Here is a 54,962-nt window from a genome sequence, read left to right as displayed (position 1 = left end):
GGCCAAGGGGTGGTCAAGGTTCGCTCTCCTTGCCAGGGTGTGGCCCGGAACCGGTCGCGACGGGATCGCGTTTGTACGGGTCGAGGGTCCATTCGTAAAGGGAGAGTCATGGCGTTCAAGAAGCTGCTCGCGAGCCTGGGGGCCGGCGGGGCCTCGGTCGAGACGGTGCTGACCGAGACCAATGCCGTACCGGGCGGCGTGGTCCAGGGCGAGGTACGGATCCAGGGCGGGTCCGTGAACCAGGACATCGAAGGTCTGTCCGTCGGCCTGCAGGCGCGGGTCGAGGTCGAGAGCGGCGACCAGGAGTACAAGCAGGACATCGAGTTCACCAAGGTGCGGCTCGGTGGCGCCTTCGAGCTGCAGGCGGGGGCCGTGCACGCGGTGCCGTTCGGCCTGGAGATCCCCTGGGAGACGCCGGTCACGATGATCGACGGGCAGGCGCTGCGCGGGATGCACATCGGGGTGACCACCGAACTGGCGATCGCCCGTGCCGTGGACTCCTCCGACCTGGACCCGATCAACGTGCACCCGCTGCCGGCGCAGAAGGCGATCCTGGACGCCTTCATCCAGCTGGGCTTCCGCTTCAAGAACGCGGACATGGAGCGCGGTCACATCCGGGGTACCCGGCAGCGGCTGCCGTTCTACCAGGAGATCGAGTTCTACCCGCCGTCGCAGTACCGGGGCCTGAACCAGGTCGAGCTGAGCTTCGTGGCCGACGAGCACGCCATGGATGTCGTCCTGGAGATGGACAAGAAGCCGGGTCTGTTCAGCGAGGGCTCGGACACCTTCCGCTCCTTCCAGGTGGGTCTGAACGACTTCCACGGGACCGACTGGGCGGCTTACCTCAACCAGTGGCTGTCCGAGGTCGGCAGCAAGCGCAACTGGTTCTAGGCTCTGACCTACTGAACAAGATCGATCAGGAGGTACCGAGGTGACCGAGCTCAAGCGGCGGCCGCTCCCCCACGACTTCCATCCGCCCGTGCCGTCGTTCACGGTGACGAGTGAGGACATCGAGGAGGGCGCGACGCTGGGGAGCGCTCAGGTCCATGCCGAGGGGAACACCTCGCCGCAGCTGCGGTGGGAGGGATTCCCCGCGGAGACCAAGAGCTTCGCCGTGACCTGCTACGACCCCGACGCGCCGACCGGCAGCGGGTTCTGGCACTGGGTCCTGTTCGACATCCCCGCCTCGGTGACGGAGCTGCCGGCCGGTGCGGGCGGCGGCAAGTTCGTGGGCCTGCCCGAGGGCGCGGTGCACGTGCGCAACGACTACGGGTCGAAGGACTTCGGCGGTGCCGCTCCGCCGCCCGGGGACGGCCCGCACCGGTACGTCTTCACGGTGTACGCGGTGGACCAGGAGAAGCTCGGCCCGGACGCGGACGTCTCTCCGGCCGTCGTCGGCTTCAATCTTCGGTTCCACGCGCTCGCGCGCGCCCAGCTCATCGGCGAGTACGAGAACCCCGCCCAGGGCTGACACAGCGCGCTGATTCAGCCAAGCGTTCATTGAACGTTTGCCCGCCTCCGGTCTTGGAAGTGATCGGAGGCGGGCATTTTTTATTGCGTTGTCCATCTCGGCGCGCCCGTCCAGAGTTGATCCAAGCCCGCCGGGGGGTGGGCAGGTGCACACGGGAGGTGGGCTGGATGCGTGACACGTTGGTCCTGAACGCGAGCTTCGAGCCGCTGTCGACGGTGACTCTGAACCGGGCGGTCGTGCTGGTCCTGCAGGACAAGGCCGTCGTCGAGCAGGCCCATCCCGAACTGCGGATGCGCGGTGCCGATGTGGACATACCCGCGCCCCGGGTGATCAGGCTGTGCAGGTATGTACGGGTGCCGTTCCGAAGACAAGCTCCGTGGTCGAGGCGGGGTGTGCTGGTCCGGGACCAGCACCGGTGCGCGTACTGCGGGCGCAGGGCGACGACCGTGGACCACGTGCTGCCGCGGTCGCAGGGTGGGCAGGACACGTGGCTGAATACGGTCGCCGCGTGTGCGGAGGACAACCACCGGAAGGCCAACCGGACTCCGGAGGAGGCCGGGATGGCCATGCTTCGGGAGCCGTTCGAGCCGACTCCCGCGGATGCGATGCTCCTGGCTCTGGGGCAGGAGGATCTTGCGGCGCTGCCCGACTGGTTGGCCCTGGACGCGGCCTGACCCGCACGGCCCCGCACCCCTTCAGGGGCGCGGGGTGAACCCTGCGCGGTGAGGACCTGTCAGTCGATGCTCGGCTTTTCGCGGCGTTCCGTGCTGGGCCCGTTGTTCTGGGGCGGGACGGAGGCGCCGCCGCCCAGGGAGCCGAAGTTGCCCATGGCGCCGGAGAGACCCTTGAGGGCGTCGCCGATCTCGCTGGGGACGATCCAGAGCTTGTTGGCGTCGCCCTCGGCGATCTTCGGGAGCATCTGCAGGTACTGGTAGCTGAGCAGCTTCTGGTCCGGGTCGCCGGCGTGGATCGCCTCGAAGACCGTACGGACGGCCTGGGCCTCGCCCTCGGCGCGCAGGGCGGCGGCCTTGGCCTCACCCTCGGCGCGCAGGATCTGGGACTGCTTCTCACCCTCGGCGGTGAGGATGGCCGCCTGGCGCGTACCTTCCGCGGTGAGGATCGCCGCGCGCTTGTCACGGTCGGCGCGCATCTGCTTCTCCATCGAGTCCTGGATGGAGGTGGGCGGTTCGATGGCCTTCAGCTCGACGCGGTTGACGCGGATGCCCCACTTGCCGGTGGCCTCGTCGAGGACGCCGCGCAGGGCCGCGTTGATCTCCTCGCGGGAGGTCAGGGTGCGTTCGAGGTCCATGCCGCCGATGATGTTGCGGAGCGTGGTGACCGTGAGCTGCTCGATGGCCTGGATGTAGCTGGCGACCTCGTAGGTGGCCGCCCGCGCGTCCGTGACCTGGTAGTAGATGACCGTGTCGATGTTCACGACCAGGTTGTCCTGGGTGATCACCGGCTGGGGCGGGAACGGCACGACCTGCTCGCGCAGGTCGATGCGGTTGCGGATGGTGTCGATGAACGGGACCACGATGTTGAGGCCCGCGTTGAGTGTCCGCGTGTAGCGGCCGAAGCGCTCGACGATGGCGGCGCTGGCCTGTGGGATGACCTGGATGGTCTTGATCAGGGCGATGAAGACCAACACCACCAGAATGATCAGGACGATGATGACCGAGCCCATCGTGTTCCCCGTACCCCTCTCCGCCTCGGCACCGTGGCAGATCCTGTGGTTGTTGAAGATCTTGTTCGTCGAGTCTGGCAGACCGTTGCGCAACTCGTGGGTCAGATGGCTCAGATGACGATCGCGGTGGCCCCCTCGATGTCCACGACGTCCACTTCCTGGCCGACTTCATAGGTGCGGCCGGTGTCCAGGGCGCGGGCCGACCAGACTTCTCCGGCGAGCTTGATCCGGCCGTCGGAGCCGTCGACGCGCTCCAGGACGACGGCCTGCTTGCCTTTCAAGGCGTCGATGCCGGTGGCGAGTTGGGGCCGCTGTCTGCCGTGCCGGGCCGCGATGGGGCGGACCACGGCGATGAGGGCGACCGAGACGATGACGAAGGCGAGTACCTGGATCACTGCGCCGAAGCCCAGGCCTGCGACGACCGCGGCCGCGACGGCTCCCACCGCGAGCATGCCGAACTCCGGCATCGCGGTGACCACGAGCGGGATTCCGAGCGCCGCCGCGCCGACGAGCCACCACACCCATGCGGAGATGTCGTTCACATGGTCATGGTAGGACCGCGGCCGGGCGGCGGACAGGGCGCGAACGGGGAGCGGGGCGGCGTCAGGACAGGGGCAGGCCCTGCGCGGTCCAGCGGTCGCCGACCTGCTCGACGACGAGCGGCAGGCCGAAGCAGAGGGAGAGGTTACGGGACGTCAGTTCCAGTTCGATCGGGCCCGCGGCGAGGACCTTGCCCTGACGGATCATGAGGACGTGGGTGAAGCCGGGGGCGATCTCCTCGACGTGGTGGGTGACCATGATCATCGAGGGGGCGATGGGGTCGCGGGCCAGTCGGCCGAGGCGGCGGACCAGGTCCTCGCGGCCGCCGAGGTCGAGACCCGCGGCGGGCTCGTCGAGCAGCAGCAGCTCGGGGTCGGTCATCAGGGCGCGGGCGATCAGGGTGCGCTTGCGCTCGCCCTCGGAGAGGGTGCCGAAGCGGCGCTCGACGTAGTCGCTCATGCCGAGGCGGTCGAGGAAGGCGCGGGCGCGCTGCTCGTCGACCTCGTCGTACTCCTCCTGCCAGTGGGCCGTCATGCCGTACGCGGCCGTCAGTACCGTCTCCAGGACGGTCTGGCGCTTGGGGAGCTTGTCGGCCATGGCGATGCCCGCCACGCCGATGCGCGGGCGCAGGTCGAAGACGTCGACCTTGCCGAGGGTGTCGCCGAGGATGGTGGCGGTGCCCTTGCTGGGGTAGAGGTAGCTGGAGGCGACGTTCAGGAGGGTGGTCTTGCCGGCGCCGTTGGGGCCGAGGATGACCCAGCGCTCCCCCTCCTTGACCGACCAGGAGACCTGGTCCACCAGAGCCCGGCCCTCGCGGACCACGGATACGTCCTGAAGCTCCAGAACATCGCTCATGAGCGCGTTGTCTCCCCTTGCAGTGTGCCGGTCTCGGCTGTCGCGTACGCCTGTGGGCTCGGTCCGCCGCGCCGGTGGGCGCAGCCCCCCATGAAATCTACGCCACGAGTGCGCCGCTCCATTCCATCGGTCCGGTCCTTAGGGTGGGGGCATGCTCTCGGAACCGCGCTCAGGACGCCTTGCCGCTTGGGGAAATGCCCTTTTGGCCGGACTTGCCTCTCCGGATGACGCCGCTCTCGCCATCGTGGGCGAGGACGCGGTGCACCGGGTGGAGGGGCTGCCGGGTGAACCGGCGCCGGTCGGGCTCACGCTCGCGCTCGGGCGGCTGCGGACGCTGGGGGTGACCGGCCTGCGGGTCGCGCTCCCCGCGTCCGGTCATCCGCTGGGGCTGAGCGGTCCGCCGGAGTTCAATGCGCGGGCGCTGGAGGCCGAGGAGGCGGTGGTCTGCTTCGGTGCCGCGTTCGGGCTGGTTCCGGAGGTGTACGTGGCCGGGCCCGAGGGTGATCTGCATGTCGAGGTCATCTGGCATGTGCTGCCGGTGCGGGAGGCGCCGCCCGCCGATGTGCCGTCGCTGGGCGAGGCGGAGCGGGAGCTGGCGGAGGCCCTGCGGGAGGCGACGCAGGTGCTGTCGAAGCTGGATGTCGCCGGGTCGGGTCCGGCGGCGGAGGCGGCGATCGACGCGTACCGGGCGCGGGCCGAGCGGGGGCGGGAGGTGCTGGCGCCCGGGTACCCGCCTCGTGCGGTGCGGGTGCTGGAGCTGGCACGGCGGGTGGAGATGCTGGTGTCCCTGGCCTACGACAACGGGCACGGGGGTGCGGTCAGCTCCGCCGAGATGGCGGCGCGGTCCGCGGCGCTGCGGCCGGTCGAGCGGACGGCCCGGCGGGCGCAGGTGGCGGCGTACAACTCCGCCGTGGAGGAGCGGGAGCGCGGCCGCTGAGCCGGCCGGGGCTCCCCGAGTCGGTCGATCGAGGAGCCCTCTCGGCTGCTTGTCGCGTCAGCCGTTGACCGCGGCGTTGCCGAAGGCCGGGTTCAGGGCGCCGATCACGTTGGCGGTCACGCCGGAGACGTTGACCGGGACGTGGACCGGGACCTGGCCGACATTGCCCGAGGCGACGCCCGCGGACGTCGTGGCCGCGCCACTCGCGGTCGAGTCGGCCATGGCTGCTCCGGCGGAGGCTCCGGCGGCGATGCCGGCGACGGTCAGGGCGAGGGCGGCCTTCTTGGCGATGTTCATGGAACGGGTTCCTCCTGCGTGTGCGGGTCCGACCCGGCCGTGGGTCGTGCGCTGATCAACGTCGGAGCCGTCTCCGGGGTGCGGGGTCCGCACGTCGAGCCCCCGTTCAGGCCACTTGTACGAAAACCGGACAGGCCTCCCGGTGGGCCCGGGAGGCCTGTGGTCGTCAGTGGCCGTGCCTCACTTGTTGAGGCCGAGGTTGCCGAAGGCCGGGTTCAGCACACCGATGACGTTCACGCTGTTGCCGGTCACGTTCACCGGGACGTGCACCGGGGCCTGGACGACGTTGCCCGAGCCGACACCCGGAGAGCCGTGGGCCGCACCGCCGGCCCAGGCCCCGTCCGTGGCGGAGGCCATCCCCGCACCGGCGGCCACCAGACCACCGGCCACCATCGTCACGGCCGCTGCCTTCTTCAGGTTCTTCACTGTCTGAGCCCTCCTTGGCGTTCGCCGCGGCGGTTCACCGCGGCACGCACTGGAGAACGGCGGAGATCACCGGAGGATGCGCCATCCGGGTGACATTCCCACGACGGTATGAATCTCAGTCCGGAACGGAACCTTCCGAGTCGCCGTCCGCAAGGCGTTGGGGAGGGCGTTTCAGCCGGTCACGCCATGGCGTACGGCCCACAGGGCGGCCTGGGTGCGATCGGCGAGGTCCAGCTTCATCAGGATGTTCGAGACGTGCGTCTTGACGGTCTTCTCGGACAGCACGAGGGCGCGGGCGATCTCCCGGTTGGAGCGGCCGTCGGCGATCAGGCCGAGCACCTCGCGCTCCCGTTCGGTGAGCGAGCCCCCTCGTCCCTGCCCCGAGTTGGTCTCCTCCTGGGAGAGCAGGGCGCCGGCGACCTCGGGCTGCAGCAGGATGTGCCCGGCGTGCACGGAGCGGATGGCGCCGGCCAGCGCGTCCGGGTCCACGTCCTTGTAGACGTACCCGGCGGCGCCCGCGCGCAGGGCCGGGACGACCGTGCGCTGCTCGGTGAAGCTGGTGACGATCAGAACGCGCGCGGGGTTGTCCAGTTCACGGAGTCTGCGCAGGGCGTCGATGCCGTCCATGCCCGGCATCTTGACGTCCATGAGGACGACGTCGGGCCGCAGTTCCTCGGCCCGGGCGACTCCCTCGGCGCCGTCGGCGGCCTCGCCGACGACCTCGATGTCGTCCTGCACCTCAAGGAACGTGCGCAGGCCCCGGCGGACGACCTGGTGGTCGTCGACGAGCAGCACCTTGATTGCGTCAGCCACCGGGGACCTCCAGCTCGATCGTGGTGCCCTTGCCGGGCGCCGATTCCACGGTCAGCGTGCCGCCGACGCCGCTCGCCCGGTCCCGCATCGAGACCAGGCCCAGGTGCCGGCCGGCGCTGCGGACCGACTGCGGGTCGAAGCCTTTGCCGTCGTCGCTGACGCGCAGCACGGCTCCGCCGCCGCGCCGGTCCACGCGCACGCCGACGTGCTCGGCGCCCGAGTGCCGCAGGGCGTTGTGCAGGGCCTCCTGGGCGACCCTGAGCAGGGCCTCCTCCTGGGCGGCCGGCAGGGCGCGGAAGCCGTTGCTGCCGAAGGTGACGCGCGCGCTGTGGGCGCGGTCGAGGACCTGTATCTGGGTGCGCAGGGTGGCGATCAGGCCGTCCTCGTCCAGGGCGGCGGGGCGCAGCTCCACCACTGCGGCGCGCAGCTCGTCGGCGGCCTCGGCGGCGAGCGCGGCTACCTGGTGCAGCTCGCCCTTGGCGCGGGCGGGGTCGCGGTCGATCAGCGCGGCCGCGGCCTGGGCGGTCAGGCGCAGGGAGAAGAGCTTCTGGCTGACCGCGTCGTGCAGCTCGTGGGCCAGGCGGGAGCGCTCCTCGGCGATGGTCAGCTCACGGCTGCGCTCGTAGAGGCGGGCGTTGGAGAGGGCGATCGCGGCGTGCTGGGCGAGGATGGAGAGCAGTGCCTCGTCCTCCTCGGTGAAGCCGCAGCTGCCGAGAGGCTTTGGGCGCGGGGGGTGTGGGGGGTGTCCCCCCTCGGAGCGCAGCTTGTTGGCGAGGAACAGGGCGCCTATGACCTCGTCGCCGTCCCTGATCGGCAGGCCCAGGAAGTCGGACATCTCCGGGTGGGCGGACGGCCAGCCCTCGAAGCGCGGGTCCTTGCGCACGTCGGCGAGGCGCTCGGGCCGGGCCTCCTGCAGCATCGCGGCGAGGATGCCGTGCTGGCGGGGCAGCGGGCCGATGGCCTTCCACTGGGCGTCGCTGACGCCGTCGACGACGAACTGGGCGAAGCCGCCGTGGTCGTCGGGGACGCCGAGCGCGGCGTACTCCGCGTCCAGCAGCTCGCGGGCTGAGGCGACGATCGTCTTGAGGACGTCGCGCACCTCCAGGTGCCTGCTCATGGCCAGCAGCGCGGAGCTCACCGCGGCGAGGCCGGACCGGGGGCCTTGACTCATGTCCTCACGGTACCGGCGCGGTGTGACAGCGCGGATCGGACCGGTGACCGCCGGGTCCGGTCCGATGGACCTAGGACCGGTGAGGTAGGTCTCCGGCCCCGCGACGTGCGGCGTACGTCGAAGGACCCCGCCATGTTGCGGCCCGCGTCCGAGGCGGTGCCGGGGGTGCCGTTCCTACGTTGTGGTCACCGCTCTCCGACGAGGGCGGCAAGCGACGAGGGGACGGTTGTCATGCCGGTAGCGATCATCACGGGGGCCTCCAAGGGTCTGGGGCGGGCACTCGCCGAGGCGCTGGCCGCGCGGGGCTGGGACCTGGTGCTGGATGCCCGCGGCGCAGGGCCCCTGGAGCAGGCCGCCGAGGCGGCCGCCGGGCACGGTGCCCGGGTGGAGGCGCTGCCCGGGGACGTCACGGACGCCGGGCACCGGGCCGAGCTGGTGGCCGCCGCGCGGAAGCTGGGCGGTGTCGACCTGGTGGTGAGCAACGCGTCCGCGCTGGGTGCCGAGCCGCTGGTGCGGCTGGCGGAGCTGCCCCTCGCGGGGCTGCGGCGGGCGCTGGAGGTGAACGTGGTGGCGGCGCTGGGCCTGGTCCAGGAGGCGCTGCCGCTGCTGCGGGAGTCGCCGGCGGGCGCGGTCGTGGCGGTCAGCTCGGACGCGGCGGCGGAGGCGTACGAGACGTGGGGGGGCTACGGCGCCTCCAAGGCGGCCCTGGACCAGCTCGCCGCGGTGCTCGGCGCGGAGGAGCCGGGGCTGCGGGTGTGGGCGGTGGACCCCGGGGACATGGCGACGGATCTGTACGCGGCGGCCGTACCGGACGACGGCGATCCGCGTCCGGCGCCCGGCAGCGTCGTACCGGCGTTCCTGCGGCTGCTGGACGAGCGGCCGGCGAGCGGGCGCTATGCGGCGCCGGCCCTGGCGGAGGGGCGATGACCATCGCGGTGAAGGTGCCCGAGGAGCTGTCGGCGCGGGTGCCGGCCGAGCAGCGCGGGCCCGGTCTGGACCGGGACGACGTACGGCTGCTGGTGTCGTGCGGCACCGAGGTGGCGCACCACGTGTTCGCCGAGCTGCCGCGGCTGCTGCGGGCGGGTGACCTGCTGGTGGTGAACACCTCGCCCACGCTGGCCGCTGCGGTGGACGGGCGGATCGGGCACACACACGTGGTGGTGCACTTCTCCACGCGCGGGGACGACGGGCGGTGGGCGGTCGAGCTGCGGGATCCGGACGGGAGGGGCAGTACGCGCGCGCGTGGAGAAAGGGGGGCGGCAGGGACCGCGGGGAGAGAGGTGCGGCTGCCGGGCGGGGCCCGGCTGGTGCTGGAGGAGCCGCTGAGCGGGCGGGGTGAGCGGCTGTGGTGGGCGCGGGTGTCCGGGGCGGAGGTCCTCCGGGTGTTGCGGGAGCACGGGCGGCCCATCCGTTACTCCTATACGGAGCGGGACCAGCCGCTGTCCGTCTATCAGACGGTGTTCGCGCTGCCCTCGCCGGACGGGACGGGCAGCGCGGAGATGCCGAGTGCGGCGCGGCCCTTCACCGCGCGGCTGGTGGCGGAGCTGGTGAGCCGTGGGGTGCAGTTCGCGCCGGTCACTCTGCACACGGGGGTGGCGTCGGCGGAGGCGCACGAGCCGCCGTACCCGGAGCGGTTCGCGGTACCTGCGGCGTCGGCGCGGCTGATCAATGCGGTGCGGGCCGGTGGCCGGCGGGTGATCGCGGTGGGGACGACGGCCGTGCGGGCCGTGGAGTCGGCGACCGGGCCGGACGGGGTGGTGCGGGCGGCCGGGGGCTGGACCGATCTGGTGGTCACGCCCGAGCGGGGGGTACGCGTGGTCGACGGGCTGCTGACCGGGCTGCACGAGCCGGAGGCCTCGCATCTGCTGATGCTGGAGGCGGTCGCCGGGCGGGCCGCGGTCGACCGCGCTTACGAGGAGGCGCTGCGCGGGCTCTACCTGTGGCACGAGTTCGGGGACGTCCACCTCATCCTCCCGGAGGAGGATCCTCACACAGAGCGTTGCGACGGCAACTCCTGGTGAGACCGCTACGCCTCCGATGTGAGCCCGCACATAGGGCACACATCACGTACGAACGGACATAGGAGATATAGCCTCCCGGCACGAACGGGGCAGACGTTCCAGTCTGTCCCGTTTTGCCCTTCCCCGATCCACTACCGGGGATCGTACGTCACACCTTTGCCACGGGATTTTGCGGCCGCTAAGAATTGCTCCCGTCGCTCAGCGCTGCGGGGTTCCCCCCACAGCACTCGTGCAGGAGGAGCAGGTTCTTCCGACGGACACAGAGCGACCTCCGCGCTATCCGAAGAGGTCCATCAGCATGCCCAAGAACATCCTCACCCGTGGTCATAGTCGCTCGCTGACCAAGCAGCACAAGTTCGCCATCGCCGGTGTCGGCGTCCTCGGTGCCGCCGCTCTCGCCCTCTCGGCCGTCCCCAGCAGCGCCGAGACCATCACCGCCGGTGCCCCGGCCCAGGCGCCGCAGGTGGCCGCCCAGCCGGTCAAGGTCGTCAAGGGCACGCTCACCAGCCAGCTCGCCACGGACACCGTCAAGCTCGACGCGTTCGCCGCCAAGCAGAAGGCCGCGGTCGACGCCGCCGCCAAGGCGAAGGCCGAGACCGCTGCGAAGCAGAAGGCCGCCGCCGAGGCCGTCAAGAAGGCCGCCCAGGAGCGCGTCGCCAAGGAGGCCGCGAGCCGTTCCGCGCAGCGCCCCCAGATGCAGCTTGTCGCCGCGAAGACCTACGCGAACAACCTCGACGGCTGGATCCGCCAGGCCCTGGACATCATGAAGTCCAAGGGCATCCCGGGCAGCTACAACGGCCTGCACAAGAACATCATGCGTGAGTCCTCCGGCAACCCCATGGCCATCAACAACTGGGACGTCAACGCGATCAACGGCATCCCGTCGAAGGGCCTGCTGCAGGTCATCCCGCCGACCTTCAACGCGTACCACGTCGCCGGCACCTCGTGGAACATCTACAACCCGGTCGCCAACATCACCGCCGCCGCCAACTACGCGGCCGACAAGTACGGCTCGATCGACAACGTCAACAGCGCGTACTGAGGCAGCGCGGACCTCTGACGACGCTACGCCGAAGGGCGGCACCCCATGCGGGGTGCCGCCCTTCGCGTCGTACGGGCTCGGTTACTTCCGCATGACCTCCGGCTCGTGCCGGCGCAGGAAGCGGGCGACGAAGAAGCCGCAGACCACACCGAGAACGATCAGCGCGAACATGTCCAGACCCCAGGCCGAGGCCTCGTGGTTCCACAGCGGGTCCGTGCTGCTCGGGTCGTCGGTGTTCGGCGCGATGTTGTTGAAGTCCAGCGTGGCGCCCGCGGCGGCCACCGCCCAGCGCGACGGCATCAGGTACGAGAACTCGTTGACGCCGAGGGTGCCGTGCAGGGTGAAGAGGCAGCCGGTGAAGACGACCTGGATGATCGCGAACATCACCAGCAGCGGCATGGTCTTCTCGGCGGTCTTCACCAGCGAGGAGATCACCAGGCCGAACATCATCGAGGTGAAGCCGAGCGCCATGATCGGCAGGCACAGCTCCAACAGGGTCGACTTGCCGAGGACGAGCCCCTCGTCCGGGATCTCGCGGCTGGAGAAGCCGATCACGCCGACCATCAGACCCTGGAGCACGGTCACCGCGCCCAGGACGACCACCTTCGACATCAGGTAGGCCGACCGGGACAGGCCGGTCGCGCGCTCCCGCTCGTAGATGACCCGTTCCTTGATCAGCTCACGCACCGAGTTGGCCGCACCGGCGAAGCACGCGCCGACCGCGAGGATCAGCAGCACCGTGGTGGCCGTGCCGTTCGGGACGTGCGCGCCGGTGCGCGGGTTGACCGCCTCGTTGACCAGCAGGCCCCGGTTGTGGTCGATCAGCAGGCTGACCGCGCCGAGCACCGCCGGCAGGATCACCGTCAGCGCCAGGAATCCCTTGTCGGAGACGATGACCGCCACGTACCGCCGGATCAGGGTCATCAGCTGCGAACCCCAGCCCTGCGGCTTGGGCGGCTTCATCGCCTGCGGCGGAGGCATGTGTACGGACTGCGGGGCCACGGCGTCGATGTCCGCGGCGTACATCTGGTAGTGCTGCGAGCCCTTCCAGCGGCCCGCCCAGTCGTAGTCGCGGTAGTTCTCGAAGGCGGAGAAGACATCGGCCCAGGTGTCGTAGCCGAAGAAGTTCAGCGCCTCCTCCGGCGGACCGAAGTAGGCCACCGAACCGCCGGGCGCCATCACCAGGAGCTTGTCGCAGATCGCCAGCTCCGCCACGGAGTGGGTGACCACGAGGACCGTGCGGCCGTCGTCGGCCAGGCCCCGCAGCAGCTGCATGACGTCGCGGTCCATGCCCGGGTCGAGGCCCGAGGTCGGCTCGTCCAGGAAGATCAGCGACGGCTTGGTGAGCAGCTCCAGGGCCACCGAGACACGCTTGCGCTGGCCACCGGAGAGGGACGTGACCTTCTTGTCCTTGTGGATGTCGAGCTTCAGCTCGCGCAGCACCTCGTCGATGCGGGCGTCGCGCTCCTGGGCCGTGGTGTCGGCGGGGAAGCGCAGCTTGGCCGCGTACTTGAGGGCCTTCTTGACGGTCAGCTCCTTGTGCAGGATGTCGTCCTGCGGGACCAGACCGATGCGCTGGCGCAGCTCGGCGAACTGCTTGTAGAGGTTGCGGTTGTCGTACAGCACCTCACCCTGGTTGGCGGGCCGGTAGCCGGTCAGCGCCTTGAGCAGGGTCGACTTGCCGGAACCGGACGGGCCGATGACCGCGATCAGCGACTTCTCCGGGACGCCGAAGGAGACGTCCTTCAGGATCTGCTTGCCGCCGTCGACCGTGACGGTCAGGTGGCGCGCGGAGAAGGAGACCTCACCGGTGTCGACGAACTCCTCGAGGCGGTCGCCGACGATGCGGAAGGTCGAGTGGCCGACACCGACGATGTCGTTCGGGCCGAGCTGTACCGAGCCGCCCTTGGCTATCGGCTGGCCGTTGACGTAGGTGCCGTTGTGCGAGCCCAGGTCACGGATCTCGAAGCGGCCGCCGGGCATCGAGTGGAACTCGGCGTGGTGGCGGGAGACCTGCAGGTCGGAGACGACCAGCTCGTTCTCCAGTGCACGACCGATGCGCATCACGTTGCCGATGGCGAACTGGTGGAACGTCGTGGGGCTGCGGTCGCCGTGGACCGGCGGCACCCCCGCGCCGCCACCGGGCACCTTCTGTGCGTACTGCTCGGGCGGTGCGCCCTGCTGCTGCGGGATCGGCGCGGCCTGCTGCGGCTGCTGCCAGCCGGCCTGTGCGGCCTGCTGCTGCGGCTGCTGCTCCGGGGCCTGCTGCGCCCAGCCGGCCCCCGCCCCCTGGGCGGCGTACGGCGCGGCCTGCTGCTGAGGCTGAGCTGCCGCGGCGGCGCCGGACAGGTTCAGGCACGGTCCGTCGGTCGCGTTGCCCAGGTGCACCGCCGAACCCGGGCCGATCTCCGTCTGGCCGATCCGCCGGCCCTGCACGAAGGTGCCGTTGGTGCTGCCGTGGTCCTCGATGACCCAACTGCGGCCGTTGAAGCTGACCGTGGCGTGACGCCAGGAGACCCTGGCGTCGTCGAAGACGATGTCACCCTGCGGATCGCGTCCGAGGGTGTAGGACCTGGACTGATCGAGCGTCCAGGTCTGTCCGTTTGTTTCCAGTACGAGTTCCGGCACTCCATGCCCCACTGAGTTGTCCCCCGAGTTACCCCCATCACAGGGAGTCTAGGGATGTCGAACATCGTGGGGAACTATTTCAGGCGGGGCCCCATGACCGAAAGTCGGGCCTTGTGGAGGGCGCCCGTACGCGCTTCAACTCGCCCCGTTGACGGGGTTGAAACCGGGCCGGAGAGTGGTAATCCCCCGCGAGGGGGACACGCGCGGCTCCGGTGCCGCGCCGCGGATCGGGGGGTCTGCCATGAGCGCTGCCACGAGCGTCGAGACCGCACGGCACGGCACCTCGCTGCCGTGGACGGACATCCTGCTGTCCGCGATCGCCACCGTCAGCTGGGCGTTGATAGGGATGGCGGGCACGGCCGCGCTCGGACTGCATCTGCTGCAGGCGGACGCGGCGGGCTCACTGGGCCCTATGACGGCGGCAGTTGTGGCGCTCGGGGCGGGTGGTTCGGTCTCGCCGTCGGGCGATGTGTCCGCTTTCGGGCTGAAGGGTGCCGAGGCCCACACGGCCGTCGAGATCACGCCACTGGGGGTGAGCCTGGTCGGCGCCCTGCTGCTGTCGTGGTTCTTCCTACGGTCCCTGCGCACGGCCGGAGTTGTGATCGCGCCGTCCGAACTCCTCGCGCGCGCCGGCGCGGTGGTCGCCCTCTTCGTGGCCACGCTGGGCGGGCTGGCGTGGGCCGGGCACGACGTCATCACGATCGACGGCGGCTCGCTCGGTCTGGACAGGCTGCCCGGCGGGGGCGGGAAGGGGGGCGGCCTGCGCATCCCCGGTCTGGGGGACGTCGGCGGGCTGCTGCCCGACCGGATCGGCGATCTGATCCACGCGAAGGCCGCCGTCGGTTTCACCGTGGACACCGCGCCCACCCTTCTCGGCGGCCTCTGCTGGTCCGCCGGAGTCCTGCTGATCGCCCTGCTCGCCTCCCGGCGCACTCCCCTGCCGCCCGGCTGGGACGCCGTGCACCGGGTCGTGCGGCCGGGCGTGTCGGCGCTCGTCACCGTGCTGCTGACGGCCGTGGCCGCCGGGCTCGCGGCGGCGTTGTACGCGGCGATCGGCGACGACCATCCGCGCCGGATCGCGGGCGCGGCCCTGCTGGGCGCCCCGAACGGGGTGTGGCTGGGCGTCCCGGTCGGCCTGTTCGTCCCGTGGGACGGCAAGGCCACCGGCGCACTGCGCACCGTGCTGCCCCACCCTCTCGACCAGCTTCTGAGCGCGCACTCCGACCAGCCCGTCACGGTGGGCCGGCTGGCCGGGCTGGACGGGCGGGTGTGGCTGCTCGTGGTCGCGACGGCGCTGATGATGCTGCTGGCCGGGGTGCTGACGGCGGTACGGACGCCGCTGCCCCGACCGGTCGGTGCGGCGGGGTTCGCCGGCCGCTGCGCCCTGCGGCTCGGCACCGCGACCGCGCTCGCCCTGCCCCTCCTCGCCCGGCTGGCCGATGTCTCGGTGGACGCCTCGCTGTCCGTGCTGGGCTTCGACGCCTTCGGCGCGGGCATCGAGCTGCACGGCCACCTGGGCATGGCGCTGCTCCTGGGCGCTGTGTGGGGTGCGGGGGCCGGGGCGGCCGGCGCACTGCTCGCCCTGGTGGCGGGGGCCGCGGGGGCTCGGGCGGTGGGGCCGGGGCGGGGTGCGGTGCCCAGTGGGGCGCGGGTCGGGGATCCGGGGTACGGCGGTGCGTCCGGGCGCGCTGCGTTCGACCGTGGCGACGGGGCCGGACCGTACGCGCCGGGCAGGCCGTACCGGCCCCCGAACCCGGACACGAACCCCTATCTCCAGGTGCCGGAGCGGTTCCGGAAGGAGCCCGGGGACGGGCGGCCCCGGTCGAGCGGGGACGACGTGTACGGCGCCCCGACCGTGGTCCGGCCCCTGGGCCCGCTTCCTCCCGCGCCCCGGGGCCGTCCCGGCTCGCGCCCGCGCGATCGCGCGCCGGGTCCTGAGGACGAGGGGCCACCGCCCCCTGGGCCGCTGCCGCCGCCTCCGCCGGGCAGACCCAGGAGGTGAGCCCGCGGCCGCCCCGTGCAGCGGACGCCTCCGCGTTGCCCGTGACGAGCGCGGGCGTGTCACAGTCGTGGTAGAGCCCGGGCCGTGGGCCGGTGGCGCAGCGGGCGCGCCGTCGTCCGGCGGCAAGATCCTCTACATCGGCCCGACACCCATTGTTCCGTGTCCGTCAGGCGGACCTCACGGGCAGAAGGCACTGGGTGCCGGATACGGTGGTGACACCATGAGCGCTTCGCAGACCTCCGAGGTCCCCACTCTCCTCGTCAAGATCTTCGGCAAGGACAGGCCGGGCATCACGGCCGGCCTCTTCGACACCCTTGCCGCCTACCTCGTCGACGTGGTCGACATCGAGCAGGTCGTCACCCGGGGCCGCTTGGTGCTGTGCGTGCTGGTCACCCAGCCGCCGGCGAGCCTGGAAGGCGATCTGAGGGCCACCGTGCACAGCTGGGCCGAGTCGATGAAGATGCAGGCGGAGATCATCTCGGGGCACGGCGACAACCGTCCCCGTGGTCACGGGCGCTCCCTGGTGACGGTCCTCGGTCACCCCCTCACCGCCGAGTCGACGGCCGCCATCGCCGCCCGGATCGCCAAGGCCGGCGGCAACATCGACCGTATCTTCCGCCTCGCCAAGTACCCGGTGACCGCGGTGGAGTTCGCCGTCTCCGGTGTGGAGACCGAGCCGCTGCGCACGGCCCTGGCGTCCGACGCGGCGGCACTGGGTGTCGACATCGCCGTCGTCTCGGCGGGCCTGCACCGGCGCGCCCAGCGGCTGGTGGTCATGGACGTGGACTCCACCCTCATCCAGGACGAGGTCATCGAGCTGTTCGCCGCGCACGCCGGCTGCGAGGACCAGGTCGCCGAGGTGACGGCCGCCGCGATGCGCGGGGAGCTGGACTTCGAGCAGTCGCTGCACGCGCGCGTCGCCCTGCTGAAGGGGCTGGACGCCTCGGTGGTGGAGAAGGTGCGCAACGAGGTACGGCTGACGCCGGGCGCGCGCACGCTCATCCGCACCCTGAAGCGCCTCGGCTACCAAGTCGGGGTCGTCTCCGGTGGGTTCACCCAGGTCACGGACGATCTGAAGGAGCGGCTGGGGCTGGACTTCGCGCAGGCCAACACGCTGGAGATCGTCGACGGCAAGCTGACCGGCCGGGTCACCGGCGAGATCGTGGACCGCGCGGGCAAGGCGCGGCTGCTGCGCCGGTTCGCCGCTGAGGCCGGGGTGCCGCTGTCGCAGACGGTGGCGATCGGTGACGGTGCCAACGACCTGGACATGCTGAACGCGGCCGGTCTCGGGGTCGCCTTCAACGCCAAGCCGGTGGTCCGCGAGGCCGCGCACACGGCGGTGAACTTCCCCTTCCTCGACACGGTCCTCTATCTGCTGGGCGTCACCCGCGAAGAGGTCGAGGCGGCCGACACCCACGACGAGGAGTGAGCCGCACCGGGCGGATCGAACACCGGATGTGAGGAGGGCCCGGCACCGCCACGGTGCCGGGCCCTCCTGCCGTGGGTGCCGTCACTCGGTGGGTGCCCAGTAGTCCGTCAGCGTGGCAGCGGCCGGCTCCAGGCCCTTCCAGGCGCCGTCGTAGGCGAGCAGTGCGAAGCCCGCGGCGGGGAAGCCGCGGCGGTTCATCCGCTCTCGGGCATCGCCCTCGGAGTCGCCCGCGAGGATGTCGGCCAAGCCGTGCACGCCCGGGTTGTGACCGATCAGGATCACGTTCTGCACGTCGTCCGGGATCTCGTTGAGCACGGCGATCAGCTCGCCGGGCGAGGCCTCGTAGACCCGCTCCTCGTAGTGGGTTTTCGGCCGGTGCGCGAGTTCGTGGACGGCGAGCTTCCAGGTCTCACGGGTCCGGACCGCGGTGGAGCACAGGGCCAGGTCGAAGGTGATGCCGGTGTCGGCCAGCCTGCGCCCGGCGACTGCGGCGTCCATGCGGCCCCGCTCGGCGAGCGGGCGGTCGTGGTCGGACACCTGGGGCCAGTCGGCTTTCGCATGCCGGAAGAGGACGATCCTGCGGGGTTCTGCGACGCTCATGGCACCCAGCTTCGCATGAAACAGGCCATGTGGCGCAGGGAGTTGACATGCGGATTCACCCGGTACGGAGGCTCCGCGTCAGTGGGCGAGGAGCTGCTGCACGCGCGCGAGGAGCTGCGTGATCGCCGGATCACCGGTCGCGGCGTGGGCGTCCGACGGGTTCAGTATCAGCGTCAGCAGCGCGACGAAGGCGAGCGCGGGCAGGGCCAGGGCCCACCAGGGCAGCCGGATGTCGACGCCGCCCGTGGTCGCCGGGTGGGGCCGGGTGTGCGTGCGGGCCGACATGGTCGCCTCCGTGGGTCCTCGAGCGCTCCTGGCCGCCTGGTGCGGTCACATCTCGAAGCTACGGAGTCCGGGGCCCTCAACCCATCCGGTGACCCACCCACTTGACCCTGACACTGGCCCCCTAGGGGATGGTGGGGTCAGCCCCACCATCGGGGCGCGTCGCGGGTCGGGCGGGGTGCCGGATCAGGGTGAGGCTATCGTCGCGATGACGGCGATGATCGCGAAGATGGCGAAGAACGCGCCGAAGATGATCAGCATCTTCTTCTGGCCGTTCTGCGGGTTCGGGTCGAGCACTGGCATGCCGCCAGTCTCGCACCCGGTGTGTGCATCCCGTGCGCCGGGGTCGTCAGCGCGCCGCCGCCTCGTCCTCCACGATGCGGTCGCGGCCTGCCAGGAAGCCCACCGCCATCTGGGGGAGCATCAGTGCCGCCATGAGGGCGATCGGCACCCCCCAGCCGCCGCTCTGCTGGTAGAGCACGCCGACCAGCAGCGGGCCGGGGATGGAGATCAGGTATCCGGTGCTCTGGGCGAACGCGGACAGCTGGACCACGCCCGGGCCGGTCCTGGCCCGCATGCCGACCATGGTCAGCGCCAGCGGGAAGGCACAGTTGGAGATGCCGAGGAGCACGGCCCAGGCCCAGGCGCCGGCGGCCGGCGCGAAGTACAGGCCGGCGTACCCGACGAGGCCGCAGACGCCCAGGAACAGCACGATCGGCCCCTGGTGGGGCAGCCGGGTGGCCACCCGCGGGATGACGAAGGCCAGGGGCACGCCCATCACCATGGTGACGGCGAGGAGCAGTCCCGCCGTGCCCGCGGGGACGCCGGAGTCGCGGAAGATCTGGGCCATCCAGCCCATCGTGATGTAGGCGGCGGTGGCCTGGAGCCCGAAGAAGACGGCGAGCGCCCAGGCGGTTCGGCTGCGGGTGATGCGCAGCGGGGCCTGCTGGTCCTGCGCCGCGCGCACCGGCTCGTGGGCGCGGCCGGTGGCGGTCTCGGCGCCCCGCTGCCGCACCAGCGGCAGCCAGGGCAGTACGGCGGCGGCCGCGAGCGCCGCCCACACGGCGAGTCCGGACTGCCAGCTGCCGCCGAGGGCGCCGGTCAGGGGCACGGTCACCGCGGCGGCGACGGAGGTGCCGAGGGCGAGGGCCATGGAGTACAGGCCGGTCATGGAGCCGACCCGGTCGGGGAACCAGCGCTTGACGATGACCGGCATCAGCACGTTGCTGACGGCGATGCCCATGAGGGTGAGTGCGCTGGCGGCCAGGAAACCGGCCGTGCCGCCGGCGTACGGCCGTATCAGCAGGCCCGCGGTGATGGCGGCCATACCCGCGCACACCACGGCGGCCGGTCCGAAGCGGCGGGCCAGCCGGGGTGCGGTGACGCCGAAGGCGGCGAAGCAGAGCGGGGGCACGGAGGTGAGCAGCCCGGCCACGCTGCCGCTCATGCCGAGGCCGTCGCGGACCTCCTCCAGGAGCGCGCCGAGGCTCGTGATGGCCGGCCGGAGGTTCAGTGCGGACAGCACGATGCCGACGACGACCAGCCGTGTCGCCCACGCGCGCGTGGGGGGCGTGCGACGGGTGGCCGCCGCGGTGGTCGTGCCGCGTTCGGCCGACGACGGTTGCGCACGGGTTGCCGTGGTCGGGGTCTGCGCGGTCGGGTTGTCCGCGGTCCGGGTTTCCTCACTAGCCATGTCCCCCATCATAGAATCATGGGATGATTGGTTGTCCATCCCCGGGACGCTGTCGCCCGGGCCTCGCGTGCGAAGGTGTGCCATGCCCCTGAGCCACCCGCGTCGTTCGGCGCTGTCCGAGCAGGTCATCGCCGAGCTGCGCAACCAGATCGCGTCCGGCGAGTGGCCGGTCGGCTCGCGCATCCCGACCGAGCCCGAGCTGGTCGAGCTGCTCGGCGTCGCCCGCAACACCGTCCGCGAGGCCGTCCGCGCGCTCGCGCACAACGGCCTGCTGGACATCCGGCAGGGTTCGGGCACCTACGTCGCGGCGACCAGTGAGCTGGCCGGCGTGATGCACCGCCGGTTCGCGGACGCCGAGCCCCGGCACATCGCCGAGCTGCGTTCCACGCTGGAGTCGGCGGCGGCCAAGCTGGCGGCCGAACGGCGCACCGAGAAGGACCTCAAGCAGCTGGACGCGCTCCTGGCCCGGCGCGAGGAGGCCTGGGAGACCGGCGAGGCCGAGGCGTTCGTGACCGCCGACGCCACCTTCCACCTGGCCGTGGTGGCCGCCTCCCACAACGACGTCATGACGGCCATGTACGCCGACCTGGGAGAGGTGCTGCGGGACTGGCTGCGCGCGGACGTGGGCGCCGAGCTGACGCCCGAGACGTACATGGACCACACCCGGCTGGTGGACGCGATCCGCACGGGCGACGCGGAGGCCGCCGCCGCCGAGGCCGCGAGTTATCCGTTCCTGTGCCGTCCGGGCAGGTTCAGCGCGCCTTCTGGTGGCTGATCCACACCGAACCGACTTCCTTCCAGCACCGGCCGGTCAGCCGCACGGTCATGGCGGCCGCGGTGTCCACCGGGGCGCTGTCGGTGTCGATGTCCCACCAGCGGGCGCATTCGATGTGCAGCCGCACCCGGTCGGTGTCGACGTAGGGGTTGTGGCAGTACGCCACCACGTGCGAGCCGGTGACGGCCGTACGGCACGCGGCGCCGAACAGGTTCGGCGCGGGCGGCTCGCCGTGGGCCGCGCGCGCGTGGGGCAGCGCGTCGTACGGCAGGGAGAGCACGAGGGCTACGGCCACCGTCAGCGGGGCCAGGCTGCGGGACAGGCGCACAAGGGGACCTCCTCGGCCGGGCTGCGGAGGATGCGCGGGGTGAACCCGTGATCCAGAGTGCGCCATCGGCCCCGGGTCCCGCCCGGCCGGGTACGCCGAACGAGTGACGCCCCGCCCCCGCGGACCGCGGAGAACGGGGCGTCGACGTCAGGCGGGGGTCACGCGCCGATGGCGTGCAGACCGCCGTCCACGTGGACGATCTCGCCAGTGGTCTTCGGGAACCAGTCGCTCAGCAGCGCGACGACGCCCTTGCCGGCCGGCTCCGGGTCCTTGAGGTCCCACTCCAGCGGGGAGCGGCTGTCCCACACGGAGGCCAGCTCGCCGAAGCCCGGGATGGACTTGGCAGCCATGGAGCCGATCGGGCCCGCCGAGACGAGGTTGCAGCGGATGTTCTGCTTGCCCAGGTCGCGCGCCATGTAGCGGCTGGTGGCCTCCAGGGCGGCCTTGGCCGGGCCCATCCAGTCGTACTGCGGCCAGGCGAAGGAGGCGTCGAAGGTGAGGCCGACGACCGAGCCGCCGTTCTGCATCAGCGGCAGGCAGGCCATGGTCAGCGACTTCAGGGAGAACGCCGAGACGTGCATGGCGGTGGAGACCGACTCGAACGGCGTGTTGAGGAAGTTGCCGCCGAGCGCGTCCTGCGGGGCGAAGCCGATGGAGTGGACGATGCCGTCGAGGCCGCCCAGCTCCTCGCCGACCAGGTCGGCCAGGCGGGCGAGGTGCTCGTCGTTGGTGACGTCCAGCTCGATGACCTTGGCCGGCTTCGGCAGCTTCTTGGCGATGCGCTCGGTCAGCGTGGGCCGCGGGAAGGCGGTCAGGATGATCTCGGCGCCCTGCTCCTGGGCGAGCTTGGCGACGTGGAAGGCGATGGAGGACTCCATCAGCACACCCGTGATCAGGATGCGCTTGCCCTCGAGGATTCCGCTCATGGTGATCAGTGACCCATTCCCAGTCCGCCGTCAACCGGGATGACGGCTCCAGTGATGTACGAAGCGTCGTCCGAGGCGAGGAACCGCACCGTCGCGGCGATCTCCTCCGGCTGCGCGTAACGGCCGAGCGGCACCTGCGTCACGATGCTCTCGCGCTGCTGCTCGGTGAGCGCCTTGGTCATGTCGGTGTGGACGAAGCCGGGCGCGACGACGTTGAAGGTGATGTTGCGCGACCCCAGCTCACGGGCGAGGGAACGCGCGAAGCCGACCATGGCGGCCTTGGAGGCGGCGTAGTTCGCCTGCCCCGCCTGGCCGAGCAGACCGACCACGGAGGAGATCAGTATGACGCGGCCCTTCTTGGCGCGCAGCATGCCGCGGTTGGCCCGCTTGACGACGCGGAAGGTGCCCGTGAGGTTGGTGTCGATGACCGAGGTGAAGTCCTCCTCGGACATGCGCATCAGGAGCTGGTCCTTGGTGACGCCGGCGTTGGCGACGAGGACCTCGACCGGGCCGTGCTGCTCCTCGATCTCCTTGTAGGCCTGCTCCACCTGCTCGGCGTCGGTGATGTCGCACTTGACGGCCAGGAAGCCGGCCGGCGGCTCACCCGAGCGGTACGTGATAGCGACCTTGTCGCCGGCGTCGGCGAAAGCGCGGGCGATGGCGAGGCCGATGCCCCGGTTGCCTCCGGTGACGAGAACCGAGCGGCTCAACGGATCACCCTTTCGTTTGCGGTCTGATGCGGTCGGACAGCCCGCCCGAACAGCTGGATGGCAGGCGGCTTCATCCGAAACCTATCGGTCGCCCCGCCCCCGCGGGGAAGCGGGCACCGACAGTGGCTCGAGTGCGACGCTGTCGGGTCCCTACAGAATGCCTCCGCCCCGGACCGAAACATGTGGTCCGCCGGGCCGCTCCCGCGACATGATCGGAACCGACAGGCCACGACAGCAGGGAGACCTCCGTGCCTCATTCCATCGACGAAGCCTTCACGGCGCTTCCGCTAAGGGCTCTGGCCGACGCCGCGCTGGCACGCGCGCGTGCGCTGGGGGCCGAGCATGCGGACTTCCGGTTCGAGCGGGTGCGCAGCGCGTCCTGGCGGCTCAGGGACGCCAAGCCCGCGGGATCGTCGGACACCACCGACCTCGGATACGCGGTCCGGGTCGTGCACGGCGGTACGTGGGGCTTCGCCTCCGGGGTGGACCTGACCCTGGACGCGGCCGCCAAGGTCGCCTCGCAGGCGGTGGCGATGGCGAAGCTCTCCGCGCAGGTGATCAAGGCCGCCGGGTCGGACGAGCGGGTGGAGCTGGCCGCCGAGCCGGTCCATGCCGAGAAGACGTGGATCTCCTCGTACGAGATCGATCCCTTCTCCGTGCCCGCCGAGGAGAAGGCGGCGCTGCTGGCGGAGTGGAGCGGCCGGCTGCTGGCGGCCCGCGGCGTGAACCACGTGGACGCCTCGCTGCTCACCGTGCACGAGAACAAGTTCTATGCCGACACCGCGGGCACCGTGACCACCCAGCAGCGGGTGCGGCTGCATCCGCAGCTGACGGCCGTCTCGGTCGACGAGTCGAGCGGTGAGTTCGACTCGATGCGGACGATCGCGCCGCCCGTCGGGCGCGGCTGGGAGTACCTGACCGGGACCGGCTGGGACTGGGACGCCGAGCTGGAGCAGATCCCCGAGCTGCTCGCCGAGAAGATGCGGGCCCCCAGTGTGGAGTCGGGCCTGTACGACCTCGTGGTCGACCCGTCCAACCTGTGGCTGACCATCCACGAGTCCATCGGGCACGCCACCGAGCTGGACCGCGCGCTCGGCTACGAGGCCGCCTACGCCGGCACCTCCTTCGCCACCTTCGACCAGCTCGGCAAGCTGAGGTACGGCTCCGAGCTGATGAACGTCACCGGTGACCGCAACGCCGAGCACGGCCTCGCGACCGTCGGGTACGACGACGAGGGCGTCGAGGCGCAGTCCTGGGACCTGGTGAAGGACGGCACGCTCGTCGGCTACCAGCTGGACCGCAGGATCGCGAAGCTGACCGGTTTCGAGCGGTCCAACGGCTGTGCGTTCGCCGACTCCCCCGGGCATGTGCCGGTACAGCGCATGGCCAACGTGTCCCTGCGGCCGGATCCTGCCGGGCTGTCCACCGAGGACCTGATCGGCGGCGTCGACCGGGGCATCTACGTCGTCGGCGACCGGTCCTGGTCGATCGACATGCAGCGGTACAACTTCCAGTTCACGGGGCAGCGCTTCTTCAGGATCGAGAACGGGCGGATCACCGGGCAGCTGAAGGACGTCGCCTACCAGGCCACGACCACCGACTTCTGGGGGTCCATGACGGCCGTGGGCGGCCCGCAGACCTACGTCCTGGGCGGCGCCTTCAACTGCGGCAAGGCCCAGCCGGGCCAGGTCGCCGCCGTGTCCCACGGGTGCCCCTCCGCCCTCTTCAAGGGCGTCAACATTCTGAACACCACGCAGGAGGCCGGTCGATGAGCGCCCGTACCAGCAAGCCGCACGAGGTCGTCGAGCAGGCTCTCGCGCTGTCCCGGGCCGACGGCTGCGTCGTCATCGCCGACGAGGAGTCGACCGCCAACCTGCGCTGGGCAGGCAACGCGCTCACCACCAACGGGGTGACCCGCGGCCGTACCCTCACGGTGATCGCTTCCGTGGACGGCAAGGAGGGCACGGCCTCCGGTGTCGTGTCGCGGTCGGCGGTGACCGCCGAGGAGCTGGAGCCGCTGGTGCGGGCCGCCGAGGCGGCGGCGCGCGGGGCCGGGCCCGCCGAGGACGCCCAGCCGCTGATCAGCGGCGTCCAGGAGTCCCCGGACTTCTCGGACGCGCCCGCCGAGACCTCCTCGGCCGTCTTCGCGGAGTTCGCGCCGGCGCTCGGCGAGGCCTTCGCACGCGCGCGGGCCGGCGGCCGCGAGCTGTACGGCTTCGCCAACCACGAGATGGTGTCGACGTACCTGGGCACCTCCACCGGACTGCGGCTGCGGCACGACCAGCCGAACGGCACGCTGGAGCTGAACGCCAAGTCCCCGGACCGGGCCCGCTCGGCGTGGGCGGGCCGCTCCACGCGGGACTTCAAGGACGTCGACCCGGGCGCCCTGGACGCCGAGCTGGCCGTACGCCTCGGCTGGGCCGAGCGGCGGGTGGAGCTGCCCGCGGGCCGGTACGAGACGCTGCTGCCGCCGACCGCGGTCGCGGACCTGCTGATCTACCAGCTCTGGTCGGCCTCGGGCCGGGACGCGGCCGAGGGCCGGACGGTGTTCTCGAAGCCGGGCGGCGGCACCCGTGTCGACGAGAAGCTGAGCGAGCTGCCGCTGAGCCTGCGCAGCGACCCGAACGAGCCGGGCCTGGAGTGCGCGCCCTTCGTGGTCGCCCACTCCTCCGGCGGCGACCAGTCCGTGTTCGACAACGGGCTGCCGGTGCACCCCACCGAGTGGATCGGCGGGGGCGTGCTCAAGCACCTGATCACCACCCGGCACAGCGCGGGCCTGACCGGGCTGCCGGTCGCCCCGGCGATCGGGAACCTGATCCTGGACGGCGGGCAGGACCGCTCCCCGGACGAGATGGTCGCGGCCACCGAGCGCGGGTTGCTGCTGACCTGCCTGTGGTACATCCGCGAGGTCGACCCGGCGACGCTGCTGCTCACCGGCCTGACCCGGGACGGCGTCTACCTCGTGGAGAACGGCGAGGTGACCGGGCAGGTGAACAACTTCCGGTTCAACGAGTCGCCGGTGGACCTGCTCGGCCGGGCCACGGAGGCGGGGCGTACGGAGAAGACGCTGCCGCGGGAGTGGGGCGACTACTTCACCCGGGCCGCGATGCCTGCGCTGCGGATCCCCGATTTCAACATGAGCTCTGTCAGCCAGGGCGTATAACCTCGTAGTCGGCTGTCACCCGACCGCCCCTGGATCACCGAGGAGACACGAGAACCGTGACGGACATCGTCGACGAGCTGAAGTGGCGTGGGCTGTTCGCCCTGTCCACCGACGAGGACGCTTTGCGCAAGGCGCTCGCGGACGGTCCCGTCACGTTCTATTGCGGTTTCGACCCGACGGCGCCGTCGCTGCACGTGGGGCATCTGGTGCAGGTGCTCACCGTGCGCCGGCTCCAGCAGGCCGGGCACCGGCCGCTGGCGCTGGTCGGCGGCGCGACGGGCCTGATCGGTGACCCGCGCCCCACCGCGGAGCGCACGCTGAACGACCCGGAGACGGTGGCCGGCTGGGTGGGCAAGCTGCGCGCCCAGATCGAGCCGTTCCTGTCCTTCGAGGGCGAGAACGCGGCGGTCATGGTGAACAACCTCGACTGGACCGCGAACCTCTCCGCGATCGAGTTCCTGCGGGACATCGGCAAGCACTTCCGCGTCAACAAGATGCTGACGAAGGACTCGGTGGCCCGCCGTCTGGGGTCCGACCAGGGCATCAGCTACACCGAGTTCAGCTACCAGATCCTGCAGGGCATGGACTTCCTGCAGCTGTACCGGCGGTACGGCTGCACGCTCCAGCAGGGCGGCAGCGACCAGTGGGGCAACCTCACGGCCGGTCTCGACCTGATCCACCGGCTGGAGCCGGAGGCCGAGGCGCACGCGCTGGCCACCCCGCTGATGACCAAGGCGGACGGCACCAAGTTCGGCAAGACCGAGGGCGGCGCCGTCTGGCTCGACCCGGAGATGACGACGCCGTACGCGTTCTACCAGTTCTGGCTGAACGTGGACGACCGTGACATCTCGAAGTACATGCGGATCCTGTCCTTCAAGTCCCGCGCGGAGCTGGAGGAGCTGGAGCAGCAGACCGAGGAGCGTCCGCAGGCGCGTGCCGCGCAGCGCGCGCTCGCCGAGGAGCTGACGACGCTGGTGCACGGCGCCGACCAGACGGCCGCCGTGATCGCCGCGTCCAAGGCCCTGTTCGGCCAGGGCGAGCTGGCGGAGCTGGACGAGCGGACGCTGGCGGCGGCGCTGTCCGAGGTGCCGCACGTCCAGGTCTCCGAGCTGGGCCAGGTGGTCGACCTGTTCGCCGAGGTCGGCCTGGTGGCCAGCAAGTCCGCCGCTCGGCGGACCGTGAAGGAGGGCGGGGCCTACGTGAACAACGCGAAGGTCACCGCGGAGGATGCCGTGGCCGCCAAGGAGGACCTGCTGCACGGGCGGTGGCTGGTGCTGCGGCGGGGCAAGAAGAACCTCGCCGCGGTGGAGGTCACCGGCGCCTAGGACGGACCGGAGGGCGGCTCCTCGGAGAGGGGCCGCCCTTCGCTGTGCCCGCCGTCAGACGGTCTGTTGTTTCTTCTTGCCCAGAGTCGCCATGTAGAGCCTGTCCACGGCGAAGACGATGATGATCGCGGCGACGAGCTGGAAGGCATGCCGGCTCCAGTCGATGCCGCGGGTCTGCGCGACGCCGAGCGCGGCGGCGATCGCGTTGCCGGCGATGGCGCCCAGGATGCCGCAGATGGTGGTCAGCCAGAGGGGGCTGTGCTGCTTGCCCGGGATGATCGCCTTCGCGATGAGGCCCAGTACGAATCCCACGATGATCGCCCACAACCAGCCCATGGCTGCCTCCTCGTACAGCTCGACGTGAGCACTACGGTCAGTGTCGGTCGGTGCGCCGTACGGCGCACGTCGGGTTCACCCGTCGGCGGCGGGGCCGAGAGCGTTCGCGCAGGCGGGGAGGCGACCCGGTCTCGTCGGGCGTGCGGCCGCGGCGTAACGTGGAGGTGTCCTGGTCCGGTCCCCCGCCGGGTGTGGACGCAGGTGCGGGCCGGGGAGAGTCTGCGGGCGGATGGTGGAGTGTGATGCGCAAGCAGCACGGTGGCAGCGTCCAGGTGTTCCGGATCACCGGCGCCCGGACCGGGCTGGCCGAGGACGTGCGGGGCCGGCAGCGGCGGTACGTCATCTCGATGGCGATCCGCACCCTCTCCGTGATCCTCGCGGTCTCGCTGTGGAACGTCGAACGGTACGTCGCCGTCGTGGCGCTGGTGCTCGGTGCGCTGCTCCCCTACGTCGCCGTGGTGATCGCGAACGCGGGCCGGGAGCGGCCGCCCAACCTTCCGTCGACCTTCATCACCGCACCGATGCCGCCGATGATCGAGCCGCCGCGTGCGCAGGAGGAGACGGCACGGTCGGAGCCCGATCGGCCCGAAGGGGCGTGACCACGGCGGACGCGCCGGCTGCTGCCGGCGGACGCACGCCAAGCTCAAGAAAAGCTCAGATCAATCGTGTAGTTCCAGTGCCGGGCGACGGGTGACCCGTGACATACTGCGTACGCGCTCCGCATCCCCCGTCGGAGCGACGGACCGACGCCGGGCAGCTCCCCCCGTGGCTGCTCGGCGTCGCCTTGTTTACGGGGGCTCTGTGATACGGAACCAGTGACGAACCTGTGAGTGACGAGACCCCCATCTGCTCCGCCAAGGGCTGCCGTGCCGATGCCGTGTGGGTGCTGGCGTGGAACAACCCGAAGATTCACACGCCGGAGCGACGCAAGACGTGGCTCGCCTGCGAGGAACACCGCGAGCATCTTTCGCAGTTCCTCGGGGTCCGGGGGTTCCTCAAGGACGTGGTGAAGTTCGAGGACTGGGAAGCCCCCGAGGAGTCCTAGCCGCCGATCGCGGACATGGGCCGGTCCGGCTGGACGAAGGTCGGGTCGTCCAGGCCCGCTCCCGCCTTCTTTCCCCACATCGCCAGTCGCCAGATGCGGGCGATCTCCTCGTCGGGGGCGCCGGAGCGCAGGGCCGCTCGCAGATCGGTCTCCTCCGTGGCGAACAGACAGGTGCGTATCTGTCCGTCGGCGGTGAGGCGGGTGCGGTCGCAGGCCGCGCAGAACGGCCGGGTGACCGAGGCGATCACGCCGACCCGCTGGGGGCCGCCGTCCACCAGCCAGCGCTCCGCCGGTGCCGCGCCGCGCTCGTCCGCGCCCTCGGGGGTGAGGTCGAAGCGGGTGCGCAGGGAGGCCAGGATGTCCCCGGCGGTGACCATGCTCTCGCGCTTCCAGCCGTGCTGGGCGTCGAGCGGCATCTGCTCGATGAAGCGCAGCTCGTACTCGTGCTCCAGCGCCCAGGCCAGCAGGCCCGGGGCCTCGTCCTCGTTCAGGCCCGGCATCAGGACCGTGTTGACCTTGACCGGGGTGAGGCCGGCGTCGCGGGCGGCTTCGAGGCCCTCGAGGACGTCCTTGTGCCGGTCGCGGCGGGTGAGGGTCTTGAAGACGTCGGGGCGCAGGGTGTCCAGGGAGACGTTGACCCGGTCCAGGCCCGCCGCCTTCAGGGCGACGGCGGTGCGCCTGAGGCCGATGCCGTTCGTCGTGAGGGACATCTGGGGGCGGGGGGCGAGGTCCGCGACGCGCTCGACGATGCCGACCAGCCCGGGGCGCAGCAGGGGCTCGCCGCCGGTGAAGCGGACCTCCTCGATGCCGAGCAGGCGGACCGCGATGTCGATGAGCCGGACGATCTCGTCGTCCGTGAGCAGATCGGGCTTGGCGAGCCACTGCAGGCCTTCCTCGGGCATGCAGTAGGTGCAGCGCAGATTGCACCGATCGGTGAGCGAGACCCTCAGGTCGGTGGCCACTCGGCCGTAGGTGTCGATGAGCACGTGGGCCCCCTCCCTCGTCCGGAGCACTCATTTTCCGTCACTAGCGAGCCTACGTGAGACGACGGACATCGACAGCGGCCCGATCTTACGAGGTACGAGGCGGCCGCGTCGTAGGACCGTACAGTCCTGGACGACGCGGCCGTCCGTGCGAAGCTCAGTGCGCTCCGGTCCCGGTCAGGGACCTCACCTCCAGCTCCGCGTACTTGCCGGCGTCGGGGGCCTCCTTCGACAGCAGGGTGCCCACGGCGCCCAGCAGGAAGCCGACCGGGATCGAGATGATGCCGGGGTTCTCCAGCGGGAACCAGTGGAAGTCCACGTCGGGGAACATCGAGGTCGGCTTGCCGGACACCACCGGCGAGAACAGCACCAGGCCGACCGCGGTGACCAGGCCGCCGTAGATCGACCACAGGGCTCCCGAGGTGGTGAACCGCTTCCAGAACAGGCTGTAGAGGATGGTCGGCAGGTTGGCGGAGGCGGCGACCGCGAAGGCGAGGGCGACCAGGCCGGCGACGTTCAGGTCGCGGGAGAGGGCGCCCAGGACGATCGAGACGGCGCCGATGCCGACGGTCGCGTAGCGGGCCGCGTTGATCTCCTGCTTCTCGGTGGCCTGCCCCTTCTTGATGACGTTGGCGTAGATGTCGTGGGCGAAGGAGGAGGACGAGGCCAGGGTCAGACCGGCGACGACCGCGAGGATCGTGGCGAAGGCGACCGCGGAGATGGTGGCGAGCAGGATCGCGCCCCAGCTGGAGTCCACTCCCCCGAGGTGGAGGGCGAGCAGGGGTGCGGCGGTGTTGCCCGCCTTGTTGGAGGCGATGATCTCGTCCGGTTTGATCAGCGCGGCGGCGCCGAAGCCGAGGGCGAGGGTCATCAGGTAGAAGGCGCCGATCAGGCCGATCGCCCAGATCACGGACTTGCGGGCGGCCTTCGCCGTCGGGACCGTGTAGAAGCGGATCAGGATGTGCGGCAGGCCCGCGGTGCCGAGGACCAGGGCGATGCCGAGCGAGATGAAGTCCAGCTTGGTGGTGCCGGTGGCCCCGTACTTCAGGCCGGGCTCGAGGAACGCGGAGCCCTTGCCGCTGTTGTCGGCGGCCTTGCCGAGCAGGTCCGAGACGTTGAAGTGGAACTTCAGCAGCACCAGGAAGGTGAGCAGCAGGGCGCCCGCGATCAGCAGCACCGCCTTGACCATCTGGACCCAGGTGGTGCCCTTCATGCCGCCGATGGTGACGTACACGATCATCAGGACGCCGACCAGGGCGACAATGCCGATCTTGCCGCCGTCGCTGGTGATGCCGAGGAGCAGCGAGACCAGGACGCCGGCGCCGGCCATCTGAGCGAGCAGGTAGAAGATCGAGACGACGATCGTGGAGGTGCCGGCGGCGGTACGGACGGGCCGCTGGCGCATCCGGTAGGCCAGGACGTCGCCCATCGTGTAGCGGCCGGAGTTGCGCAGCGGTTCGGCGACCAGGAGCAGGGCGACGAGCCAGGCGACGAGGAAGCCGATGGAGTAGAGGAAGCCGTCGTAGCCGAAGAGGGCGATGGCGCCGGCAATGCCGAGGAACGACGCGGCGGACATGTAGTCGCCCGAGACGGCGAGGCCGTTCTGGAATCCGGTGAACTGACGGCCGCCGGCGTAGAAGTCGGCGGCGTCCTTGGTCTGCCGGCCGGCCCAGACGGTGATGACGAGGGTCGCGGCGACGAACACCGCGAACAGGGTGATGATCAGCGAACGGTGCTCGCTCGCCTCGCCGGCGGCCAGCAGGGTGTGCTGTGCGGGGCTCATGCGCCGCCCTCCATCCGGGACTTGATGGCCTCGGCCTTGGGGTCGAGCTGGGCCGCGGCGTGCCGCGCGTACCACCAGGCGATGAGGAACGTGGTGAGGAACTGGGCGAGGCCCAGGACGAGGGCGACGTTGACGTTGCCGGCCACCTTGGTGCCCATGAAGTCGCCCGCGTAGTTGGAGAGCAGGACGTACAGCAGGTACCAGGTGATGAAGCCGATGGTCAGGGGGAAGGCGAAGGAGCGGTGGGAGCGGCGCAGTTCACCGAACTCCGCGCTCTGCTGCACCTCGGCGAACTCCTCGGTGGAGGGAAGGTGGGCTTGGGGTTTCGCAGGGGGCGGGGTCTCGGTAGCCACGGAGTCTCCTCGCGTCACGGACATGCGCTTTCCGACCTCACAGGGACGTGGATCACATTACAGGCAGTCACCGACAGACTCCCTTGAGTGATCCCGGCGGGGGCACGATCCTGCTGGGCCCTCCGTCCACGGTCACGGCGCCACGCGCGGAGCGGTTCAAGTCCGCCCGACCCTTTCGGAGATCAGTTCCGGGAGATAGCTTCGCCCTGCACCACCCGTCATGTACCTGCCCGAGCACCACCTTGTGTCTCGGGCGGTTTTGTACCCTGATGATGTGGAGATCCCATGGCTCATCTGCGTTCCAGACGCCGGCTCGCGCTCGCCGTCCCGGTCGTTCTGTCGCTGACCGCCTCACTCGGTTTCCTGCCGACGGCGGCCTCGGCGGCGGCCCCCGCGGCCACGGCGGCGCGGGCGGCGGACGGCCCCGGCCTCGCCTACGTGGTCAACACCGGCACGGACCGTCGCACGATCGAGTCGGTGCAGCAGGCCATCACCCGTAACGGTGGCACCATCGTGGAGAGTTACGACCGGATCGGCGTGATCGTCGCCCACTCCGCGAACCCCGACTTCGGCCCGCAGATGCGCGCCGTGCGCGGAGTGCAGTCGGCGGGTGCCACGCGGACCGCTCCGCTGACCGCGGCGGGTACCACGGACGAGGGCGCGGTGCAGGTCCTGTCGAAGGCGGAGGCCGCGAAGCTCGCCGAGGGTGCGGCGGCCGGTCAGGAGCCCCTCGAGGCCGACCAGTGGGATCTGCGGGCGATCGGCGCCGACAAGGCCGCGACGATCGACCCGGGCAGCAGGAACGTGACCGTAGGTGTGATCGACACCGGCGTCGACGACACCCACCCGGACATCGCCCCGAACTTCTCCGCGTCCCAGTCGGCGAACTGTGTGAGCGGCAAGGCGGACACGACGTACGGCTCCTGGCGGCCGGTGGACGCCGACCACTACCACGGCACGCATGTGGCGGGCGAGATAGCCGCGGCCCGCAACGGCATAGGCGTGGCGGGTGTGGCGCCGGGCGTGAAGGTCGCGAGCATCACCGTGGCCCAGCCGGACGCGACCTCGCTGTTCTACCCCGAGAGCGTGGTCTGCGCCTTCGTGTTCGCGGCGGACCACGGCATCGAGATCACCAACAACAGCTACTACGTCGACCCGTGGCTGTACAACTGCATGGACGACCCCGATCAGCGTGCCATCGTCGACGCGGTCAACAGGGCCCAGTTGTACGCACAGCGCAAGGGCACGCTCAACGTGGCGTCGGCGGGCAACTCCAACGACGACCTCGACTCGGACGCGATCACGGACGCCTCCAGCCCCGACGACTCCACCGCCACGAACCGGACGGTCGACCCGCACGAGTGCTTCGACGTGCCGACCCAGCTGCCCGGTGTGGTCACCGTGAGCGCAGTGGGCGTCAAGGGCACCAAGTCGTACTACTCCAGCTACGGCCGGGGTGTCGTCGACGTGGCGGGGCCGGGCGGCGACAAGTACCAGATCCCGGACACGCCGTCGAAGAACGGCCGCATCCTGTCCACGCTGCCGAACAACCAGTACGGCTTCCTGCAGGGCACGTCGATGGCCTCCCCGCACGTGGCCGCCGTGGCCGCGCTGCTGAAGTCGGCGCACCCGCACGCCACCCCCGCCCAGCTGCAGGCCCTCCTGAAGGCCGAGGCGGACAACCCCGGCTGCCCGAGCGACCCGTACGACGGGAACGGCGACGGCGTCGTGGACGCGACCTGCGTCGGCGGCAAGCGCGTCAACGGCTTCTACGGCTTCGGTGTCGTCAACGCGCTGCGCGCGGTCGACTGACGCGCCACCGGTCCTCCACCACTGACGGACAGGTCCCGCCGGAGTCTCTCCTGCGGGACCTGTGCGTGTCAGGCAGGCAATAGTTGATTGAATCAATGCTGCATAGTGCAGTCATGACTGGAATCAAGTACGCCTGGGACGCGGTGGGCGGCGATCCCGCTCTCGGCTCGCGCGTGTCGGACGTCGTACGCCGGGACGTGCTCGAAGCGAGGCTGCCCGTGCGGGAGTTGGCGCGTGCCTGTGTGGGGGCGTGTGCGCTGGCCGCCGCCGAGCTGGGTGCGCGGCGGGCGGGGCTCGCCGAGGTGCCGGAGGTCCGGGTGGACGACGGTGCGGTCGCCGCCGCCTTCCACAGTGAGCGGCTGCTGCAGGTCGACGGGCGGGCGCCGGTCGCCTTCGCACCGTTGTCACGGTTCTGGCGGACGGCCGACGGCTGGGTGCGCACCCACGCCAACTACCCGCACCACCGCGCCCGGTTGCTCGGCGCACTGGGTCTGCCGGCGGAGGCCTCGGCGGACGACGTGGCCGCCCGGCTCGCCGGACTTCCCGCGCTGGAGGTGGAGGAGACGGTGTTCGGCGCCGGCGGTCTCGCCGTGGCGCTGCGCACCCCCGAGGAGTGGGCGGCGCACGAGCAGGCCGCCGAGGTGGCCGCCCGGCCCCTGGTCGAGCGGGAGCGGCTGGACTCGGTGCACGCGCGCGTGCTCCCCGCGCTCGACGCGGCCGCCGTTCCCCTGCTGCCCGCCGCCGGGCTCCGCGTCCTCGACCTGACCCGGGTGCTCGCCGGACCGGTCGCCACCCGCACGCTGGCCCTGCTCGGCGCGGACGTGCTGCGCGTGGACGCCCCGCAACTGCCCGAACTCGCCGACCAGCACGCCGACACGGGCTTCGGCAAGCGGTCGGCGACGCTCGACCTCACCGCCGACCGCGACACCTTCGAGGAGCTGCTGGCCTCGGCGGACGTCGTGGTCACCGGCTACCGGCCGGGTGCCCTGGACCGGTTCGGGCTCTCTCCGCGCGCCCTGGCCGAACGGCGCCCCGGGCTGGTCGTGGCGCAGGTGTCGGCGTGGGGCGCGTACGGACCCTGGGGCGGGCGGCGCGGCTTCGACAGCCTGGTGCAGGTCGCGACCGGCATCGCGCTGACCGAGGGCGCGGCCGGGCAGCCCGGCGCGCTGCCCGCGCAGGCTTTGGACCACGGCACCGGCTATCTGCTGGCGGCGGCCGTACTGCGGGCGGTGACCGAGCAGTCGTACGACGGAGGCAGTCGGCTCGTCCGGCTGGCGCTCGCCAGGACCGCGCGCTGGCTCACGGACGGGATCCGGCCCGACCGGGCCACGGACGGCTTCGCGTACGAGGGACCGGACGCCTGGCTGGCCGAGACGGACGGCCCGCTCGGCCGGCTGCGGCACGCCCTGCCGCCGCTGTCCTTCGCGAGCGGCCCCGCCGACTGGGCGCGGCCTCCGGTGCCGTGGGGTTCGGACCCGGCCGCCTGGCGGTGAGCGCGCGGGCGGCCGGAAACGTATGGATGGGTGGAATGCCGTAGCCCCAGTTGTTTTCCGGGACTTGCCCGGTTCTGTGACGGCTGGCAAGGATCACGGGGTGACCTTGACACGACCGGGTACCGACGCCGCCGGCGCGAACGGACCGGCGCGCCGGTCCGGCACCGGCCGGGCCGTCGCCGCCCTGGTCCTGGTGGCCCTGGCCGCCCTGGTCCCGCTGTGCGGGCCGTCCGCCGCGCTGCACGGCACCGGGGAGGCCGCGGCTCCCGGCGTGGGCGGCATCGCGCTGCTGCGCGGGGTGCTGTTCGCCGCCCTGTGCGTCCCGCTGGGCGAGCTGCTCGTGCTCCGGCTCGCCCGGCGCCTGCCCGATGCCCCGGCCGAACGGCCGCGCAGCTGGGCGCTGTCGGCGAACGGCGCCGGGTTCCTGGCCGCGCTGGCCCTCGCCTCGGTGGTGTCCACCGGCAATCTGGTCCCGCACAGTCTCGGCCAGATCGATGTCGGCGGGCTGTACGACTCCCGCGACGGCAGGCTGGCCCTGCTGGAGGTCAACGCCTTCCTGCTGGCGGCGCTGTGCGCACGCTCGCGCCGCCCGGCGGCCCAGGTGTGGCCGCTGGCCGCAGTGGTGGTCGCGGAGGCGCTGCGCGCCCACCCCACGGCCGAGCACGGCCCGCTGGCCGGCTCGGGTCTGACGCTGGTGCACCTGACCTGTGCGGCACTGTGGGCGGGCGGCCTGCCGCACGCGCTGCGGACGGTCCGGCTGTGGCGCGGCGACGCGGCCGGGGCCGGGGCCGCGCTGCTGGGGCGCTACGCGCGCGCGGCCGCCGCTCTGCTCGCGGCCCTCACGGCGACCGGCGTGTGCAGTGCGCTGCGGCGCATGCCGGCGGCCACGATCCTGGACCAGCTGACGACGACGGCGTACGGACGCACCCTGCTGGCCAAGGTGGTCCTGGTCGCCGTCGTCGCCGTGCTCGCCCTGTGGGCGCGGATCCGGCTGAGCCGGGCGGCCGACCCGCTGACCGCCTGCGTGCCCGCGCGGGCCGAGGTGGCCGTCCTGGGCGTGGTGGTCGTGGTCTCGGGCCTGCTCACGGCGCTGCCGCTGCCGATCCGCTGGTCCTAGCGGGTCACAGGTCGTTGGTGACGAGCACCTTGAGGGCGGTGCGCTCGTCCATCGCCTTGTAGCCGTCCGGCACGCCCTCGATGCCGACGGTCATGTCGAAGACCGGCGAGGGGTCGATCGTGCCGTCGAGGACGTCGGGCAGCAGGTCGGGGATGTAGGCGCGGACCGGCGCGACACCGCCGCGCAGGGCGATGTTCCGGTCGAACATGACACCGAGGTCCAGGCCGGTGCCGCTGCCGTGGGGGACGCCCACGAAGCCGATCGCGCCGCCGTCGCGGGTGATGTTCACGGCCGTCCGCATGGACTGCTCGGTGCCGACGGCCTCGACGACGGCGTGCGCGCCCTGACCGCGGGTGAGTTCCCGGACGGCCTCGACGGCCGCGTCCCCGCGCTCGGCGACGACGTCGGTGGCGCCGAAGCGGCGCGCGATGTCGGTGCGGACCTCGTGCCGGCCCAGCGCGATGATCCGCTCGGCGCCGAGCCGCTTGGCGGCCAGCACCGCGCACAGGCCGACCGCGCCGTCGCCGACCACGGCGACCGTGGCGCCCGGGCGGGCGCCCGCGCCGAGGGCGGCGTGGTGACCGGTGCCGAGGACGTCGGAGAGGGTCAGCAGGGCGGACAGCAGGTGGTCGTCGGAGGCCGCCTCCTTGGGCAGCTGGACGAGGGTGCCGTCGGCGAACGGCACGCGCACCGCCTCGCCCTGGCCGCCGTCGTAGCCGACGGAGCCCCAGAAGCCGCCGTGCTCGCAGGAGGTCGTCAGGCCCTCGCGGCAGTAGTCGCAGACGCCGTCGGACCACATGAAGGGCGCGACCACCAGGTCACCGCGCCGGACGGTGCTCACCTCGGAGCCGGTCTCCTCGACGATGCCGAGGAACTCGTGGCCGATGCGCTGCCCCGGCTGCCGGGCCGCCTCGCCCCGGTACGCCCACAGGTCGCTGCCGCAGATGCAGGCGCGCAGCACCCGCACCACGGCGTCGGTGGGCAGCTGTACCAGGGGCTCGGGAACGTTCTCCACGCGCATGTCGTACGGGGCGTGGATGGTGGTGGCGCGCATGGCGAGGGTCCTTCTCGTGCGGGTTTCGTGCAGGGCGCTCAGGGGGTGGTCGAGCGCACTTCACGGTACGCCGTGGCCGCCGGGGGCCGCGCGACCAGGGTGCGGGTCCGCTACCCGCCCGCCGCGCCGAGCAGCGTCCCCGCCACGTACGTCACCCCCATGGCGAGCGCCCCGCCCGCCACGTTCCGCAGCACCGCGCGCCTCGGGTCGGCCGCTCCCAGCCGGGCGCTGCTCCACCCGGTGAGGACGAGCGCCGCCAGCACACAGACCACGGTGACCAGGAGCCGCCAGGCGGCCGGCGGCAGCACGATCGCCAGGAGCGGCAGCAGCGCGCCCACGGTGAAGGCCAGGAAGCTGGCCCAGGCCGCGTGCCAGGGGTTGGTGAGCTGGTCCGGGTCGATGCCCAGCTCCACGCGCGCGTGCGCTCTCAGCGCGTCCCGCGCGGTGAGCTGCTCGGCGGCTTCGCGGGCCACCTCCTGGGACAGCCCGCGCTGCCGGAGGAGCCCGGTCAGCTCCTCCAGCTCCAGCTCGGGCTGTTCGCGCAGCTCCCGCCGTTCCATGGCCAGTGCGGCCTTCTCCGAGTCGCGCTGCGTCGACACCGACACGTACTCGCCCGCCGCCATCGACATGGACCCGGCGAGCAGGCCGGCCAGGCCGGCGGTGAGCAGGGCCGTGCGGGAGTCCGTGGCACCGGCCACGCCGACGACGAGTCCGGCGGTGGACACGATGCCGTCGTTCGCGCCGAGGACGGCCGCCCGCAGCCAGTTCAGACGGGTGCCCAGCGCGCCGCCGTGAGCCTCGTCATGGGTTGGTTCCGTCACAGCAGGGAGGATCGCACCCCGGCCGTCACCAGACCCGCACCGACGCTCCTCTCGCGAACACCGGGCTCGTCGCGTCCGCCGGCGGCTCCCGCAGCGGCTCGGCCAGCTCGGCCACCGTCGGGCCGACCTTCGCCGCGACGCGGTCCAGGAGGTCCAGGTCGAAGCCGTAGACGCGGGCCGCGTTGCCGCCGAGCATGGCCGCCAGCTCCGCGCGCGGGACGCCCGGGTAAGCGAACCGCAGGCCCTCGCGGGTGTACGGGTAGGTGCCCTCGTCGTGCGGGTAGTCGCTGCCCCACATGATCTTGTCGATGCCGATGCGGTCGCGCAGCCGCACCTCGTGCGGGCGCATGAAGCTGGCGCCGACGAAGCAGTGGTCGTGCCAGACCCGGGACGGTGCCTCGCCCATGCTCGCGGCGAGACCGGCGCCGAACTTGGCCTCGGCGGTGTCGGCCTTCGTGGCGGCCGCGACCAGGCGGCCGTGGTAGTAGTCCAGCATGTCGAGTACTCCGGGGATCCAGCCGGAGCCCTGCTCGGTCAGCACCAGCCGCAGCCCGGGGTGGCGGCGGAAGGCACCGCCGAAGACCAGGTGCCACAGCGCGCGGTGGGAGAACCAGGTCGTCTCGACCATGAAGACCGCGCGGGCGGCCGGTTCGTCGCCCAGCGGCGGGGAGGCGGAGCCCGCGTGGTGGTTGACGGGGACACCGAGTTCCGAGCAGGCGGCCCAGATCGGGTCGTACGTGCGCGAGTACAGCTCCGGCAGGCCGGAGCCCGGCGGGGTGCCGGGCAGCATCAGACCGCCCTTGAGGCCCGCCGAGGCGGCCCACCTGATCTCCTTGACGGCCTCCTCGACGTCGCCCAGGAGGATCTGGAAGACGCCGGCCCGGCGGCCGGGCGCGGCCGCGCAGAAGTCCGCGAGCCAGCGGTTGTGGGCGCGCAGCCCGGCCCAGCGCCGCTCGAAGTCCTCGGCGCTCGGGGGCGGGGCCATCAGGGAGCCGGACGGGAAGAACGGCGGGATGGTGTTCGGGAAGATCACCTCCGCGACGATCCCGTCCGCCTCCAGCTCCGCGAGGCGCCGCCCGGAGTTCCAGTTCCGGTCGGCCGAGTCGGCGAGCAGGTCCTCGTAGGGGTTGACGTAGGTGGCCGCCCAGACGTCGAAGTCGTCGTGGTGGCGCTTGTCCAGGTACGGCTTGTAGTCCAGGAGATCGGCTCCCGCATGGCAGTCGGCGGAGATCACCGTGTACCGGTCGCTCACTGCGTCACCCCCAGCGTCGGGAAGTCGTGGTCGGTCAGCCAGTGCCGGCCCACCTCGCGCGAGCGCGCCCAGGACGCCTCCACGGCCGCCTGGTCGGCCGGCTGGCCGAGGTCCGCCGGGGTGGGGCCGATGCGCTCGGCGAGCGGTGTCAGCACGCGCACGTCGAAGCCGAAGACCTCGGCCGCCGCGAGGCCCAGCATCCGGCGCGTCTCGCTCACCGGGATGTCGTGGAAGGTGCGCCGCAGCCACGCGCGCGTGTCGGGCCAGGTGCCCTCGGGATGCGGGAAGTCGCTGCCCCAGAGGATGTTGTCGACACCGATCTCGTAGCGCTGGGCCAGTTCGCGGCGCTTGGTGTTGGTGGCGCAGACGAAGATCTGCCGGTCGAGGTACTCGTGCGGCGGGCGTTTCAGCTCCTGGAACGGGGAGAGCTTCTTGCCGCCGTGGGCGCCGAGGTAGAGGCGGTCCATGAACCAGAGCAGGTTCGGCAGCCACCAGCAGCCCGACTCCGCGACCCCGAACCGCAGTCCGGGGTGGCGTTCGAAGACACCGGACCAGAGCAGGAACCACAGCGGCCGGGCCGGCCACCAGGTCACCTCGCTCACGAAGATCCCCAGGTGGTCGCCGTACTCGTGGCGCGGCGCGGATCCGGAGTGCGTCAGCACCGGCATCCCGCACTCGGCGGCCGCCGCCCACACGGGGTCGTACCGGCGGTCGTGGTACGGCTCCTTGTCGCCCCACAGGGCGGGGATCATCAGGGCGCCGAGCCCGGACTCCCGGGCGCGGCGGATCTCGGCGACCACCTTCGGCACCTCGGCCGTGACCGGCAACAGGGCCACGCCGCAGTGCCGTTCGGGGTTCTCGGACACGAAGTCCGCGAGCCAGCGGTTGTGCGCCCGGGCGCCCGCCATGCCCAGCTCGGGGTCGTGGTCCCCGGAGAGGCCGAGGCCCACGCCGAAGGGCGCGGCGGTCTGGCTGTCCACGGCGTCGGCGTCCGGGAAGACCACCTCCGCCGCCACCCCGTCCCCGTCGAGCTCCTTCAGTCGCTGCGCGGTGTCCCAGCCCCCGCGCAGGCCCTCCTCGTTGTCCTGGAACCACTTGGCCGCGAACGCCTCGTTGCGGACGCCGAGCCGGGTCATCTCCTCGCGGCGCCGTTCGCGGCCCGCGAGGAACTCGTCGAAGTCCCGGTGGAACCGGGACTCCAGGTAGGGCCGGTACTGCTCGGTGGGCAGCCCGGCGTGGCAGTCGGAGGAGATGATCAGGTACGGGTCCTGGCTGGTCACAACAGCCTCCCGGGTCAATCGAGAATGCCGCATTTCCCGGGGGACAACCCCCGGACCCCCAGCCGATCGTGCGCAACCGTCGGCCGAGAGGCTCAGCAGCAGTCAGTCAAGGATGAATTGTTCGAGGTACGACGGGTTCGCGCGGTCCAGCATCGAGTGCGCCCGCGCGCGGATCTGGGCGTCGCTGTGCTCGCTCGCCGGCAGCAGCCAGAAGCGGTCGGCGCGGATGCCGTCCAGGACCAGCTCGGCGACCTCCTCGACGGGCGTGAAACGGACCTCCCGGCCGGCCGTGCGCATCGCCGACTCCCACTGGTCGAGGCTGCGGTACGGCGTCTTCCTGGGGCGCTGTTTGGCGTAGCGGGCGGGCCTGTTGCGGTGCGACTCCCACAGGCCGGTGCGCAGCATGTGCGGCCCGGGGAAGAGCACGGAGGCGCCCACGCGCGCGTGCTCCGCCCTCAGGTGCGCGTACAGCGACTCGGTCATGGTGACGACGGCCGCCTTCGTGACCGCGTACACGGAGGCGGTCGGCAGGGGCGCGATGCCGCCGTCGCCGGAGGACGTGTTGACGACATGACCTTGTTGACCGGACTCGATCATCCGGGGCACGAACGCCTGGATGCCGTGGAAGACACCCCACACATTGACGGCGAAGGCCCACTGCCAGTCGTTCGGCTCGTGTTCCCACATGCGCCCCTCGGCGCCCGAGCCGACCCCCGCGTTGTTGCACAGGACGTGTACGGCGCCGTAGGTGTCGTACGCCGACTCGGCCAGCTCCAGGACCTGTTCGCGTACGCCGACGTCGACCACGCGCGCGTGCACGTCGGCGCCCTGTGCGCGCAGGTCGGCGGCGGCCTTGTCCAGCGCCGTCTCCTCGACGTCGGCGAGGACGACCTTCAGGCCCTCGGCCGCGAACCGCCGCGCCATCGCCAGCCCGATCCCGCTCGCCGCCCCGGTGACGACGGCGACCTGTCCCGCTCGCAGGTCCATCACCGGCTCCCTTCCGGCGGTCCGTCGTGGGCCTGGAGCGGGTCGTCGTAGCGCTGGTGGACGTACGGCAACAGGGCCTGCGCGTCCACCCGTTCGGCCACCCGGCCGCTCTGGTCGCTGGTCTTCTCGCCGAGGGTGATCTCCCGCAGGCGCAGCACCGGGAGGTCGGCGACGGGGTCGTGCCCGGACTCGCGCAGCACGACGTCCCCGGTGACGCGCTCCAGCCGGCGCACCTTCTCGTGCCGTACGCAGTGCACCAGTACGGGGTCCCCGTCGAAGCCCGAGCCGTCCACGGCGGGCAGGTACTTGAAGTAGAAGTCGGTCTTGCGCGAGGGCTCCGGCAGGGGCAGTTCGCCGCTCACCGCGCCGCGCACCTCCACGAAGGCGATGCCGTGCCGGGCGAGTGACGCCCGTACGACGAGGCCGTCGCGCTCGACGGTGACCTCGCCGAGCTTCTTGGGCTCCCCGAAGACCTCACGGCCGCCGGTGAGGGCGCGTTCGTGGGTCATCGGCATCACCAGCGGGTACCAGCCCTCGACCCCGCCGTGCGCGGCGGCGACCGCGAAGGAGCCCGCGCCGAGCGGGTATCCGGGCAGGTCGACCTTGCTGATGTTCACCCGGACGAGCGGGCTGCCGGTGGGTTTCAGGGGTGGTGGCAGCACCGCCGCGACCGCGTCCGGGTCGGTCTCCCAGACGGCCGCCACTCCGGTGGACCAGATGTCGGGGAGCCGCGCGCTCGCGGTGCGCGTGGCGGCGATCTCCGCCTCGGTCCGTGCTCCGTACCGTACGCGTGCCATACACCGTACCGCCCTTCTTCTGACGGGCCGTCATCTGTAACACAGTTACAGCAGCCGGGGCGCAGGGTAAATACGCGTGCACCGACCGGAGTTGGGGGGATCATGGTGAGAGGGGCGCTCAGCCGGGAGGAGGTCCTGGAGGCCGCCGCCGGGCTGGTGCGGCAGCACGGCCCGGGCGCGCTCACGATGCGCAAGCTGGCGGCCGAGCTGGGCACCGCAGTCACCTCGATCTACTGGCACGTCGGGGGCCGCGAGGCCCTGCTGGAGGCGCTGGTGGAGCGGACCGTGGCCGGTCTCGGCGAGATCCGGCCCGCCGGGCGCACTCCCGAGCAGCGGGTCGTCTCCGTGGCGCGCGCCCTGCGCCGGCAGCTGCGCGACCATCCGCACCTGGTGGCCCTGGTGCACGAGCGCGGGCTGACCGAGCGGATGTTCCTGCCCGCGCAGCAGGCCCTGGTGCGCGAGGCGCACGCGGCGGGGCTGCGCGGCGCCCGGGCCGCCGAGTTCGTGCGCGCGGTGCAGTTCCAGGTCGTCGGTCATGTGCTGGTCGAGCGCAACCGCGAGCGTGCCCCGGTGCAGCGGCCCGGCGAGGAGGAGCTGTGGAGCGCGGAGGCCGCCGGTGACGACCCCGCCCTGGCCCGTGCGCTGGCCCGCCCCGTGGACCCGGAGCGGCTGTTCGTCACCGCCGTACGGGCGCTGGTGGGGGCGCTGCTCGCACCGCGCGGAAAATGACTGGCGCCCGAACTCCCGCTCCCCCTACTGTTCCTGATCGCGGGGGCGGCTCCGCAAGCGTGCTTCCTTCTCTCCCTTTCCTGGAAACCGCAGCGCGCTCACTCTCCGCCTCCGCCTCGACCACCTCCTTTCGGCCTTCTGCCGCCTTCCTTCCGTCGGGGGATTCCGCTTGTCCGAACTGTCGTCCGTGCTGCTCCGCCGCCTCCGTACCGTCTACGTCGACCAGGCCGGACCACGCCCGGGCGATCCGTCGACGGCGGAGGGACTCGTCGCCCTGGAGGGCGAACTGCTCGACCGGGGATTCGCACCGACGGCACAGCTGCGCGCGGCCCTGGCCTGGCTGGGGCCCACGGGGCTCGCGGACGCGGGCCGGCAGCTGATCCGGCACATCGACGCCGAGCTGGGCGCCGACCGCACCCACATGCCCCTGTTCCGCAGCTTCCCGGCCTCCGTCCCGGACGACACGTTCCAGCTGTACGTCGACCGGGTCTTCACCCTGCTGCTGCAGTGGCCCGCGCAGCCCTGCGTGCTGTGCGGCACGGTGGGCGGCGTGCACCCGGTGGCCCCCTGCGCGCACCTCGTGTGCCGCGCCTGCTGGGACGGCGCGGACTACACGGGCTGCCCGCTGTGCCACCGCCGGATCGACCCCGCCGATCCCTTCCTGGTGCCGGCCGAACCGCGCCGCCCGCGCGATGTGCCGGCCGGTCCGCTGAAGCTGCTCGCGCTCGGCACGGACCGCGCGGCGGACACGGTGCACACCCTGCGGACCCTGCTGGCCCGCCGCACGCCCCTGCCGCCGCAGGACCGCGCCGCCCTGAAGGTGCTGCTGGACCACGCCCCCGCGGACCTCGGCTGGCTGCCCGAGGAGATCCCGGTCCGTGAGACCAAGGCGTTCGTCCTGGGCACGCTGCTGGCCGACCGGCACACGCGCGCGGCCGTCACCGAGCTGTTTTCCGCGTATCTGACCACCGCGACGGACGTCCTGCGCCTGCTGTGCGTGTGGTCGGGCGGCGAGGGGGACCTGCTGGAGCCGCCGCGGCTGTGCTCGCTGCCCCGCGCGCTGCGCGGCCGGCTGCTCGCCGTGCTCGACGCTCTGGCGGTGCCGTCGCTCGTGGAGGACGTGCTGCGGCACCCGGGCCCGTGGAAGCGGGCCGCCGAGATCCTGCACCCCTTCGAGCACCACGCCCGCCACCCGCGGGCCGCCCTCGCCCTCGCCGTCCTGCGCGGCACCGACACCGCCGGCACCGCCCTGGGCGAGGCGCTGCTGCGCACGGCCGCCGAGCACCCGGAGGCCGTACGGGTCGCCGGCGACCGCATCCGGGCGGCCACCTGGGGCGCGCGGGTGGAGCAGTCGCTGCACGAGCGGGACGCAGGGGCCGCCCTGGCCCTCCTCGCACAACGCCCCGGCGAGCTGCTGCGCCGCCTCGACCACCTGCTGCGGCTGCGCGAACTCGACACACTGCCCGAGGAGTTCACGGACGTGCTGCGCCGTGCCCTGCCCAAGGCGGGCCCCGGGCCGCTGCTCTCCGCGCTGGGCCGGATGCGGATCCGTCATCTGCCCGGCGAGCGGCGGGTGTTCTTCCCGCGCGGGCAGGTGACGCACGCGTTCACGGTCGACGACACACGGGCGCCGCTCGCCGCGTCGGTCACCGCGCGCGCGTGCGCGCTGCTGGAGGCCGAGGCGCTGCGCCGGCTGGCCGACCGGCCCCGGTTCGACCTGGCGGTGCTCGACTCGGCGCTCGCCGGGCTCGCGGTGCCCGCCGCCGAGCGGACCGCCGCCAAGGCGCTGGTGTCGGTGCCGCGCGGCAGCACCCAGCCGCTGCCCGAGGGCGCGGTGCTGCGGCTCTTCCTGCACTGGATGCAGCCGGTGAAGACACGCGTGGACCTGGACCTGTCGGTGGCCCTGTACGACGAGGACTGGGAGTTCGCCGGCCTGTGCGACTACACGAACCTGGTGTACGGCGAGCGGAGTGCCGTGCACTCCGGTGACCTGACGTCGGCACCCGCGCCGGACGGCGCGACCGAGTACGTCGACCTGGACCTCGCGGCGCTCGGCGAGCGGGGGGTGCGGTACGCGGTGCCGGTCGTCTTCAGCTTCAACAACATCCCGTTCGAGGAGCTGCTCGACGCCTTCGCGGGCTTCATGGCGCTGCCGTCGGCGGCCGAGGAGGCGCGCGGTGCCGGGTACCACCCGCGCACGGTGCGCCAGCGTTACGACCTGGCGGGCGACTCACGCATCCATGTGCCGATGCTGGTCGACCTGCGCCACCGCACGTTCCTGTGGACGGACCTCCACCTGCCGTCGGACGACGGCTTCCACAACGTGTACCGGCACGGCGCGGACCTGGGCCGCGTCGGCCGGGACCTGTTCCAGTACTTCGCGTCCGGCCGTACGACGCTGTGGGACCTCGCGGTGTGGCACGCGGCGGCCCGCGGTGACGAGGTGCTGGTCGTCCGGCGGGCACCCGACCTGCGCGCCGTCGACGAACTGTGGCACTACCGGCGCCACGAAGGGGAGCCGGACACCGTGTTCGCCGCCCGGGTGCGGGCCCTGGAGCCGCCGGAGCGGCGGGAGCCCGCGACGGACGCGGCGGACGCCGACACGCGTGCGGGTGAAGCCGCCGCGAAGAAGCATGTGTTGCTCGCGCTGGTGCACGGCGGGGTGGCGCCGGAGGGCGCGACCGGCGCGGTGTACCGGCTGCTGCCCGGCCCGGCCGACGGCTGCGGTCTGGAGCCGCTGGCGGCCGGGGACCTGGTGGCCGCGCTGGGCTGACGCGGGCCGTCCGCCCCGAACTGTGCCGCTGGTCCGCCGCCTTGCGGCCGCCGCACGCGCGTGCGGCGGCCGAGCGGGAGGGCGAGCGCGAGGGGCGGGTCCGGCCCCTGCGGGACAGCACTGTCGGTCGCGGCCCGTATCCTCAATGACCATGCTCGAAGACCGTGCGACCGCAGTGTCCTCCCCCACCCAGTGGCCGGCCGCGTATCCGAAGGGATACGCGGTCGTTGACGTGGAGACCACCGGCCTGGCCCGGGACGACCGGATCATCTCCGCCGCCGTCTACCGGCTGGACGAGCGCGGCGAGGTCGAGGACCACTGGTACACCCTGGTCAACCCGGAGCGCGATCCGGGCCCCGTGTGGATACACGGTCTGACGAGCGAGGTGCTCGAAGGGGCGCCGCTGTTCGCGGACGTCGCCGAGGAGTTCGCCGCCCGGCTGGACGGCCGGGTGCTGGTCGCGCACAACGCGGTCTTCGACTGGCAGATGATCGCGCGCGAGTACGCGCGCGCGGAGCGCGAGGCGCCGGTGCGGCAGCGGCTGTGCACCATCGCGCTGTCCAAGGAGCTGGCGCTGCCGCTGCCCAACTTCAAGCTGGAGTCGCTGGCGGCACACTTCGGTGTCGTACAGCAGCGGGCACACCACGCGCTGGACGACGCGCGCGTGCTCGCCGAGGCGTTCCGGCCCAGTCTGCGGGCCGCGGCGGCGGGCGGCGTACGGCTGCCGCTGCTGGAGTGCCGGCCGCTGACGGAGTGGTCGGACACCCCTCGAATCGGCCGGCAGGCGACCGGGGGCTACGGCGGTTACCGGCAGTCCGGCTGGCGCCCGTCCCGGAAGCGGCCCGCCTGCCCCTACCCCAACCCGGGCCGGTACGAAGACGGCAAACACCTCAAACAGGGCATGCGGGTGGCGTTCTCCGGGGACACCTCCACCGAGCGTGAGCTGCTTGAGGACCGGGCGACCGAGGCCGGGCTGCACGTGGCGACGAGCCTGTCCCGGCTGACCAGCCTGCTGGTCACCAACGACCCCGACTCGGGCACCTCGAAGGTGGTCAAGGCGCGCCAGTTCGGCACGCCGGTCGTCGACGAGGCCGCGTTCGGGCAGCTGCTGAGGGACGTCGACCCCGCCGACGGGTGAGCGGACGCCGGACCCGTACGGATGGGTGATTCGCCGCGACTCGCCCGGCGCCCGCCGCCCCACGAGGCGGGCGACGGCTCACCCTGTGGCGCATGGCGAATTGCGAAGTCTGTGGCAATGACTACGGGATGACCTTCGAGGTCCACGCACAGGGTGCTGTGCACGTGTTCGACTGCTTCTCCTGTGCGATCCACCGCATGGCCCCGGTCTGCGAGCACTGCAAGGTCTCGATCATCGGCCAGGGCGTGGAGGCGGACGGCAGCTTCTTCTGCGGCGCCCACTGCGCCCGCGCCGAGGGAAAGGTGGGCATCGTCGACCGCGTCTGACCCGGCACCCGCCCGATCGCACCCCACGACCGAGTTGTACCGTCGTGGGGTGCACCGCTACCGCTTTCTGCTGACCCTCCAGTGGGTGATCCTCACCCTCGTCGCGATCGCGCTGATCCCGACGATGATCAGGCTCGGCTTCTGGCAGCAGCACCGGTACGAGGAGCGCACCGCCCGCAACGACCTGGTCTCCCGGGCTCTGCACGCCGAGCCGGTCCCCGTGGAGCGGCTCACCTCCCCCGGGCACGCCGTGACCCGCACCGAGAAGTACCGCACGGTCACCGCGACCGGCACCTTCGACCCCTCCCGGGAGGTCGTGGTCCGCCGCCGGACCAACTCCGACGACGAGGTCGGCTTCCACGTCCTGACCCCGTTCGTCCTGTCGGACGGCAAGGTGCTGCTGGTCAACCGTGGCTGGATCCCCGCGAACGGCGTGCAGACGGCGTTCCCCGAGATTCCGGCGCCGCCCGCCGGCCGGACCACCATCACCGGGCGGCTCAAGGCCGACGAGACCACCGCGGCGAGCGGCATCAGGAACGTCAAGGGCCTGCCGGACCGGCAGGTCATGCTGATCAACAGCGCCGAGGAGGCGCGACGGCTCGGCGCACAGGTGCTCGGCGGCTACGTCGAGCAGACGGCGCCCGAGCCCAGGGGCGACTCCCCGGAGCAGATCTCCGACCCCGGCACCGAGGACGCCCCGCTGAACTACGCGTACATGCTCCAGTGGTGGCTGTTCGCCGCGGGTGTCCCGGTGGGCTGGTGGTTCCTGGTCCGGCGCGAGATCCGCGACCGCGCGGAGGCCGCGGCCGAGGAGACGCCCGAGGAGGCGGAACCGGCCGCCGTGTGATCCCCGGCGCCCGGAGATCCGTCACTCCCCCGGCGCACCCCCGGATTGGCCACCGGGTCCCCTGGGAACCCGCATCCCGTGAACGCGCGCATCGAGGACTACGCCCTCATCGGTGACGAGCAGACCGCGGCGCTGGTCGGCAGGGACGGCTCGATCGACTGGCTGTGCCTGCCCCGCTTCGACTCCGGCGCCTGTTTCGCCCGGATCCTGGGAGACGAGGACAACGGCCACTGGCGGATCGCGCCGAACGGCGCGGACACCTGCACCCGCCGCGCCTACCGGCCCGACACCCTCGTCCTGGACACCGAGTGGGAGACCCCCGAGGGCACGGTGCGCGTCACCGACCTGATGCCGCAGCGCGACCGCGCCCCCGACGTCGTACGCATCGTGGAGGGCGTCAGCGGGCGCGTCACCGTGCACAGCACGCTCCGCCTGCGCTTCGACTACGGCTCGATCGTGCCGTGGGTGCGCCGCGCGGACGGCCACCGGGTGGCCGTCGCCGGCCCGGACTCGGCGTGGCTGCGCACCGAACCGCCCGTGCGCACCTGGGGCGAGCGCATGGCGACACACTCGGAGTTCACCGTCGCCGAGGGCGAGCGGGTCGCCTTCGTGCTGACCTGGCACCCCTCGCACCAGCCGCGGCCCGCGCTCGTCGATCCGTACGAGGCGCTGAGCATCAGCGTGCGGGACTGGCGGCGCTGGACGGCCCGCTGCCGCTACGAGGGGCCGCACCGGGACGCCGTCGTACGGTCCCTGATCACGCTCAAGGCCCTCACCTACGCGCCGACGGGCGGGATCGTCGCCGCGGCCACCACCTCGCTGCCCGAGGAACTGGGCGGTGTGCGCAACTGGGACTACCGCTACTGCTGGCTGCGCGACGCCACCCTGACCCTCGGCGCCCTGCTCTCCGCGGGCTACCACCGGGAGGCCGAGGCCTGGCGCGACTGGCTGCTCCGCGCGGTCGCCGGCGACCCGGCGGACCTGCAGATCATGTACGGCCTGGCGGGCGAGCGACGGCTGACGGAGTGGGAGGCGCACTGGCTGTCCGGGTTCGCCGAGTCCGCACCCGTGCGGATCGGCAACGAAGCCGTCGAGCAGCTACAGCTGGACGTGTACGGCGAGGTCATGGACTCGCTGTACCTGGCCCGCGAGACAGGACTGAGCACCAAGCCCCACATGTGGTCGCTGCAGTGCGCGCTGATGACGTTCCTGGAGTCGGCGTGGCGCCAGCCCGACGAGGGCCTGTGGGAGGTGCGCGGCGGCCGACGGCAGTTCGTGCACTCGAAGGTGATGGTGTGGGTGGCCGCCGACCGCGCCGTACGGACGCTGGAGAAGTATCCGAACCTGAACGGCGATCTGGACGGCTGGCGGGCGATGCGCGACGCGGTGCACCGGGAGGTGTGCGAGCAGGGCTTCGACCGCCGGCGGGGCACCTTCACCCAGTACTACGGCTCGCGCGAGCTGGATGCCTCGCTGCTGCTGATCCCGCGGGTCGGTTTCCTGCCCCCCGACGACCCCCGTGTGATCGGCACGGTCGACGCGATCCGCGAGGACCTGGGCCACGGCGGCTTCGTGCGCCGTTACGACACGGACGCCGTCGGCGTCGACGGGATGCCGGGCGGCGAGGGCGCCTTCCTCGCCTGCTCGTTCTGGCTCGCCGACGCCCTGCACATGACGGGCCGCACCGACGAGGCACGGGAGCTGTTCGAGCGGCTGGTCGGCCTCGCCAACGACGTGGGGCTGCTGGCCGAGGAGTACGACCCGGAGCTGCGCCGCCAGGTGGGCAACTACCCGCAGGCGTTCAGCCACATCGCGCTGGTGAACACCGCCCTCACGCTGTTCGGGCACGGAGGGGACCGGAACGCGGGGCACGGGGCAGGATAGGGGCCATGGATCTTGGACTGAAGGACCGGGTGTACATCGTCACGGGCGCCACCCGCGGGCTGGGCAACGCCGCCGCGCGGGAGCTGGTCGCCGACGGGGCGAAGGTGGTCATCACCGGCCGTGACGACAAGCGGGTGGCCGACGCGGCCGCCGAACTGGGCGGGAACGCGGTCGGCGTGGCCGTCGACAACTCCGACGCGGGGGCGCCCGAGCGGCTGATCGCGGCCGCCCGGGAGCACTTCGGCGGCTTCCACGGCGTCCTGGTGAGCGTCGGCGGGCCGCCGCCCGGTTTCGTCGCGGACAACACGGACGAGCAGTGGCGGAACTCGTTCGATTCGGTGTTCCTCGGCGCGGTCCGGTTCGCCCGCGCGGCGGCGGCCGAGCTGGAGCCGGGCGGGGTCATCGGGTTCGTGCTGTCCGGGTCGGTGCACGAGCCGATTCCCGCGCTGACGATCTCCAACGGGCTGCGGCCCGGGCTCGCCGGGTTCGCCAAGTCCATCGCGGACGAGTTGGGGCCGCGCGGGATCCGGGTCGTGGGGTTGCTGCCGGCGCGGATCGACACGGACCGGGTGCGTGAGCTCGACGCGTTGTCCGCCGATCCCGAGGCCACTCGGGCGGCGAACGAGTCCCGGATTCCGTTGCGCCGGTACGGGACGCCCGATGAATTCGGGCGGGTGTCCGCGTTCCTGCTGTCCCCGGCGGCCTCCTATCTGACGGGGATCATGGTGCCCGTGGACGGGGGCATGAGGCACGGGTTCTGAGGGTTCGCGGTATCAAGTCACCCTCTCCGCACGGTGCTTCACCGCCCTCAGCTGTACTTCCGCCGGAAGTGCGGCCAAGCCCGCCGACTCGCGTGCGTTCGTCAGCGCCCGGGCCGTGAAGTCGATCAGTGCTGTTCCGGGGTCCACGTCCGGTTCCAGCCGGAGCCACGCGCGCACCGCGGGCGTGGTACGGCGGCCCGTCAGCAGGGTCTCGGTGTGGGTCACGCCCTGTTGGCCGGCCGCGTCGGCGGCCAGCGCCGACTCCACGGCCTTGCCGCGGAGCAGGGCGCCCTCGCCGTCGCCGGTGTCGACCAGGATCTCGGTCAGACGGCGCCGGCGCAGGATCGCGGTGAGCCACCACAGGGCGAGCAGCACGAGGACGGCCAGTGCGGCGATGACCGTCGGCCACCACCATCCGGCCTGCCGCCAGCGGGTGCGCCCGGCCTTGCCGAGCAGGACGTCGTGCGGGCCGGTGTGCAGCCACCAGTGCGGTGGTGGTGCGCCCAGGCCCACGGCCAGCACCGCGCCGCCCAGGGCGAGCAGCAGCAGGCCCACGAGTCCGAGCAGGACGCGGTTGACGGTACCCCTGCGCATCCGCCTCACCCCTTCGGTCCGGGGCGTCGGACGTGCACCGACAGCGCGGGTGGCCGGGACAGTCCGAGTCCCCGGACCGCTTCGGTGAGTACGGCGTCCAGGTCGGCCTGTACCTCGTCCAGGCCGCGGAAGTGCGAGACCACGCGCACGTCGGCCCGCTTGCGCCGCATCCGCACCCGTACCGCTCGCACGCCCGAGACCTCCATGGCCCGGTCGCGCAGCACCTGGGCGGCCGCCTCGCGCCGGAGTCCGGCACGGACGTCGGGGTGCGGGCGCCGCATGGGCAGCAGGTCCCGCAGGCCGGGCGTGAGGGCGAGCACGATCAGCCAGAGGCCGAGGGCGGCGGTGACCCCCGCTCCGGCCAGCACCCAGGTGTTGTCCAGGGGCCGCTCGGCGAGCTGCCGGGCCAGGGCCCCGCGCCAGTGCATCGCCGGACGGTGGGCGCGGACGGCGGCGATGTCATAGAGGAAGACGGCCGCGCCGGCCAGGAGGCACAGGGCGACGATGCCCGCCGGGACGCGGCGGGCCGACCAGAAGCGGCCGCTGCCTTCGGGGAGCAGGGCCGGTGGGGCGTCGGGGGTCCTGTCGTTGTCGAGGACGGGCAGTCGCCGGGTGGGACTCCCGGGTGGCCGGGGCTCGCTCATCGCGTCCTCCCGTGGGGTGCGCCGGCTGCCGGTGTCCGGTGCAGCCGCTCGACCTGGACCGCGACCTCCGGCACCTGCATGCTCACCAACGCGCCTACCCGCTCGATGACTTGGCGACGCACGGCGGCACAGCGGGCGCCGATGTCGCAGGGGTAGAAGAGTTCGAGGACGACACGGACGCGGGCCGTCTCCACGGGGGTCCCCCCGCTCGAGCGAAGCCGGGAGCGGAGGACGACGACGGTGGCGTGCGGGGGCGCCGCGCCCTCGGGCAGCGGGCCGAGCGCCTCGCGTGCGGCCTGGGCGGCGATCTTCGCGACGACCCGTTCGGCGATCCGGGTGGCACCCCGCTCGCCGGGCGGCGCGAGGTCCAGGGGCCCGCGCACCGTGCCCGTCTCCGCGCTCATGGCGCTCACCGTCCGCGGTCGCGCCGGTCGCCGCGGGTGCGGAAGAAGTCGCCGAGCTCCAGGTCACCCTCCAGGAACCGGCCGGCGATGAACCCGACGGCGCCCAGCGCCGCCACCAGCAGGAAGGCTCCGAACCCGCCGAAGTACCCGGCGAACCCCAGCGCCATTCCGGCGATCATGCCGACCACGGCCATGCTCATGCAGCACTCCTCAGCTCGTCAGGTGTGCGGGGCCCGGTGCCTCACTGGATCCGGGGCGGCGCGGGCTCCTCTTCCTCTTCGTCGGGGAGCTTGACGTCGCTCACCGCGATGTTGACCTCGACGACCTCGAGTCCGGTCATCCGTTCCACGGAGGCGATCACGTTCTCCCGTACCGCGCGGGAGACATCGATGATGGACACGCCGTAGTCCACGACGATCTCCAGGTCGAGCGCCGTCTGCACCTCGCCGACCTCGGCCTTCACACCCCGGGTCACCGACTTCGCACCGCCCGGGACCCGGTCGCGCACGGCCCCGAAGGTGCGGGCCAGGCCGCTGCCCATGGCATGGACGCCGAGCACCTCCCGGGCGGCCAGTCCGGCGATCTTCTCCACGACACCGTCGGCGATGGTGGTGCGTCCCCGGGTCGCCGGGTCCCCACCGCCGCGCCTGGTGGCCTTACGGGTCGACACCTGCGGCTCGTCGTCACCGTCTGGGGTCGTCGTCATCTCGGTCATCGCCGTACGTCCCTTTCGGTCGTCGTCCTGCGACCACCGTAAGCAAGGATGCTCGGTTGCGCGCCAGGGATGCGGCAGGCTGGAGGAATGACGGCGGACCGGTGGGCGCAGGAAGTCAGGCATCAGCTGGGGCTGGGCAGGCTGCTGCCGCTCGGTGGCCCGCGCGACGGGGCGTGGATCGCCGAGGGGGCGGCCGCTGCGGTGCTGGCGCGCGCTGCGGCGACGGAGGTTCCTGACGTGCGCCTCGGCGCGCTGCGGATCACGCTCGCCGATCCGGAGGACGTCCACGAGCCCGTCGTACCGTCTCCGCCGAGCGCCCTGGGCCCGGGCGCGCTCCGGGTGACGGCGGACTTCGCGGCCACGGCCGCCGAGCCCCTGCCGGTGACGGCGTCCCGCCTGCGGCTGACGCTGGCGACGGCCGCGACGGACCGGCTGGGCCTCATGGCCACGGAGGTCGACCTGCGGGTGACGGACCTGCTCGAGGCAGCGGACGGGCAGGAGGCAGCGGTGGCCGCGCCGCAGCCGCCACCTGCCCGCGAGACCACGAACCCGGACGAGTCCCTGGTGACGGCAGCCGCGCTGTCCGTCCCCGGGGTGACCCGGCTGACGGGCTCACTCGCGGGCTTGGGCCGGGCGGTGCACGTCGAACGGCGCGCCGACGGAACCTCCCTGCCCGGCCGGCACGTACGCGTGGAGCTGGCGACCGGTACGGACCACCGGGCCGTGGACGTGGCCCGGCAGGTACGCGTGGCGGTACGGGACGCGCTGGACGATCACCCGACCGTGGCGGTGCTGGTCACGGCAGTCGGCTGACCACCGCCCTCGCTCATTCGCCGACGCCGGCCAGGTCCCGCAGCCGCCGCCCCTGGGCAGCCCGCTCGGCCGCACGCTGCTCGTCGTACGTACGACCGGCAGCACCGCGCAGCAACGCCTTGGTCTCCACCACGGCATCCCGCGGCGCAGCCGTCATCGCAGCGGCCAAGTCCCCTACCGCACCGTCCAGTTCGACGGCGGGCACGGCAAGGTTGGCCAGCCCCGACGCCACCGCTTCCGCGGCCCCGACGAACCGCCCGGTCACACAGATCTCGAGCGCGCGGGCGTACCCGACCAGGCCGACCAGCGGATGCGTGCCGGTCAGGTCCGGAACGATGCCGAGGGCGGTCTCGCGCATGGCGAACTGCACGTCGTCCGCGACGACTCGCAGGTCGCAGGCGAGCGCGAGCTGGAACCCGGCACCGATGGCGTGCCCCTGGACGGCGGCGATGGACACGATGTCGTTCCGCCGCCACCAGGTGAACGCCTCCTGGAATTCGGCGATGGACGCGTCGAGCCCGGCGTCGTCACGACGCGCGAGATCGGTGAAGGTCGGCTCGCCCGGGATCCCTTCCGGGGTGAACATCTGTCGGTCCAGCCCGGCGGAGAAGGACTTGCCCTCGCCACGCAGCACCACGACACGGACAGAGCCCGGCAGCAGCCGACCGGCCTCGGTGAGCGCCCGCCACAGAGCGGGGCTCTGCGCGTTGCGCTTGTCCGGGTTGGTCAGCGTCACCGTGGCGAGCGCGTCGTCGACGGTGAGCCGTACGCCGTCCTTGTCGAGTACAGGAGCGAGGTCCTGGTCGGGCGAAGCCATGGGGCGCCTCCGATGGGTGCGGTCATCACGCATTGCCGTAATGGCATGCTAAGTGACTGCACAGTAACCACCCGGCCGATCAGGCAACCGACCGGGTGGCCACCGTCGAAGGCGATGGGCCGCCCGGAGTCAGGACGATGCGGCCTTCTTGCCCCGGGTCGCTCCGCCACGCCCACGAAGCGTGACGCCCGACTCGCTGAGCATCCGGTGTACGAAGCCATACGAGCGGCCGGTCTCCTCGGCCAGCGCCCGGATGCTCGCACCGGAGTCGTACTTCTTCTTCAGG

Annotated in this window: 58 protein-coding genes (1 of these 58 running past the window's edge); 26 read left to right on the top strand and 32 right to left on the bottom strand. The window is 72.0% G+C overall.

From position 1 onward, the window contains the following. Positions 1-108 precede the first annotated feature (108 nt). The 3 genes from AC07DS_RS29180 (at position 109) to AC07DS_RS29170 (ending at position 2,145) form a co-directional block, all read left to right on the top strand. Positions 109-891 carry a sporulation protein gene (locus AC07DS_RS29180; RefSeq protein WP_145874648.1) on the top strand — a complete coding sequence of 261 codons (783 nt, stop codon included), beginning with the start codon at positions 109-111 and terminating at the stop codon, positions 889-891. A gap of 40 nt (positions 892-931) precedes the next feature. Then, positions 932-1,471 carry a YbhB/YbcL family Raf kinase inhibitor-like protein gene (locus AC07DS_RS29175; protein ID WP_479150013.1) on the top strand — a complete coding sequence of 180 codons (540 nt, stop codon included), beginning with the start codon at positions 932-934 and terminating at the stop codon, positions 1,469-1,471. A gap of 167 nt (positions 1,472-1,638) precedes the next feature. Further along, positions 1,639-2,145, top strand: coding sequence for an HNH endonuclease (locus AC07DS_RS29170; RefSeq protein ID WP_336115826.1), 507 nt, complete (start codon positions 1,639-1,641; stop codon positions 2,143-2,145). Positions 2,146-2,204: 59 nt separating this feature from the next. Here the strand turns inward: AC07DS_RS29170 and AC07DS_RS29165 are convergent, their stop codons facing one another. The 3 genes from AC07DS_RS29165 to AC07DS_RS29155 all read right to left on the bottom strand — a co-directional run bounded on the left by AC07DS_RS29165 (position 2,205) and on the right by AC07DS_RS29155 (position 4,550). Beyond that, positions 2,205-3,155, bottom strand: coding sequence for an SPFH domain-containing protein (locus tag AC07DS_RS29165; RefSeq protein ID WP_479150011.1), 951 nt, complete (start codon positions 3,153-3,155; stop codon positions 2,205-2,207). 110 nt (positions 3,156-3,265) lie between these two features. Continuing rightward, positions 3,266-3,697 carry an NfeD family protein gene (locus AC07DS_RS29160; RefSeq protein WP_479150009.1) on the bottom strand — a complete coding sequence of 144 codons (432 nt, stop codon included), beginning with the start codon at positions 3,695-3,697 and terminating at the stop codon, positions 3,266-3,268. A gap of 61 nt (positions 3,698-3,758) precedes the next feature. After that, entirely contained in the window at positions 3,759-4,550 is a 792-nt protein-coding gene (locus AC07DS_RS29155; protein WP_403955738.1) for an ABC transporter ATP-binding protein, read from the bottom strand. 151 nt (positions 4,551-4,701) lie between these two features. Between AC07DS_RS29155 and AC07DS_RS29150 the strand changes: the two genes are divergently transcribed. Further along, on the top strand, positions 4,702-5,487 hold the full coding sequence (locus tag AC07DS_RS29150) for a hypothetical protein (protein WP_479150007.1): 786 nt from the start codon (positions 4,702-4,704) through the stop codon (positions 5,485-5,487). A 57-nt stretch (positions 5,488-5,544) separates the two neighbouring features. Here AC07DS_RS29150 and AC07DS_RS29145 read toward each other — a convergent pair whose 3' ends face one another. The 4 genes from AC07DS_RS29145 to AC07DS_RS29130 form a co-directional block, all read right to left on the bottom strand. Then, the gene (locus AC07DS_RS29145; RefSeq protein ID WP_479150005.1) at positions 5,545-5,784 is read right to left on the bottom strand and encodes a chaplin; all 240 of its coding nucleotides are present in this window, start codon (positions 5,782-5,784) and stop codon (positions 5,545-5,547) included. A 180-nt stretch (positions 5,785-5,964) separates the two neighbouring features. Continuing rightward, the gene (locus AC07DS_RS29140; protein ID WP_145874662.1) at positions 5,965-6,210 is read right to left on the bottom strand and encodes a chaplin; all 246 of its coding nucleotides are present in this window, start codon (positions 6,208-6,210) and stop codon (positions 5,965-5,967) included. A 171-nt stretch (positions 6,211-6,381) separates the two neighbouring features. Then, positions 6,382-7,023: a response regulator gene (locus tag AC07DS_RS29135; RefSeq protein ID WP_479150003.1), complete on the bottom strand. Its 642-nt coding sequence runs from the start codon at positions 7,021-7,023 to the stop codon at positions 6,382-6,384. After that, positions 7,016-8,194, bottom strand: coding sequence for a GAF domain-containing sensor histidine kinase (locus AC07DS_RS29130; protein ID WP_479150001.1), 1,179 nt, complete (start codon positions 8,192-8,194; stop codon positions 7,016-7,018). The genes AC07DS_RS29135 and AC07DS_RS29130 overlap by 8 nt, the downstream gene beginning before the upstream one ends. A 231-nt stretch (positions 8,195-8,425) precedes the next feature. On the opposite strand from AC07DS_RS29130, the gene AC07DS_RS29125 reads away from it, so the two are divergent. From AC07DS_RS29125 to AC07DS_RS29115, 3 genes are all read left to right on the top strand, one after another. Further along, on the top strand, positions 8,426-9,121 hold the full coding sequence (locus AC07DS_RS29125; protein ID WP_479149999.1) for an SDR family NAD(P)-dependent oxidoreductase: 696 nt from the start codon (positions 8,426-8,428) through the stop codon (positions 9,119-9,121). Further along, positions 9,118-10,215 (top strand): S-adenosylmethionine:tRNA ribosyltransferase-isomerase, encoded by a 1,098-nt coding sequence (locus tag AC07DS_RS29120; RefSeq protein ID WP_479149997.1) that lies wholly within the window; start codon positions 9,118-9,120, stop codon positions 10,213-10,215. The genes AC07DS_RS29125 and AC07DS_RS29120 overlap by 4 nt, the downstream gene beginning before the upstream one ends. Positions 10,216-10,513: 298 nt before the next feature. After that, positions 10,514-11,257, top strand: coding sequence for a transglycosylase SLT domain-containing protein (locus tag AC07DS_RS29115; RefSeq protein WP_479149995.1), 744 nt, complete (start codon positions 10,514-10,516; stop codon positions 11,255-11,257). A gap of 81 nt (positions 11,258-11,338) precedes the next feature. On the opposite strand, the gene AC07DS_RS29110 is transcribed toward AC07DS_RS29115, so the two are convergent. Continuing rightward, positions 11,339-13,885: an ABC transporter ATP-binding protein/permease gene (locus AC07DS_RS29110; RefSeq protein WP_479149993.1), complete on the bottom strand. Its 2,547-nt coding sequence runs from the start codon at positions 13,883-13,885 to the stop codon at positions 11,339-11,341. 241 nt (positions 13,886-14,126) lie between these two features. Between AC07DS_RS29110 and AC07DS_RS29105 the strand changes: the two genes are divergently transcribed. Then, entirely contained in the window at positions 14,127-15,887 is a 1,761-nt protein-coding gene (locus AC07DS_RS29105; RefSeq protein WP_479149991.1) for a streptophobe family protein, read from the top strand. 220 nt (positions 15,888-16,107) lie between these two features. Next, positions 16,108-17,316, top strand: coding sequence for a phosphoserine phosphatase SerB (serB, locus tag AC07DS_RS29100; protein WP_479149988.1), 1,209 nt, complete (start codon positions 16,108-16,110; stop codon positions 17,314-17,316). An 81-nt stretch (positions 17,317-17,397) separates the two neighbouring features. On the opposite strand, the gene AC07DS_RS29095 is transcribed toward serB, so the two are convergent. The 4 genes from AC07DS_RS29095 to AC07DS_RS29080 all read right to left on the bottom strand — a co-directional run bounded on the left by AC07DS_RS29095 (position 17,398) and on the right by AC07DS_RS29080 (position 19,891). After that, on the bottom strand, positions 17,398-17,916 hold the full coding sequence (locus tag AC07DS_RS29095) for a SixA phosphatase family protein (RefSeq protein WP_479149986.1): 519 nt from the start codon (positions 17,914-17,916) through the stop codon (positions 17,398-17,400). 78 nt (positions 17,917-17,994) lie between these two features. Continuing rightward, positions 17,995-18,201 carry a hypothetical protein gene (locus AC07DS_RS29090; RefSeq protein ID WP_479149984.1) on the bottom strand — a complete coding sequence of 69 codons (207 nt, stop codon included), beginning with the start codon at positions 18,199-18,201 and terminating at the stop codon, positions 17,995-17,997. A gap of 183 nt (positions 18,202-18,384) precedes the next feature. After that, a complete protein-coding gene (locus AC07DS_RS29085) occupies positions 18,385-18,501 on the bottom strand; it encodes an SGM_5486 family transporter-associated protein (RefSeq protein WP_145874680.1) in 117 nt (38 codons plus the stop codon). A 46-nt stretch (positions 18,502-18,547) separates the two neighbouring features. Then, on the bottom strand, positions 18,548-19,891 hold the full coding sequence (locus AC07DS_RS29080; RefSeq protein ID WP_479149981.1) for a CynX/NimT family MFS transporter: 1,344 nt from the start codon (positions 19,889-19,891) through the stop codon (positions 18,548-18,550). An 82-nt stretch (positions 19,892-19,973) separates the two neighbouring features. Here AC07DS_RS29080 and AC07DS_RS29075 point away from each other — a divergent pair, with 82 nt between their 5' ends. Beyond that, positions 19,974-20,666 (top strand): FadR/GntR family transcriptional regulator, encoded by a 693-nt coding sequence (locus tag AC07DS_RS29075; RefSeq protein WP_479149979.1) that lies wholly within the window; start codon positions 19,974-19,976, stop codon positions 20,664-20,666. Here AC07DS_RS29075 and AC07DS_RS29070 read toward each other — a convergent pair. The 3 genes from AC07DS_RS29070 to fabG all read right to left on the bottom strand — a co-directional run bounded on the left by AC07DS_RS29070 (position 20,644) and on the right by fabG (position 22,630). Further along, positions 20,644-20,994, bottom strand: coding sequence for a hypothetical protein (locus tag AC07DS_RS29070; protein WP_479149978.1), 351 nt, complete (start codon positions 20,992-20,994; stop codon positions 20,644-20,646). The genes AC07DS_RS29075 and AC07DS_RS29070 overlap by 23 nt on opposite strands. A 158-nt stretch (positions 20,995-21,152) precedes the next feature. Continuing rightward, positions 21,153-21,920: an enoyl-ACP reductase FabI gene (gene fabI / locus AC07DS_RS29065; RefSeq protein WP_479149976.1), complete on the bottom strand. Its 768-nt coding sequence runs from the start codon at positions 21,918-21,920 to the stop codon at positions 21,153-21,155. 5 nt (positions 21,921-21,925) lie between these two features. Continuing rightward, positions 21,926-22,630: a 3-oxoacyl-[acyl-carrier-protein] reductase gene (fabG, locus tag AC07DS_RS29060; RefSeq protein ID WP_145874689.1), complete on the bottom strand. Its 705-nt coding sequence runs from the start codon at positions 22,628-22,630 to the stop codon at positions 21,926-21,928. Positions 22,631-22,878: 248 nt separating this feature from the next. On the opposite strand from fabG, the gene AC07DS_RS29055 reads away from it, so the two are divergent. The 3 genes from AC07DS_RS29055 to tyrS are packed head-to-tail and all read left to right on the top strand — an operon-like array spanning position 22,879 to position 27,118. Then, positions 22,879-24,402, top strand: a complete 1,524-nt coding sequence (locus AC07DS_RS29055; protein WP_479149974.1) for a TldD/PmbA family protein — start codon at positions 22,879-22,881, stop codon at positions 24,400-24,402. Further along, positions 24,399-25,793 (top strand): metallopeptidase TldD-related protein, encoded by a 1,395-nt coding sequence (locus AC07DS_RS29050; protein ID WP_479149972.1) that lies wholly within the window; start codon positions 24,399-24,401, stop codon positions 25,791-25,793. The genes AC07DS_RS29055 and AC07DS_RS29050 overlap by 4 nt, the downstream gene beginning before the upstream one ends. Before the next feature lie 56 nt (positions 25,794-25,849). Continuing rightward, positions 25,850-27,118, top strand: coding sequence for a tyrosine--tRNA ligase (tyrS, locus tag AC07DS_RS29045; RefSeq protein ID WP_479149970.1), 1,269 nt, complete (start codon positions 25,850-25,852; stop codon positions 27,116-27,118). 54 nt (positions 27,119-27,172) lie between these two features. On the opposite strand, the gene AC07DS_RS29040 is transcribed toward tyrS, so the two are convergent. Further along, on the bottom strand, positions 27,173-27,454 hold the full coding sequence (locus AC07DS_RS29040) for a GlsB/YeaQ/YmgE family stress response membrane protein (RefSeq protein WP_479149968.1): 282 nt from the start codon (positions 27,452-27,454) through the stop codon (positions 27,173-27,175). A 242-nt stretch (positions 27,455-27,696) separates the two neighbouring features. Between AC07DS_RS29040 and AC07DS_RS29035 the strand changes: the two genes are divergently transcribed. Together AC07DS_RS29035 and AC07DS_RS29030 are read left to right on the top strand one after the other, a co-directional pair. Then, positions 27,697-28,053: a DUF3099 domain-containing protein gene (locus tag AC07DS_RS29035; protein WP_479149966.1), complete on the top strand. Its 357-nt coding sequence runs from the start codon at positions 27,697-27,699 to the stop codon at positions 28,051-28,053. Positions 28,054-28,280: 227 nt separating this feature from the next. Further along, entirely contained in the window at positions 28,281-28,499 is a 219-nt protein-coding gene (locus AC07DS_RS29030) for a hypothetical protein (RefSeq protein WP_386573910.1), read from the top strand. Here the strand turns inward: AC07DS_RS29030 and moaA are convergent. From moaA to AC07DS_RS29015, 3 genes are all read right to left on the bottom strand, one after another. Next, entirely contained in the window at positions 28,496-29,485 is a 990-nt protein-coding gene (moaA, locus tag AC07DS_RS29025; protein WP_479149964.1) for a GTP 3',8-cyclase MoaA, read from the bottom strand. The two genes, AC07DS_RS29030 and moaA, sit on opposite strands and share 4 nt — an antisense overlap. 154 nt (positions 29,486-29,639) lie before the next feature. Further along, on the bottom strand, positions 29,640-31,265 hold the full coding sequence (locus AC07DS_RS29020) for a solute symporter family protein (protein ID WP_479149962.1): 1,626 nt from the start codon (positions 31,263-31,265) through the stop codon (positions 29,640-29,642). Beyond that, entirely contained in the window at positions 31,262-31,618 is a 357-nt protein-coding gene (locus tag AC07DS_RS29015) for a DUF485 domain-containing protein (protein ID WP_479149960.1), read from the bottom strand. The genes AC07DS_RS29020 and AC07DS_RS29015 overlap by 4 nt, the downstream gene beginning before the upstream one ends. Before the next feature lie 285 nt (positions 31,619-31,903). On the opposite strand from AC07DS_RS29015, the gene AC07DS_RS29010 reads away from it, so the two are divergent. The 3 genes from AC07DS_RS29010 to AC07DS_RS29000 all read left to right on the top strand — a co-directional run bounded on the left by AC07DS_RS29010 (position 31,904) and on the right by AC07DS_RS29000 (position 36,040). After that, complete coding sequence (locus AC07DS_RS29010) at positions 31,904-33,430, top strand: S8 family peptidase (RefSeq protein ID WP_479149958.1); 1,527 nt, start codon at positions 31,904-31,906, stop codon at positions 33,428-33,430. A 113-nt stretch (positions 33,431-33,543) separates the two neighbouring features. After that, positions 33,544-34,923: a CoA transferase gene (locus tag AC07DS_RS29005; protein WP_479149956.1), complete on the top strand. Its 1,380-nt coding sequence runs from the start codon at positions 33,544-33,546 to the stop codon at positions 34,921-34,923. A 100-nt stretch (positions 34,924-35,023) separates the two neighbouring features. Beyond that, positions 35,024-36,040 (top strand): CopD family protein, encoded by a 1,017-nt coding sequence (locus AC07DS_RS29000; protein WP_479149954.1) that lies wholly within the window; start codon positions 35,024-35,026, stop codon positions 36,038-36,040. A gap of 4 nt (positions 36,041-36,044) precedes the next feature. Here AC07DS_RS29000 and AC07DS_RS28995 read toward each other — a convergent pair whose 3' ends face one another. From AC07DS_RS28995 to AC07DS_RS28970, 6 genes are all read right to left on the bottom strand, one after another. After that, a complete protein-coding gene (locus AC07DS_RS28995; RefSeq protein ID WP_479149953.1) occupies positions 36,045-37,094 on the bottom strand; it encodes a zinc-dependent alcohol dehydrogenase family protein in 1,050 nt (349 codons plus the stop codon). Positions 37,095-37,204: 110 nt separating this feature from the next. After that, on the bottom strand, positions 37,205-37,915 hold the full coding sequence (locus AC07DS_RS28990) for a VIT1/CCC1 transporter family protein (RefSeq protein ID WP_479149951.1): 711 nt from the start codon (positions 37,913-37,915) through the stop codon (positions 37,205-37,207). Between the two features lie 25 nt (positions 37,916-37,940). Next, positions 37,941-39,167 (bottom strand): amidohydrolase family protein, encoded by a 1,227-nt coding sequence (locus AC07DS_RS28985; RefSeq protein ID WP_479149949.1) that lies wholly within the window; start codon positions 39,165-39,167, stop codon positions 37,941-37,943. Beyond that, the gene (locus AC07DS_RS28980; protein WP_479149946.1) at positions 39,164-40,447 is read right to left on the bottom strand and encodes an amidohydrolase family protein; all 1,284 of its coding nucleotides are present in this window, start codon (positions 40,445-40,447) and stop codon (positions 39,164-39,166) included. Before AC07DS_RS28980 ends, AC07DS_RS28985 begins: the two co-directional genes overlap by 4 nt. Positions 40,448-40,549: 102 nt before the next feature. Further along, positions 40,550-41,434: an SDR family NAD(P)-dependent oxidoreductase gene (locus AC07DS_RS28975; RefSeq protein WP_479149944.1), complete on the bottom strand. Its 885-nt coding sequence runs from the start codon at positions 41,432-41,434 to the stop codon at positions 40,550-40,552. Then, entirely contained in the window at positions 41,434-42,231 is a 798-nt protein-coding gene (locus tag AC07DS_RS28970; RefSeq protein WP_479149942.1) for an acetoacetate decarboxylase family protein, read from the bottom strand. Before AC07DS_RS28970 ends, AC07DS_RS28975 begins: the two co-directional genes overlap by 1 nt. Positions 42,232-42,333: 102 nt before the next feature. Here AC07DS_RS28970 and AC07DS_RS28965 point away from each other — a divergent pair, with 102 nt between their 5' ends. From AC07DS_RS28965 to AC07DS_RS28935, 7 genes are all read left to right on the top strand, one after another. Next, the gene (locus AC07DS_RS28965) at positions 42,334-42,960 is read left to right on the top strand and encodes a TetR/AcrR family transcriptional regulator (protein ID WP_479149939.1); all 627 of its coding nucleotides are present in this window, start codon (positions 42,334-42,336) and stop codon (positions 42,958-42,960) included. Between the two features lie 169 nt (positions 42,961-43,129). Next, entirely contained in the window at positions 43,130-45,733 is a 2,604-nt protein-coding gene (locus AC07DS_RS28960) for an MXAN_6230/SCO0854 family RING domain-containing protein (protein ID WP_479149937.1), read from the top strand. Between the two features lie 151 nt (positions 45,734-45,884). After that, positions 45,885-46,871: a DEDDh family exonuclease gene (locus AC07DS_RS28955; RefSeq protein ID WP_479149934.1), complete on the top strand. Its 987-nt coding sequence runs from the start codon at positions 45,885-45,887 to the stop codon at positions 46,869-46,871. A gap of 92 nt (positions 46,872-46,963) precedes the next feature. Further along, positions 46,964-47,197, top strand: coding sequence for a hypothetical protein (locus tag AC07DS_RS28950; protein ID WP_479149932.1), 234 nt, complete (start codon positions 46,964-46,966; stop codon positions 47,195-47,197). Between the two features lie 49 nt (positions 47,198-47,246). After that, positions 47,247-48,044, top strand: coding sequence for an SURF1 family cytochrome oxidase biogenesis protein (locus AC07DS_RS28945; protein ID WP_479149930.1), 798 nt, complete (start codon positions 47,247-47,249; stop codon positions 48,042-48,044). Between the two features lie 78 nt (positions 48,045-48,122). Then, positions 48,123-49,928: a glycoside hydrolase family 15 protein gene (locus AC07DS_RS28940; protein ID WP_479149929.1), complete on the top strand. Its 1,806-nt coding sequence runs from the start codon at positions 48,123-48,125 to the stop codon at positions 49,926-49,928. A 5-nt stretch (positions 49,929-49,933) separates the two neighbouring features. Next, positions 49,934-50,689 (top strand): SDR family oxidoreductase, encoded by a 756-nt coding sequence (locus AC07DS_RS28935; RefSeq protein ID WP_479149927.1) that lies wholly within the window; start codon positions 49,934-49,936, stop codon positions 50,687-50,689. 12 nt (positions 50,690-50,701) lie between these two features. On the opposite strand, the gene amaP is transcribed toward AC07DS_RS28935, so the two are convergent. From amaP to AC07DS_RS28910, 5 genes are read right to left on the bottom strand one after another with little or no spacing between them, the layout of a single operon-like run. Next, positions 50,702-51,283 carry an alkaline shock response membrane anchor protein AmaP gene (gene amaP / locus AC07DS_RS28930; protein ID WP_479149925.1) on the bottom strand — a complete coding sequence of 194 codons (582 nt, stop codon included), beginning with the start codon at positions 51,281-51,283 and terminating at the stop codon, positions 50,702-50,704. Between the two features lie 5 nt (positions 51,284-51,288). After that, on the bottom strand, positions 51,289-51,927 hold the full coding sequence (locus AC07DS_RS28925; RefSeq protein ID WP_479149923.1) for a DUF6286 domain-containing protein: 639 nt from the start codon (positions 51,925-51,927) through the stop codon (positions 51,289-51,291). Then, entirely contained in the window at positions 51,924-52,331 is a 408-nt protein-coding gene (locus AC07DS_RS28920) for an Asp23/Gls24 family envelope stress response protein (RefSeq protein WP_479149921.1), read from the bottom strand. Before AC07DS_RS28920 ends, AC07DS_RS28925 begins: the two co-directional genes overlap by 4 nt. A gap of 5 nt (positions 52,332-52,336) precedes the next feature. Then, positions 52,337-52,531, bottom strand: a complete 195-nt coding sequence (locus AC07DS_RS28915; RefSeq protein ID WP_479149920.1) for a hypothetical protein — start codon at positions 52,529-52,531, stop codon at positions 52,337-52,339. Positions 52,532-52,572: 41 nt separating this feature from the next. After that, on the bottom strand, positions 52,573-53,046 hold the full coding sequence (locus tag AC07DS_RS28910) for an Asp23/Gls24 family envelope stress response protein (RefSeq protein WP_479149918.1): 474 nt from the start codon (positions 53,044-53,046) through the stop codon (positions 52,573-52,575). A gap of 87 nt (positions 53,047-53,133) precedes the next feature. Here AC07DS_RS28910 and AC07DS_RS28905 point away from each other — a divergent pair, with 87 nt between their 5' ends. Continuing rightward, a complete protein-coding gene (locus tag AC07DS_RS28905; protein ID WP_479149916.1) occupies positions 53,134-53,859 on the top strand; it encodes a nucleopolyhedrovirus P10 family protein in 726 nt (241 codons plus the stop codon). 13 nt (positions 53,860-53,872) lie between these two features. On the opposite strand, the gene AC07DS_RS28900 is transcribed toward AC07DS_RS28905, so the two are convergent. Together AC07DS_RS28900 and AC07DS_RS28895 are read right to left on the bottom strand one after the other, a co-directional pair. Next, positions 53,873-54,676 (bottom strand): enoyl-CoA hydratase/isomerase family protein, encoded by an 804-nt coding sequence (locus tag AC07DS_RS28900; RefSeq protein WP_479149914.1) that lies wholly within the window; start codon positions 54,674-54,676, stop codon positions 53,873-53,875. Between the two features lie 129 nt (positions 54,677-54,805). After that, on the bottom strand, positions 54,806-54,962 hold the 3' portion of the coding sequence (locus tag AC07DS_RS28895; protein WP_004002281.1) for a helix-turn-helix domain-containing protein. 65 nt of this gene lie beyond the right edge of the window; 157 of the gene's 222 nt are visible here — the last part of the coding sequence; the start codon falls outside the window, past its right edge; the stop codon is at positions 54,806-54,808.

Source organism: Streptomyces sp. NPDC044064, assembly GCF_056434245.1.
The sequence above is the reverse complement of the archived record's forward strand: the minus strand, read 5'-3'. Positions and strand labels throughout refer to the sequence as shown.

Coding starts and splice junctions, on each gene's coding strand:
- AC07DS_RS29180 (WP_145874648.1), top strand. CDS start 109: ATGGCGTTCAAGAAGCTGCTCGCGAGCCTGGGGGCCGGCGGGGCCTCG.
- AC07DS_RS29170 (WP_336115826.1), top strand. CDS start 1,639: ATGCGTGACACGTTGGTCCTGAACGCGAGCTTCGAGCCGCTGTCGACG.
- AC07DS_RS29165 (WP_479150011.1), bottom strand. CDS start 3,155: ATGGGCTCGGTCATCATCGTCCTGATCATTCTGGTGGTGTTGGTCTTC.
- AC07DS_RS29155 (WP_403955738.1), bottom strand. CDS start 4,550: ATGAGCGATGTTCTGGAGCTTCAGGACGTATCCGTGGTCCGCGAGGGC.
- AC07DS_RS29150 (WP_479150007.1), top strand. CDS start 4,702: ATGCTCTCGGAACCGCGCTCAGGACGCCTTGCCGCTTGGGGAAATGCC.
- AC07DS_RS29145 (WP_479150005.1), bottom strand. CDS start 5,784: ATGAACATCGCCAAGAAGGCCGCCCTCGCCCTGACCGTCGCCGGCATC.
- AC07DS_RS29130 (WP_479150001.1), bottom strand. CDS start 8,194: ATGAGTCAAGGCCCCCGGTCCGGCCTCGCCGCGGTGAGCTCCGCGCTG.
- AC07DS_RS29125 (WP_479149999.1), top strand. CDS start 8,426: ATGCCGGTAGCGATCATCACGGGGGCCTCCAAGGGTCTGGGGCGGGCA.
- AC07DS_RS29120 (WP_479149997.1), top strand. CDS start 9,118: ATGACCATCGCGGTGAAGGTGCCCGAGGAGCTGTCGGCGCGGGTGCCG.
- AC07DS_RS29115 (WP_479149995.1), top strand. CDS start 10,514: ATGCCCAAGAACATCCTCACCCGTGGTCATAGTCGCTCGCTGACCAAG.
- AC07DS_RS29105 (WP_479149991.1), top strand. CDS start 14,127: ATGAGCGCTGCCACGAGCGTCGAGACCGCACGGCACGGCACCTCGCTG.
- serB (WP_479149988.1), top strand. CDS start 16,108: ATGAGCGCTTCGCAGACCTCCGAGGTCCCCACTCTCCTCGTCAAGATC.
- AC07DS_RS29095 (WP_479149986.1), bottom strand. CDS start 17,916: ATGAGCGTCGCAGAACCCCGCAGGATCGTCCTCTTCCGGCATGCGAAA.
- AC07DS_RS29090 (WP_479149984.1), bottom strand. CDS start 18,201: ATGTCGGCCCGCACGCACACCCGGCCCCACCCGGCGACCACGGGCGGC.
- AC07DS_RS29085 (WP_145874680.1), bottom strand. CDS start 18,501: ATGCCAGTGCTCGACCCGAACCCGCAGAACGGCCAGAAGAAGATGCTG.
- AC07DS_RS29080 (WP_479149981.1), bottom strand. CDS start 19,891: ATGGCTAGTGAGGAAACCCGGACCGCGGACAACCCGACCGCGCAGACC.
- AC07DS_RS29075 (WP_479149979.1), top strand. CDS start 19,974: ATGCCCCTGAGCCACCCGCGTCGTTCGGCGCTGTCCGAGCAGGTCATC.
- fabI (WP_479149976.1), bottom strand. CDS start 21,920: ATGAGCGGAATCCTCGAGGGCAAGCGCATCCTGATCACGGGTGTGCTG.
- AC07DS_RS29050 (WP_479149972.1), top strand. CDS start 24,399: ATGAGCGCCCGTACCAGCAAGCCGCACGAGGTCGTCGAGCAGGCTCTC.
- AC07DS_RS29040 (WP_479149968.1), bottom strand. CDS start 27,454: ATGGGCTGGTTGTGGGCGATCATCGTGGGATTCGTACTGGGCCTCATC.
- AC07DS_RS29035 (WP_479149966.1), top strand. CDS start 27,697: ATGCGCAAGCAGCACGGTGGCAGCGTCCAGGTGTTCCGGATCACCGGC.
- AC07DS_RS29020 (WP_479149962.1), bottom strand. CDS start 31,265: ATGAGCCCCGCACAGCACACCCTGCTGGCCGCCGGCGAGGCGAGCGAG.
- AC07DS_RS29010 (WP_479149958.1), top strand. CDS start 31,904: ATGGCTCATCTGCGTTCCAGACGCCGGCTCGCGCTCGCCGTCCCGGTC.
- AC07DS_RS29005 (WP_479149956.1), top strand. CDS start 33,544: ATGACTGGAATCAAGTACGCCTGGGACGCGGTGGGCGGCGATCCCGCT.
- AC07DS_RS28995 (WP_479149953.1), bottom strand. CDS start 37,094: ATGCGCGCCACCACCATCCACGCCCCGTACGACATGCGCGTGGAGAAC.
- AC07DS_RS28975 (WP_479149944.1), bottom strand. CDS start 41,434: ATGGACCTGCGAGCGGGACAGGTCGCCGTCGTCACCGGGGCGGCGAGC.
- AC07DS_RS28970 (WP_479149942.1), bottom strand. CDS start 42,231: ATGGCACGCGTACGGTACGGAGCACGGACCGAGGCGGAGATCGCCGCC.
- AC07DS_RS28965 (WP_479149939.1), top strand. CDS start 42,334: ATGGTGAGAGGGGCGCTCAGCCGGGAGGAGGTCCTGGAGGCCGCCGCC.
- AC07DS_RS28955 (WP_479149934.1), top strand. CDS start 45,885: ATGCTCGAAGACCGTGCGACCGCAGTGTCCTCCCCCACCCAGTGGCCG.
- AC07DS_RS28950 (WP_479149932.1), top strand. CDS start 46,964: ATGGCGAATTGCGAAGTCTGTGGCAATGACTACGGGATGACCTTCGAG.
- AC07DS_RS28935 (WP_479149927.1), top strand. CDS start 49,934: ATGGATCTTGGACTGAAGGACCGGGTGTACATCGTCACGGGCGCCACC.
- amaP (WP_479149925.1), bottom strand. CDS start 51,283: ATGCGCAGGGGTACCGTCAACCGCGTCCTGCTCGGACTCGTGGGCCTG.
- AC07DS_RS28925 (WP_479149923.1), bottom strand. CDS start 51,927: ATGAGCGAGCCCCGGCCACCCGGGAGTCCCACCCGGCGACTGCCCGTC.
- AC07DS_RS28920 (WP_479149921.1), bottom strand. CDS start 52,331: ATGAGCGCGGAGACGGGCACGGTGCGCGGGCCCCTGGACCTCGCGCCG.
- AC07DS_RS28915 (WP_479149920.1), bottom strand. CDS start 52,531: ATGAGCATGGCCGTGGTCGGCATGATCGCCGGAATGGCGCTGGGGTTC.
- AC07DS_RS28910 (WP_479149918.1), bottom strand. CDS start 53,046: ATGACCGAGATGACGACGACCCCAGACGGTGACGACGAGCCGCAGGTG.
- AC07DS_RS28905 (WP_479149916.1), top strand. CDS start 53,134: ATGACGGCGGACCGGTGGGCGCAGGAAGTCAGGCATCAGCTGGGGCTG.
- AC07DS_RS28900 (WP_479149914.1), bottom strand. CDS start 54,676: ATGGCTTCGCCCGACCAGGACCTCGCTCCTGTACTCGACAAGGACGGC.